Origin of the sequence: Salinicola rhizosphaerae, assembly GCF_014652715.1 — a bacterium.
In the GTDB taxonomy this organism is placed as follows: Bacteria; Pseudomonadota; Gammaproteobacteria; order Pseudomonadales; family Halomonadaceae; genus Salinicola; species Salinicola rhizosphaerae.
Genome location: NZ_BMZI01000001.1, coordinates 561733 through 615476, shown reverse-complemented (window position 1 = coordinate 615476; position 53744 = coordinate 561733). Strand labels below are relative to the sequence as shown.

The window sequence follows — 53744 nt, the reverse complement described above, 5'->3', positions numbered from 1 at the left end:
ACTGCCGCACCGAGATGGATCCGCATCTCGGTGCGGCGGCTTCATGAGCGCAGCCAGTTGCGCAGCTTGACCAGCAGCAGCTCGCCATCCGACATCTCCCGCCGCTCGGCGATGATTTCGGCCAGGGCGTCGGGGCGGTCGGTGATGATGTTGTCGACCCCCATGTCGATGTAGCGCGACATGTCGCCGGTGTTATTGACGGTCCAGACCGCGACCCGCCGACCGGAGCGATGGATCGCCCTCAATAGACCCGGTGTCGCCTGAGTATGGCGCAGGCCGATGATATCCGCAGGGGTCGTCCTCAGTGCGCCGGGCAGCACGAACTGTACGAAAAGCGTCGCCGGGATCACCTCGTCGATCGCCTTGACGTCGTCGATGACCGGCGGCGAGAGCGAGGCTATCACGGCGTGATCGTCCATCTGGCGCGCCTTGATGAGTGCGATCACCTTGCGTGCCAGCGTCTGGGCATCGCCAGGCTCCGGTTTCAACTCCACGTAGAGATCGATCTTGCCTCTGGCGTTGTCGAGCACCTGGCGCAAGGTGGGAATGCGCTCGCCGACGAACGCATCGCCGAAGTAGGAGCCCACGTCTACCTGTTCGACCTCCGCGAGGGTCATCCGGTCGATACGGCTGTCCACGCCGGTCAGACGACGCAGATTGTTGTCGTGAGAGACCACGACCTGACCGTCTCCGGTCAAGCGCACGTCCAGCTCCAGATAATCGGCGCCGTCCGCGATGGCCTGATTCATCGAGGCCAGGGTGTTCTCCGGCGCCTTGTGCGAACTGCCTCGATGAGCGGTGATGCTGACCTGATCGTTGATCTCGAACCCATGCAGAATCCAGCCCGCCTGACCCAGCGCGAAAACGAGCACGACGATCTCCGCGCCCCAGGCGATGACGCCGGAGCGATGCGGTGCCGCAGGTGGCTGAAACGAAGGCGCACGGCCGGTGGCGCGATGATAGAGGCTCGTCACCATCAGGCTGTTGGCGGAAATGCCGAGGAACGTAAGCGCGATGGTTGCCACGATGTAGATCGCCAGATAAGCGAGCATGGCGGGGATCAGCACGCTGTTACGTTCGGGTAGATGACCCAGCAGCGGTCCACCCAGCGTGTTGAAAGCGAGGGTGAAGCCGACAGGAATCGCCGTGACGAGCAGGGCAGTTCCCAGCACCAGGGCAGCCATGCGCAGGCGCTGTCCGTGGGTCAGCCGTCGGCTCTGCCGGAGCGCGGCGAGAGGAGAGAGGCCATCGAGCACGACGCCGGGCAGGGCGAGGAACCAGCGAAAATAGAGTGCGGCGCTGAGCGCAACCAGCACGGCCAACACCGGAACCGCGATGGCGAGATACTCCCAGAGTTCCGGAGGCATCAGCCGCAGCAGAATATAGGGCTCGGTATCGCCGAGCATCGCGTCATAGAGATGGGCCAGGCCGACGGCGAACGGGGCGATCAGCAGCAGGTGAGCGCCGACCTGAAGAAACGTCAGCGTGGCCAGCGAGACGAATCGCCGGGCCAAGTGCCACAGCGCATTGATCGCGATCCGATAACGGTTGCCCGCGGGACTCGAGACCACCAGCATCATGCCAGCCTGCTGCAGGAAGATGACCAGAAAACTCAAGCCGATCGCGACCAGTAGCCACAGCAGGCCCCAGGCCGAGAAGGCGACATCGAGTATCTGGCCGTTACTGAGGACCGGGCGGCCGATGCGCCGAATCAGCCCGGCGAGCGTGCCCGCCGACAGCGGTACCCAGATCGCCGTGGCGAGCAGCGTGAAGAAAAGATGGAAAGCGACCAGCGAGCGAAAATGGGCGCGTATCTGTCTGGAAATCTCTTGAATGAGCGATCGAGGCGCTAGCATGAGAGGATATCGATCTCCGTCCTGGATCGAGAGTGGCAGCCACGTCGGGCGTTGTCGTGCCTCAGTGTTGTCGTCAAATTGTCATGGATGCAAGTCCGCGGCAGTCGTCAACAAAAAGCCGCTCGGAAAGAGCGGCTGTTCGTTGGTGAGGTCGGCCGAGGAAATGGCTCAGAACTGCCAGCCAACGGACGCGGTGTAGGCGTCCAGCTTGAAGTCGCTGTCGAAGTCGTAGCGCTCGTATTCGGTACGCAGCAGCAGATGCTGATAGTGGAACTGGACCCCGGCGCCGTAGACCGGATCGATACCATCGTTATCCTCGAGGTTGCTGCCATTGCCCAGGTTGCCGTCGGCATCGACATTCCATTTCGCCAGGCCGGCCTTGGCGAAGAGTTCGAAACCGGCGCCCACCGGCAGCTTGCCCATCAGGTTCAGGCCGTAAGCCCGCGTCTTGAGGTCGACGACATTCCCGCCGCGAATCAGATTCGGTTTCCCCAGGTCAGCGTAATAGGCCTCGGTGGCGAAGTAGGGGTTGTACTCGTAGCCGACGAACGCCTTGACCACACTGTCATCGTGATCGGCATGATAGTTGCCGGTGGCGCCTGCGAAATTCCCCATCTCTCCGTCACTGCTCTGGACGTCGCCATAGCCGCCGCCGATGCCGAGGTAGAGTCCGTCCGCGTTGGCCGCCTGAGCCGCCGGCGCAGCCAGCAGTAGCGGCGAGAGTAAGGCGGGCAGCGCCAGCCAGGGGGTCGATCTCATGACGATCTCCTTGAATGAATCGCGGGTCGGAACCCGACGCGTTTTTCCATGCGGGGCTTGTCGTTCGCTCGGCTTTCGCCGGCTATCGGCGGCGGCTACACTACGGTTACATATCGAACAGCGTTCGACGCCTGCTGAAACTCTAATCAGCGCTCCGTGCGGACGCAAGCTCGGGTGCCGAGTTCCCGAGGGACTGGGCCTTGATGAGCAAAGCGAAGATAGCCGGAAGACGTCCTGATCAAGGTGGCTTTACCAAAAAAACGCCCCGCGTTGAGCGGGGCGTTTCGGTAGCCTCTTCATGAAGCTGCGAGCATCGGAAGAGTTGAATCAGGCTTCCTGTGCGACCGGGATGACGGTAGAGGCCGCTTTCTGGAAGTCCTCGATCTCATGGAAGTTCAAATAGCGGTAGATCTCACCCGCCATGGCATTGAACTCGCCCATGGTCGCTTTGTACTCCTCGACCGTCGGCAGGCGGCCTTCTACGGCGGCAATCGCCGCGAGCTCTGCCGATGCCAGATAGACATCGGCGCCGTCGCCGAGACGGTTGGGGAAGTTACGTGTGGAAGTGGATACCACGGTGGATTTTGGCGCGACGCGAGCCTGGTTGCCCATGCAGAGTGAACAGCCCGGCATCTCCATGCGGGCTCCCGCTTTACCGTAAATCCCGTAATAACCTTCTTCGGTCAGCTGATGTTGATCCATCTTCGTCGGCGGTGCAAGCCAAAGACGGGTTTTCAGGCTGCCGGCGGGCTGTTTTTCGAGCAATTTTCCGGCCGCGCGGAAGTGCCCGATATTGGTCATGCACGAACCGATGAAGACTTCATCGATCTTCTCGCCCGCGACTTCGGACAGCAGGCGCGCGTCATCGGGATCGTTGGGCGCGCAGAGCACTGGCTGATCGATTTCGGCCAGGTCGATCTCGATCACCGCGGCGTATTCGGCGTCGGCGTCGGCGCGCATCAGGCTCGGGTCGGCCAGCCACGCTTCCATCGCTTCGATGCGACGCTCGAGCGTGCGGCGATCGCCGTAGCCCGCGCTGATCATCCACTTGAGCAGGGTGACGTTGGACTTGAGATACTCGGTCACGCTCTCGTCACCCAGCGTGATCGTGCAGCCAGCGGCGCTGCGCTCGGCCGAGGCATCGGAGAGCTCGAACGCCTGCTCGGCGGTCAGGTCCTCGAGGCCTTCGATCTCCAGAATCCGGCCGGAGAAGATGTTCTTCTTGCCGGATTTGGCGACGGTCAGGTGGCCCTGCTGAATTGCATAGTAGGGGATCGCGTGAACCAGGTCGCGCAGCGTAATGCCCGGCTGGCGTTCACCCTTGAAGCGCACCAGTACCGATTCCGGCATATCCAGCGGCATGACGCCGGTAGCGGCGGCGAAGGCGACCAGGCCGGAGCCTGCCGGGAAGGAGATGCCCATCGGAAAACGGGTATGCGAATCACCGCCGGTGCCGACGGTGTCCGGCAGCAGCATGCGATTGAGCCACGAGTGGATGATGCCGTCACCGGGACGCAGCGAGACGCCGCCGCGATTCATGATGAAGTCCGGCAGGGTGTGATGTGTCTCGACGTCGACCGGCTTGGGGTAGGCGGCAGTGTGACAGAACGACTGCATGACCAGATCGGCCTGGAAGCCCAGACAGGCCAGATCCTTCAGCTCGTCGCGGGTCATCGGGCCCGTGGTGTCCTGGGAGCCGACGGTGGTCATCTTCGGCTCGCAGTACATGCCGGGACGCACGCCGTCCATGCCGCAGGCCTTGCCGACCATCTTCTGTGCCAGGGTGAAACCCTTGCCGGTGTCGACCGGCTGTTCCGGCTTGCGAAACAGCTCCGACCCGGGCAAACCCAGCTCGTTGCGCGCCTTTTCCGTCAGACCGCGACCGATGATCAGCGGAATGCGGCCCCCGGCGCGCACCTCGTCGAGAATGACCTGGGTCTTGAGCTCGAAGGTAGACACGACCTCATCGCTATCGTGACGCGTCACCTTGCCTTCGTAGGGGTAGACGTCGATGACATCGCCCATCGCGAGCTTTTCAACGTCCATCTCGATCGGCAGGGCGCCGGCATCTTCCATGGTATTGAAGAAGATCGGTGCGATCTTGCCGCCGAAGCAGAAGCCGCCCGCGCGCTTGTTGGGAACGTGCGGAATGTCGTCACCGAAGAACCAGAGCACGGAGTTCGTCGCCGACTTGCGCGAGGAGCCGGTGCCGACGACGTCGCCGACGTAGGCGACCGGAAAACCCTTGGCCTTGACCGCATCGATCTGCGCCAGCGGGCCCTTGCTGCCGGGTGCCTCGGGTTCGATGCCCTCACGCGGATTCTTCAGCATGGCGTTGGCATGCAGCGGAATGTCCGGACGCGACCAGGCATCCGGGGCCGGGGACAGGTCGTCGGTATTTGTCTCACCAGGGACCTTGAAGACCGCGATGCTGATCTTTTCGGGCAGCGCCGGTTTGGCCAGGAACCACTCGCCTTCGGCCCACGACTCGAGTACCGACTGGGCGACGGTGTTGCCGCGCTTGGCGCGTTCGGCCACATCGTGGAAGGCGTCGAACATGAGCAGGGTGTGCTTGAGCTGTTCACCGACCTCGCCGGCCAATTCAGCGTCGTCGAGCAGTTCCACCAGCGTGGCGATGTTGTAGCCACCTTGCATGGTGCCGAGCAGCTTGACCGCGTGTGTCTTGTCGATCAGCGGAGAGGTCGCTTCACCTTTGGCGATCGCGGTGAGAAAGCCCGCCTTCACGTAGGCCGCTTCGTCGACGCCCGGGGGAACGCGGTCGGTGATCAGCTCGAGTAGAAATGCTTCTTCACCGGCCGGCGGCTGCTTGAGCAGCTCGACCAGCTGGGCGGTCATCTCGGCAGTCAGCGGCTTCGGCGGCACGCCCTCGGCGGCGCGTTCCTCGACATGTTGGCGGTAAGCTTCAAGCACGGTGGAAACCCTCATCTAGTGTTGGCGCCCGCATGAGCGTCGCGCGCTTCACGAAGACCGGCAAGAGAGCTCGGAAGCACGGGGATCGGCTGCGGTGGGCGCAGCGGAGTCTACGGCAAACTGTCGACAATGTTAAGTTGGGCGAGCGCACCGATGCGCTCGCGTAGAGAAGCCAGAGGTTCGCTAACGAGGCTTTGCCATTGAGCGCAGCGAGAGTCCTCGCGATGAAGGTCGATCAAAAAGAGAGTCGAAGTCCGGGAGCGCAAGCGCTAACATGAATGCTCGTTCAATGACGTCCACTCTATTTCAACGCGGCTTCATTTCAACGCGACTTCGCCTTCCGCTGCGCTTTCTGGCGATGCCGGCAGCAGCAGAGGTAGTCGACTTGAAATACGCGAATTGAAGTCACCGATGATGAGCGGGCCGAGAGCAAGCCTCGACGGTGGCGCCTTGCCGGCTGCCGCCATCCGGATGAATCCCCCGAAGATCTCGACATCATGACTGCCCATACCGACGCGACCACCGACGATCTACTCCCTGAAGCACTACTGGATTTTTTGCCCTGTGCCACTCCCGATCGTTGGGTGGAGGCGGCGCTCGACAATCCGGCGCTGCTGCTGATCGACCACGCCCAGTGCGAGAAGAAGGCAGCTTCGACGGCAATGAGTCTGATGTTTCGATATGTCGATCGCCCCGAACTGTTGACAAAGATGTCGCAGCTGGCGCGCGAGGAACTGCTGCACTTCGAGCAGGTCGTCGGGCTCATGGAGGAGCGCGGTATCGATTACTCGCATCTTCAGGCATCGCGCTATGCCGAGGGGCTGCGGCGCCACGTCTCCCGTGATGAACCGCAGCGGCTGATCGACACGCTCATCGTCGGTGCCTTCATCGAGGCGCGCTCGTGCGAGCGCTTCGCGCGTCTTATTCCCCGACTCGACGAGGGCCTGGCCAGATTCTACCGCTCGCTGGTGCGCTCGGAAGGGCGCCATTTCGAGGACTATATCGGTCTTGCCGAGCGCTACGGGGGAAAGGCCGCGGTGGCTGCGCGTCTCGCGGTATTCGCCGAGGTCGAGCGCGAGCTGATCGAGAGCGAGGACGTCATGTTTCGTTTCCATAGCGGTGTACCCGAGGTTGCCGACGTGTAGGCACCAGGTGGGCAGGGGGCCCACCGGCGCGCGGCATCGGGAAGCCGATTCAGCGATCGGATGACGCATGACGAATCACCAGGATCGAGCCACAACAACAATCTCGCTCTTCGGGCATTTCGACTATCAGCATGGCCAGACGCGGTTGACCCAGTTCAGCTACGACAAGGTCAAGGCGCTGCTCGTCTATCTCTTGATGCAGCCGGCGCCGACCAGCCGGGCGGCGCTGGCGGAGATGCTGTGGCCGGATCAGGGCGTCAAGTCCGGGCGGACCAACCTTCGTCACGCGCTGCATAGCCTGCGCCACGGCCTGGGCGAGACGGGCGCGCAGGCGCTGGTCGTGACTCGCCAGACCATCGCGTTGGAACTACCGGCGTCGATCGGATGGGATCTCCGTCAGGTCGACGAGCTGCTGCGGTCCCGACCCGATACCGACTCGCTCGCACGTTTGCTGGACATCTACCGTGGTGATCTCGTCGACGAGCTCTATCTGGGGCAGTGCGTGGGTTTCCAGCAGTGGCTAGTGCGTACCCGGGGCGAGTGGCGCCAACGCGTCATCGACTTCGCCGAACGCGCACTGCAGCAGGTCGACGCCCTGCCGGAAGCGCTGCTGCGTCAGCTGATCCATCGCTTCACCGGCTACGGACCGTTTCACGAACGGCTGGTGCGACAGCTGACCGAACACGGCCAGCTCGCGGCGGCGCGTGAGCAGTTCAACGCCTTTCTGCAGCATCTGGCGCTCTCCGGTCAGCAGCCGGAGTCCGGTTTTCTCCAGCTGGCCAAGGCCTGGTCGGACAGCAGCGGGCTCGAACCGCGGGCACAATGGCGCGAGATGGCGGTCTCGCAGGGGCATCTATCGGAGACCGGCGCGCGGGAAGGCTACTGCGCGACCGAGATCGACTATCGCCAGGTCACGGTGATGGCCATCGCGCTTAGGCCTGCGGAGAGCGGCAACGACCTTGGTCAGGCGCTGGCCTGTCTGAAAGCGCAGGAGCGTCTGTTCCAATGGCTGGAGACGCAGTGTCGACATCTCGGCGGCTTCTGGCAGACGGCGGTGGGCAGCGGTATCGGGTTGGCCTGTTTCGGCACGCATGGCCCGACGCACCAGCTTGCTGAGCTGGTGGCGCTGTTCGAACACTGCCGTCAGGGCATGCGGCCCGAGCTGGAGAGTGTGTGGGAGGGTGAGGGCGACCCGCCCCGCTTCATGCTGACCGCTGGCCTCGACAGCGGTCGCGTGATCTGTCTGCCCGAGCGGCAGTCGATCGATCCTTTCGGTGACGTCACCCAGGTAGCCCTGGCAATGCTGGCGGCCGCGCAGACGAGCGAGCTGGTCGTCTCGCTCAACGCCAGCCAACATCTACCGCCGGCGTTCGATCTGCAGTCGAGGCTGACGACCCGCTTGATCAGCAGCGACGGCCGTGTGCAGCGCCGGGCGCTGGTACTTGGCGTCGGCTCGCAGGGACGTGAAGCGCTGCCCCCGAGCCTCATGGGGCGCGAAGCCGAGTTGCGAAGGCTGCGAGATGCGCTGGCGCGTGTCTCTCTCGGTCTGCGTCAGAGCCTGCTGGTGCTGGGCGATACCGGCATCGGCAAATCGGCCCTGATGATCAACTTTCGCGAACGCCTGCAGCACGAGGACGTCTCGCTGTTCTGGCGGCCAACCACGCGGCTATCCAGCCAGACCTCATATGCGTTGATTCAGGCGCTGTTGCAGTGGCACCTGGACGCGGAGCCGGACCCTGCATCACTTGGCGCCTTGATCGACCGCACGCCGGCGCTGGCGCGGATCGGCGAGGCGGGCCGTCGCCTGCTGTTCGCGGTGTTCGGCGCCGACCCCCTCGCTCGCGAGGATGCCGACGAAGCGGTGGAACTGGTGACGCGACTGGTACAGGCGTTGATTCTCGAGCGGACGGCCACGCCTCGGCCGCTGGTCATGATCGTCGACGACTTGCAGTGGCTCGACGAGCCATCGCTGAAAGTTCTGCAGAATCTGCAGGCGCGTCTACCGATTCACACGGCGTTTTTGCTGATCGCCTCGCACCAGAATCGGGAAGTGCCGCCGGTACGCCTGACCTGGGATCAGCAAGTGTCGCTGGGCCGCCTCGACGACGCCCAGGCCTTGGACATGCTCGACTATCTGGCGCGCCGCCATCGGCTCAATCTTGGCGCCAGGCTGCGCGATCAGTTGATCGAGCGCTGTGAAGGCGTGCCGCTCTATCTGCAGGAGATCTGTCGCCGCCTGGAGATCGATCGGCGGGAAGGCCGGCGGCTGGACGTCGACAGCCTGCCGAGCGGTCTGCTGGGACTGCTGGCAAGCCGTATCGACCAGCTCCAGACCGATCGGCGAATTGCCCACTTTGCCGCGGTGCTCGGCCGTCAGTTCGAGATCGTCATGCTGCGGGAGGGGCTGGAGATCGAGGATTCGACGCTGCGCGTGGCTCTGGAGCAGATGCGACGACTCGAGATCATCGAGCCGTGCGAGACTTTCCCCTACGACTATCAGTTTACCCATCCGCTGCTGCAGGAGGCGGCGTATCTGTCGTGTCCGCAGGATGTGCGCGCGGTCATGCATCAGCGCGTCGTCGCGCTGATCGAGTCACGCCACCCCGCCTGGATCAGCCGCCACCCCGGAGACTTTGCCGAGCATCTTCGGCGCAGTGGTGATCCCTCCCGGGCGGCACGCTATTTCGAGATGGCGGCACGCACGACGCTCAAGGTCAGCGCCAACCGCACGGCACTGAAGATGGCGGAGGCCGGACTTGCCTGCCTTGACGACGAGCTTGCCAGTGCCGAGCGCAAGATCAGCCTGCTGACGGTCAAGGGGCAGGCGAGCTACGCGCTCGAGGGGCACGGCTCGGCCGTCGCGCATGGCAGTTTTCTCGAGGCGCAACGCCTGTGGCAAGCCGCCGCGACGGACGAGGAAGCCGCGGATGATCAGGCGTTCCTGGTCACCTGGGGGCTCTGGGTGGGCAGCAGTCAACGCCATGCCAACCGCGAAGCGGAAACCTTTGCCGCCCAGCTGCGCGAGCTTGCGCAGCGGCTCGAGGACCCACGCTACCAGCGTCTGGCGCTCTACGCGCGAGCCCATGGCGAGTACTGGAGCGGTGACGTCGCGCTGGCCTACGAACACCTGGAGCGCATCGATCCGCTCAATCAACCGATGGCGCTGGAGTGGTTGCCGTACTCCGATCATCCCCAGGTCGCAGCGTCCTGTTACCACGGCTGGGCGCTATGCCTTCGCGGCGATTACCGCCGCGCGGAGCAGCAGATGGAAGCCGCGATCCGGTTGGCGGAATCCGTGCGCCACCCCGGGTCGCTGGCGATGGCGTTGATCTTTGCGGCCTCGCTTTACCGACAGTTGGGTCATGTCCACCTTGCCATCGAACGCGGGCGGCGAGCGCATGAAATGACCCGGACGGCGGATCTGGCGCGTTGGCACTGGGAGGCGAACTGTGTGCTGGGCTGGGGACAGGCGCTGGCGGGTGAGTCAGCGGGGCTGGCTCGAATCGAGAAGAGTGTCGAACGGCTGAGTTCACTGACGGGCCGCGAGTCCCGTCAGCGACCGTTTCTGTGGGTCGCCGACGCCTGTCTTGCGTTGAACGAGATCAAGCGGGCGATCGATTATCTGGAGCCTTGTCTGCACCAGGCCCGAGCCCGGCGCTCGCTGATGATGCCGCAGCTCTGTCTGCAAATGGCGCGTGCGCGTCATCGCGCCGGAGATCCGATCCACGAGGTGGAGTCGTTGATCGAAGAGGCGAGAGGCTGGGCAGAGGCTGTCGGCTGCCCGCACATGGAATTGAAGAGCCTGGAAATGGCGCTGACGCTCCTCGATGGCAGCGCTGTCGAGTACCGGCGAGCGCTACGCTATCGGCTAGGGGAAGTCGCACTCTCCGACGCCCCGGTGCTCACGCGCTGGCGGACGCTGCTCGACAGCGGGCCGATCGCTGCCGATGTCGATTCACTGGCCTGATGGCGGGCGATCTCGGCGCCCGGTGCGGTAGGCGCCGACCTCTCGCGGACGCGGGACGTTCCAGCGAAGACTAATGCCGAAAACTACAGCGAGAACGATTCCAGGGCGAAGGTGTCGCCTTCGACGCGCAGCTGCCACCCCTGATCCGGGCGCCAGTCGCCGAGGACATAGCGCTTTGCCGGCGCGCCCGCCACCTCCAGGTCATGCACGGCGGGGCGATGGGTGTGGCCGTGAATCAGTGTCTGAACGCCCGCTGCCTCCATCGTTTTCACGACTTCGCTCGGCGTGACATCCATGATGTCCTCCGCCTTGTTGGAGTTCGCCTCGCCGGATTGCTGGCGCAGCTTTTTCGCCAGCGCCAGGCGCTCCTCCACCGGCATCGCCAGTATCTGCGCCTGCCATGCCGGATTTCGCGCCTGCTGCCGGAAAGCCATGTATGCCTCGTCACGGGTACACAGGCTGTCCCCGTGCATCAACAGCACGCGTTCGCCGCCCAGCTCTACAACGGTCGGGTCCTCGAGCAGGGCGCAGCCGCTATCGGCTGCAAACCCCTCGCCAATCAGAAAGTCGCGATTACCGTGCATGAAGGCCAGGCGGGTGCCTGCCTCATGACACGCGCGCAGCTCGGCGATGATCGTCCGCTCGAACTCGCCCTGATAGTCGTCGCCGATCCAGGCCTCGAACAGATCGCCCAGAATCGTCAGGCTCGAGGCGTCCCGGGCAGGGCCTCGGAGGTAGTCGACGAAGGCTCGCGCAATGTCGGGCTGGGCGGGGTGGAGGTGGAGATCGGCAATCAGCAGTTGCATGGGCGGGCTCTTGTCGGACAGTGGCTGAAAGGGAAAGCGGGCGACGCCCGGACAGTGGCGTCACTCGGTGGATCGCGTCACTCGGTGGGTCGCGTCACTCGGTGATTTCGGCGCGCTCGAGAACGACGTCCTCGACCGGTACATCGCTGTGCATGCCACGTCGGCCGGTAGCGACCTGGCGAATCTTGTCCACGACCTCCATGCCGTCCACGACGCGACCGAAAACGCAGTAACCCCAGCCCGGCACGCTCTTGTCACGATGGTTGAGGAAGTCGTTGTCGGAGACGTTGATGAAGAACTGGGCGCTGGCGGAATGCGGATCCTGAGTGCGAGCCATCGCCACCGCGCCCTTCTGATTGGTGAGGCCGTTGTCGGCTTCATTCTCGATCGGGGCGCGGGTGGACTTCTGCTCGAAATCGGTGTCGAAGCCGCCGCCCTGAACCATGAAGCCGTCGATCACGCGATGGAACAGGGTGTTGTCGTAGTGGCCGTCGCGAACGTATTGCTCGAAATTGGCCGCCGTTTTGGGCGCCTTGTCGGTGTCGAGCTCGAGGGTAATGGGGCCGAAGTTGGTGTGCAGAACAATCATGGCAATTCCTGGGCGAAGCGTTGGCAGAAAGATGGGGCGACTGGATGCAGCGGCGCAACGCGGCTTGGCGCCGTCGCGGAGCGTCGCGCTATAATAGCCGCTTTGATCGGGTGGCAAAACCGGCGCGGGAAACCGCCTCGTGCCCGTGTTAACCTGCCCACATCCCGACCGAAACGGGCGTCGCCAGACGACCTTGCCGCTTCCCGTGGGGCCGGCTCCCGGCGGTCGGCATCCGTTCACTGTCCATCATCCGTCTTACAGAGGTTGTCTGCATTCCATGAGCGTCGAACGCAGCGCGAGCGCCGAAAACCACACCGAGAAAACCGAGACCGGTGCGACGAACTTCTTGCGTAATCAGATCCGCGACGAGATCCAGGCAGGCCAGGTCGAGTCGATCGTGACTCGCTTTCCGCCGGAGCCGAACGGCTTTCTGCATATCGGCCACGCCAAGTCGATCTGGGTCAATTTCGGCCTTGCCGAACAGTTCGGCGGTCGTTGTCATCTGCGCTTCGACGACACCAACCCGGCGAAGGAAGAGCAGGCTTATATCGACGCCATCCAGGAAGATATCCACTGGCTCGGTTACGAGTGGAGCGGCAATGTTCGTTTCGCCTCCGACTATTTCGATCAACTCTATGCCTGGGCACAGCAGCTGGTGCGTGACGGCAAGGCCTACGTCGACGATCTCTCGCCCGAAGAGATCCGCGAATACCGCGGCACGCTGACCGAACCCGGCCGGCCGAGCCCTTACCGCGAGCGCGGCGTCGAGGAGAATCTGGCGCTGCTGGAAGGCATGCGTGAAGGCGAGTTCGATGAGGGTACCAAGGTGCTGCGGGCGAAGATCGACATGACGGCGCCGAACATCAACCTGCGTGATCCGATCCTTTACCGCATTCGCCACGCGCATCACCACCAGACCGGTGACAAGTGGAAGATCTACCCCTCCTACGACTTCACTCACGGGCAGTCGGATGCGATCGAGGGCATCACCCACTCGCTGTGCACGCTGGAGTTCGAGGATCATCGCCCGCTCTATGAGTGGTTCCTGGCCAATCTGCCGGTGCCGGCGAAGCCGAAGCAGACCGAATTCGCGCGCATGAACGTGAACTACACGGTGACGTCGAAGCGCAAGCTCAAGCTGCTGGTCGACGAGCAGGTCGTAGACGGCTGGGACGACCCGCGCATGCCGACCATCTCCGGTCTGCGGCGTCGGGGTTATACGCCGGCGTCGCTGCGCAAGTTCTGTGACATGACCGGGGTCAGCCGCGCGGCGAACGTGGTCGATATTGCCATGCTGCACTTCGCGATTCGCTCGGATCTCGAGGACAATGCGCCGCGTGCGATGTGTGTGCTCAATCCGCTCAAGGTGATTCTGACCAACGTCAAGGCCGACCACGACGAGGTCTTCGAGGTGCCTGGTCATCCGGCGCGCGATGACATGGGCACACGGCGCTTGCCGCTCACCCGTGAGATCTGGATCGACCGCGACGACTTCATGGAAGAGCCGCCGAAGAAGTTCTTCCGCCTGGCGCCGGGCAAGGAAGTTCGTCTGCGCAACGGCTACGTGATTCGCTGCGACGAGGTGGTCAAGGGCGATGACGGTGAAGTCGATTCGCTTCACTGCAGCGTCGACTTCGATACGCTGGGCAAGAATCCCGAAGGCCGCAAGGTCAAGGGCGTCATCCACTGGGTCAGTGCCGAATATAGCGTGCCGGTGGAAGTTCGGCTCTACGACAATCTGTTTCTCGAGGAAGCCCCGGATCGCGACAAGGATGCGGACTTCCTCCAGCACCTCAATCCGGCGTCGTTGGTGACGGTGCAGGGCATCGGCGAGCCGGCGCTGGCCGCGGTCGAACCCGAGTCGCGTTTCCAGTTCGAGCGCGTTGGCTACTTCTGCGCAGATCGCCACGCCTGTCGTGACGGCAAGTTGGTGTTCAATCGCACGGTAGGGCTCAAGGATAGCTGGGCCAAGATCCAACAGAAGCAGGGCTGAGGGGCAACACAGAGCATGGCGCTAGACATCTACAACACGCTGACGCGACGCAAGGAGCCGCTGCAGCCGATCGAACCGGGCAAGGTGCGCATGTACGTCTGCGGGATGACCGTCTACGACTACTGCCATCTCGGGCATGCCCGCGTGATGGTGGCGTTCGACGTCATCACCCGCTGGCTGCGGCAGACCGGTCTCGATGTCACCTACGTGCGCAATATCACCGATATCGATGACAAGATCCTGAAGCGTGCCGATGAGAACGGCGAGTCGATCACGTCGCTGACCGAGCGCATGATCGACGCCATGCACGAGGATGAGGCGCGTCTCGGCGTGCTGCCCCCGGATGCGGAGCCCAGGGCCACGGCGCATGTCGACGACATCCTCGCGATGATCGAGCGCCTGATCGACAACGGCTATGCCTACGCGGCCGATAACGGTGACGTCTACTACCGCGTTCGTCGCTTCGCCGACTACGGCAAGCTCAACAACCGTAATCTCGATGACATGCGGGCCGGAGCGCGAGTCGACGTGGACGCTCACAAGGAAGATCCGCTCGACTTCGTGCTGTGGAAGGCCGCCAAGCCCGGCGAGGCGAGCTGGTCGTCGCCCTGGGGCGAGGGGCGACCTGGCTGGCATATCGAGTGCTCGGCGATGTCGACCTGCTGCCTGGGTGACACCTTCGATATTCACGGTGGCGGGCCGGATCTCACGTTTCCCCATCACGAGAACGAGATCGCGCAGAGCGAGGCGGCGACGGGCAAGCCATACGTCAATGTCTGGATGCACGCCGGCGCGGTGCGGGTCAACCAGGAGCAGATGTCCAAATCGGTCGGCAACTTCTTCACCATTCGCGAGGTGCTAGAGGCTCACGATGCGGAAGTCGTCCGGTTTCTGATGATGGCCAGTCACTATCGCAGTCCGATCAACTACGCGGCGGACTCGCTCGAGGATGCACGCAGGTCGCTCGAGCGGTTCTACCACGCGCTCGATGGCGTCACGTTTACCAACGGCGAGCATGACGCCATCGAGGTCGACGGCACTTACGCCGAGCGATTCGCGGCAGCGATGAATGACGACTTCAACACGCCGGAGGCGCTGGCGGTCCTTTACGATCTGGTGCGGGAGATCAATCGCCTGCGTGACAGTGACGGCGTCAGGGCTAGCGCCTTGGCAGTCGAGCTGAAGCGATTGGCGGCTGTGCTCGGGTTGCTCGAGCGTGAGCCTGCGGCCTTCTTGAAGGCGGGGGCAGACAGCCTGCCGCTGGCGGCGGCGGAGATCGAAGCGCGCATTGAGGCGCGGGCCGAGGCCAAGCGTCAGCGCGACTTCGGCGAGGCGGACCGCATTCGTGACGAGCTGGCTGCGCTCGGTATCGTGCTGAAGGATTCTCGCGATGGCACTCGCTGGAGCTTCGAGGCGCCCGCCGGCTGAGTCGAGCTGGCTTCGACGTCGCGTCGGCCATGCCGTTAACGACAAGCCCCGCCAGATGGCGGGGCTTGTCGTTTATGGGTCTAGCCGGAAGTGCCGCGTCCGCTACCGGGCCGCCAGTCTGGCGACGATGGCGTCGACCATTTTGGCGGAATGCGTGGCAGCCTGCTCGAGGAAGGCGTCGAACGAGAGATGGGATTCCTTGCCGGCAATGTCCGAGAGCGCGCGGATCACCACGAAGGGGCATCCGAACAGGTGGCAGGTCTGCGCGATGGCAGCGGCTTCCATTTCGACGGCCAGCATCTGCGGGAAATGCGCTCGCGTGGCGTCGACGCGGCCGGGGTCTGCCATGAAGCTGTCGCCAGTACAGATCAGTCCCTCGTGGACCCGCAGCTCACCCAGGGCTTCGATGCAGTCGCGGGCGGTCTCGATCAGATCCGGGGCGGCGGCGAACGCGACCGGCATGCCCGGCACCTGCCCCATGTCGTAGCCAAAGGCGGTTACGTCGACATCGTGGTGGCGGACTTCGTTCGAGATCACCACGTCACCCACGTCGAGTTCGGCGCCGAACCCGCCGGCAGACCCGGTGTTGATGATCAGGGCCGGTGCATAGTGTGTCAGCAGCTGGGTCGTGCCGACCGCGGCGTTGACCTTGCCGATGCCGGATTGCAGCAGCACGATATTGATGCCATGCCGCTCGCCGCAGTGGAAAGTACCGCCAGGATGGTGCTCGACCCGCGCGTTGTCGAGCTGAGAGGCGAGCAGGGCGACTTCCTGCTCCATGGCGCCGATGATGCCGATCGTCTGCATGAAAATCCCGTTATCGTGTTGAAGCTTGAAAAGCCCTGGTGTCACTGGGCGTCGTGGAGCTCGGCGGCCTGCAGCGTGTTCTGCAAAAGCGTGGCCACGGTCATCGGACCGACGCCGCCGGGGACGGGTGTGATCCAGCTGGCGCGCTCGGCGGCGGGTTCGAAATCGACGTCGCCGACCAGGCTGCCGTCCTCGCGTCGATTCATGCCGACGTCGATGACGATGGCGCCGGGCTTGATCCAGCCGCCATCGATCAGACCCGGCTTGCCGGCAGCGACGACCAGCAGGTCGGCCTGGGCAACCTGAGTGCGCAAATCTCGTGTGAACCGGTGGCAGACCGTGGTCGTGCAGCCGGCGAGCAGCAGCTCCAGCGACATCGGTCGGCCCACGATGTTGGATGCGCCGACCACGGTGGCCTCCAACCCTCTGAGTTCGATGCCGCTGCGTTCCAGCAGCGTCATGATCCCTTTGGGGGTGCAGGGGCGCAGCAGCGGGCGACGCTGGGCCAGGCGCCCGAGGTTGTAGGGGTGGAAGCCGTCGACGTCCTTGTCGGGACGAATACGTTCGAGCAGCGGGTTGGCATCCAGATGCGCCGGAAGCGGCAGCTGAAGAAGGATGCCATCGACGGCGTCGTCGGCGTTGAGTCGGTCGATGACGGCTTCGAGCTCAGCCTGGGTCGTATCGCTCTCGAGCCGATGACTGAAGGAGAGGATGCCGGCGTTCTCGCAAGCGCGATGCTTGTGACTGACGTAGATCTCGGACGCCGGATCGTGACCGATGAGAATGACGGCAAGGCCGGGGCGGCGCAGCCCGTTCTGTAGCCGTCGCTCCACGTCGCCTTTCACCTGTTCACGAATGGTGCCGGCAATCTGCTTGCCGTCGATCAACTGAGCGGTCATCGACTTTCCTTTCAAAGTAACGAACTTGACTCGAGGTAAGAGTGTGTCGGCAGCAATCCGACAAAGGCGGCAATTTTCGCATGCCCAGTGACGCAGTCAACGCAATGTAGGTCGCTGCGCGAAAAGTCACGCTCGCGCGCCGCTAACGCAAGGTGCGCCTTCGTGCCTAAGTTCACGTAAGGGCTTGACCCGCCTAAAAGGATCCGTACAATACGCAGCGCATCGAGGGGCTCGTAGCGTCGTCGATCGGTAGCAGGAACCGGGGTATAGCGCAGTCTGGTAGCGCGCCTGCTTTGGGAGCAGGATGTCGGGGGTTCAAATCCCTCTACCCCGACCACCACCTGGCCACCGATTCGATGAAGATGCAGCTGGTATTGGAATGCGCCTATAGCTCAACCGGATAGAGCAACGGCCTTCTAAGCCGTAGGTTGCAGGTTCGAGTCCTGCTGGGCGCGCCAACGCGAGAACTATCTCGTGTGGCACTCTCGCTCGATGACGTGTTGCGATGGTGGGTGTAGCTCAGTGGTAGAGCCCCGGATTGTGGCTCCGGTGGTCGTGGGTTCGATCCCCATCATCCACCCCACTCGCACGCGGATTGGCTCAGGCGTTCCCGACGCTTCGAGTTGCCTGGAAATGGTGGGTGTAGCTCAGTGGTAGAGCCCCGGATTGTGGCTCCGGTGGTCGTGGGTTCGATCCCCATCATCCACCCCATTTCCTGTCTGGTCAGACTCTCTTCCCTTACATTCTCTCTTTTGTCGGTCCCTGGGCAGATCCTTTCCTTTGTCAGATCCTTTGAGACTGGCGCCTGGTCCGCCTCGAGGTGGCTATTCCTGCCCGCTCGGCAACCGGTGGGCGGTCCTACTCGTTTTTTTGCGCTTTTTTGCGCCATTCCTCTTGTAGTTCGCGCCTGTTGGCTCCATATCCGTCGCAAGTCTGCTTGCCAGTGGAGATGGGGATTCTTAAAATCGCCTCCCTGGTTTTCGTGTCGATGGCCACGAGCCGTCGATCGTCGCAATTACATTCAGTTCAGTAGAACGCCCCCGTCGGTAGAGGATCATCTATGCAAGTTTCCGTTGAGACGACATCCCAGATCGAACGTCGCATCACTGTTCAGGTGCCGGCCGCCGAGGTCGATGAGGCCGTGGCAGCTCGCCTGCAAGAAACCGCCAAACGCGTTCGTCTGAATGGCTTTCGTCAAGGGAAGATCCCGATGGCGGTCGTTCGCCAGCGCTATGGCAAGGACGTGCGCAACGAGGTCGTGGGTGAACTGATGCGTCAGCACTACGTTCGCGCGATCACCGAGCAGAGCCTCAACCCAGCCGGCTATCCGTCGATCGAACCCAAGGTCGATCAGAGCGGCAAGGATCTGGAGTTCGTCGCGACGCTCGAGATCTACCCCGAGATCGAGCTGGCGAGCATCGACGGCACCGAAATCGAGCGTCCGCAGGCCGATATCACCGATGCCGATATCGATCAGATGATCGAGACGTTGCGCACCCAGCGCGCCGAATTCCAGCCGGTCGAGCGCGCTGCCGAGACGGGTGATCAGGTCAAGATCGACTTCCAGGGCTTCCTGGGCGATGAGCCGTTCGAAGGCGGTTCGGCTGAAGGTCACGAGCTGGAGCTGGGCTCCAACCGTTTCATTCCGGGTTTCGAAGAGCAGCTGGCAGGCGCGAAGGCCGGTGATGACAAGACCATCACCGTCACTTTCCCCGAAGACTACCAGGCCGAGCATCTGGCGGGTCAGGAAGCGACCTTCAAGGTGAAGGTGCATGAGGTCTCCGCCAAGGCGCTGCCGGAAGTCGATGCCGACTTCATCAAGGAGTTCGGCGTCGAGGACGGCGATGCCGACAAATTCCGCGCCGAAGTCAAGGCGAACATGGAGCGCGAGGTCAAGCAGGCCGTCCAGAATCGCGTCAAGCAGCAGGCGCTCGATGCGCTGCAGAAAGCGAACGAAGTGACGGTTCCGCAGGCGTTGATCGACCAGGAGACCGACGGTCTCAAGCGCCAGGCCGCTCAGCAGTTCGGTCTCGGTGATGATTTCGACGTCAGCCAGCTCCCCAACGAGCTCTTTGCCGATCAGGCTCGCACGCGAGTCAAGGTTGGTTTGCTGCTCGCCGAAGTGATCAAGCAGAACGAGCTCGACGCCAGCGACGACGAGGTTCGCGCGCGTGCCGAGGAGCTCGCCACGCAATACCAGCAGCCGGAGCAGGTCGTCGATCAGTACATGAAGAACGACGAACTCAAGAACCAGATTAAGTCTGCGGTGCTCGAAGACAAGGCCGTTGACAAGCTGCTTGACCAGGCTCAGGTTAAAGACGTCAGCATGAGCTACGAGCAGGTGCTGCAGGCCGCTCAACAATCGCAGGAAGCGGCCGATGAGGAAGAGAGTGAGGAGAGCGACGCCAAGGCGTGAGTGACGTCTGGCAAGCGAAGCGACCCGGCTGCGGCCGGGTCTCTAGTCAATGGGCCTGACTTTTTACCGATCTCCTGACAATCACCCGATGTAAGGAAACACGATGCGTAACGAGTTCGACATCAGTAACGCCGGTGGCCTGGTCCCGATGGTGGTGGAGCAGAGCTCTCGCGGCGAGCGGTCATACGATATCTATTCGCGACTGCTCAAGGAACGCGTCATTTTTCTGGTCGGCCCGGTCGAGGACTACATGGCCAACCTGGTCGTGGCGCAGCTGCTCTTCCTGGAGTCGGAAAATCCCGACAAGGATATCCACCTCTATATCAACTCGCCGGGTGGCTCGGTGACGGCAGGCATGTCGATCTATGACACCATGCAGTTCATCAAGCCGGATGTCTCGACGGTCTGCATCGGGCAGGCTGCCAGTATGGGCGCTCTGCTGTTGACGGGCGGGGCGAAGGAGAAGCGGTTCTGTCTGCCGCATTCGCGGATGATGATCCACCAGCCGCTGGGCGGATATCAGGGGCAGGCCTCGGACATCGAGATCCATACCCGCGAAATTCTGACCATCCGTCAGAAGCTGAACCGCATCCTGGCGGATCACACCGGTCAGGATATCGAGAAGGTGGCGCAGGATACCGACCGCGACAACTTCATGGATGGCGGTCAGGCGGTGGAATACGGCCTGATCGATGCCGTGCTGGATAAGCGCCCGGTATCCTGATAGCGTTTGAGTCAAGGTTTCACACGGCGACGCCTGGCGTCGCCGTCCTGACGAGGTACACGAATGGCCGACGGTAAAGGCAAAGACGACAACGGCAAACTGCTGTACTGCTCGTTCTGTGGCAAGAATCAGAACGAGGTACGCAAGCTCATCGCAGGGCCGTCCGTCTATATCTGTGACGAGTGTGTCGATCTCTGCAACGACATCATTCGCGAAGAGGTTCTGGAAGCCGACGCCGAGAGCGATGAAGACCGTCTTCCAGTACCGCGTGAAATTCGTAATACGCTCGATGATTACGTCATCGGTCAGGACCGCGCCAAGATGGTGCTCTCCGTGGCCGTCTACAACCACTACAAGCGCCTGCGTGGCGGCAGTGGCAAAGGCGAGGAAATCGAGCTCGGCAAGTCGAACATCCTGCTGATCGGGCCCACCGGTAGCGGCAAGACGCTATTGGCGGAAACGCTGGCCAGGCTGCTCAACGTGCCGTTCACCATTGCCGACGCGACCACGCTCACCGAAGCGGGTTACGTGGGTGAGGATGTCGAGAACATCATCCAGAAGCTGCTGCAGAAGTGCGACTATGACGTCGAGAAAGCGCAGCGCGGCATCGTCTATATCGATGAGATCGACAAGATTTCGCGCAAGTCGGACAACCCGTCGATTACGCGCGATGTCTCCGGCGAAGGTGTGCAGCAGGCGCTGTTGAAGCTGATCGAGGGCACCACGGCATCGGTACCGCCGCAGGGTGGCCGCAAGCATCCGCAGCAGGAGTTCCTGCAGGTCGATACCGGTAATATCCTGTTCATCGTCGGTGGCGCCTTCGCGGGTCTCGACAAGGTGATTCGCGACCGCGCCGAGAAAGGCGGGATCGGCTTCAACGCGTCGGTCAAGAGCAAGGAAACCGACAAGGGCGTCGGCGATGTGCTGGCAAGCGTCGAGCCGGAGGATCTGGTCAAGTTCGGTCTGATTCCCGAGTTCGTAGGCCGCTTACCGGTCATCGCGACGCTCACCGAGCTGACCGAAGAGGCACTGATCCAGATCCTGGTCGAGCCGAAGAACTCGCTGGTCAAGCAGTACGCGCGCCTTTTCGAGATGGAAGGCGTGGAGCTCGATTTCCGCGAGGATGCGCTGCGTGCCGTGGCCCACAAGGCGATGGAGCGCAAGACGGGTGCCCGCGGGCTGCGCTCGATCCTCGAGTCGGTGCTGCTGGAAACGATGTACGACGTGCCGTCGCTGGATGGCGTGACCAAGGTCGTCATCGACAGCTCGGTGATCTCCGGTGACAGTGAACCGCTGTTGATCTACTCCAAGCAGGAAGAGAGTCGGGTCGCCAACAAGGATGGATAAGGCGGCAGTATCGGCTGTTGCCTGACGAAGGGGCCCTAGGGCCCCTTCGTCGTTTGTTGCCGTCGTCGCCTCTGCGGTGTCTGTTGCATCGGGCCGGGTTCCTTCGCTTGCATCCAGGCCCTACCGCCCCAACGTAGCCTTTAATTGCCGCTCTGGTGGCTCACCCATCCCAAAGTTTGTCGAGGAATTGCTGTAATGGCGCAGAGCTCTGACCAGACATTGACGCTTCCCCTCCTGCCGCTGCGAGACGTGGTGGTCTACCCGCAAATGGTCATTCCGTTGTTCGTGGGGCGCGAAAAATCGATTCGCGCGCTGGAGACGGCCATGGAGAGCGACAAGCGGGTATTGCTGGTCGCTCAACGGGAGGCGGCTCACGATGATCCGGGCGCGGATGACCTGTTCAAGGTGGGCACCGTTGCCAACATCATGCAGCTGCTGAAACTCCCTGATGGCACCGTCAAGGTTTTGATTGAAGGCAATTTTCGCGCCGATATTCGCGATATCACAACGGACGAGCACGGGTTCGTCGCGGCAGAGATCGTTGCCCGTGACAGCGATCCACTGACCGAGCGAGAGCAGGAGTCGCTGGTGCGCGTACTGCTCAACCAGTTCGAGCAGTACGTCAAACTGTCGAAGAAGGTGCCGAGCGAGGTGCTCTCCTCGCTGCAGGAGATCGAAGATCCCAGCCGTCTCGTCGATACGATCTGTGCGCACCTCTCGCTCAAGATCGATGACAAGCAGGAACTGCTCGAGATGGATCGGGTGCGCGACCGGATCGAGCACCTGATGGCGTTGATCGAATCCGAGATCGATCTGCTCCAGGTCGAGAAGCGCATTCGCTCGCGGGTCAAGGACCAGATGGAGAAGTCGCAGCGCGAGTACTATCTCAACGAGCAGATGAAGGCCATCCAGAAGGAGATGGGCGAGCTCGAGAATACGCCCAACGAGGCGGAGAAGTACGAGCAGCGCATCAAGGAAGCCGGCATGCCCGAGGAGGCGGTCGACAAGGCGACCCAGGAGCTCAACAAGCTCAAGATGATGTCGCCGACGTCGGCCGAGGCGACGGTGGTTCGCTCCTATCTCGATTGGGTGCTGTCGGTGCCCTGGAAGAAGCGCACTCGGGTCAAGCACGACCTGCCGCACGCCGCCAAGGTGCTCGACGAGGATCACTACGGCCTCGAGGAGGTCAAGGAGCGTATTCTCGAGTATCTCGCCGTGCAGAAGCGCGTCAAGAAGCTCAAGGGGCCTGTGCTGTGCCTGGTCGGACCGCCGGGCGTCGGCAAGACGTCTCTGGGGCAGTCCATTGCCCGAGCGACCAACCGTCGCTACGTGCGTCTCGCGCTGGGTGGGGTTCGGGATGAGTCCGAGATTCGCGGGCATCGCCGGACCTACATCGGCTCGCTGCCTGGCAAGCTGATCCAGCGGATGAGCAAGGCAGGCGTGCGCAACCCGCTCTTCCTGCTCGATGAAGTCGACAAGATCGGCATGGATCATCGCGGGGATCCCTCCTCTGCGCTGCTCGAAGTGCTCGACCCGGAGCAGAACGACAAGTTCAACGACCACTATCTCGAACTCGACTACGACCTGTCGGACGTCATGTTCATCTGTACCGCCAACTCGATGAATATTCCCGGACCGCTGCTGGACCGTATGGAAGTCATTCGGTTGCCGGGTTATACCGAGGACGAGAAGCTGGCCATCGCCAAGCGCTACCTGGTGCCCAAGCAACTCAAGGCGAACGGTCTGAAGGAAGGCGAACTGATCTTTGGTGATGATTCGCTGCTTGAGCTGGTGCGCTATTACACGCGAGAGGCCGGTGTTCGAGAGCTCGAGCGTCAGGTGGCGAAGGTATGTCGCAAGGTGCTCCGTGAGCGTCTGGAAGCGGAGAAGGGGCAGGGTGCCCAGGCAGGCGCCACGCTGGCCGCCGAGGATATCGAGACCTATGCAGGCGTGCGGCGCTACGCCTATGGGCTGGCCGACCAGGAAAACCAGGTCGGCCGGGTGACCGGGCTCGCCTGGACCTCGGTCGGCGGCGAGCTGCTCTACATCGAGTCCGTGGTCACGCCGGGCAAAGGCAGGGTCAACAAGACAGGCTCTCTGGGCGACGTCATGAAGGAGTCCGTCAGTGCGGCTCACACGGTAGTTCGAGCGCGCGCGCCGCAGTTGGGCATCGACCCTGAAAGGTTCGAGAAAGAGGATCTTCATATCCACGTTCCCGAGGGCGCCACGCCCAAGGACGGCCCCAGCGCCGGTATCGGCATGGTCACGGCAATGATCTCCGCCTACAGTGGCCGGCCAGTCCGTTGTGACGTCGCCATGACGGGCGAGGTCAATCTGCGCGGCGAGGTGATGCCGATTGGGGGCCTGAAGGAGAAATTGCTGGCTGCACGGCGCGGTGGTATAAAGACCGTACTCATTCCGGATGAAAATCGTCGGGACCTCAAGGAGGTGCCTGACAACATCAAGAATGCGTTGAATATTCGTCCGGTGAAGTGGATCGACGACGTACTGTCACTGGCGCTGACGGATCGCCTCGAGGCAGATGAAAAAGTCGCCGATGACGTTGCACCGTCGCAGACCAATGTCAGCACTCACTGAGCTTGCCAAAACGTCAATCTCATGCGCAAAGCCCGGAGTGACGGGGTTTTTCTCATGATCTCGATTGACAGTGGAATCACGGCATTGCTATAAAATGCTCACTTGCTGTGATCGTGTTCGCTGAGAAGTTTGCGTAACGATTTCCTGTTAATTTCGTATACCGTCAAGGGGTGAAGTGTGAATAAATCCGAGCTTATCGAAGCCATTGCCGCGTCTGCCGATATTCCCAAGGCTGCTGCCACTCGTGCTCTCGATGCCATGGTCGAGTCCGTGTCGGACAGTCTGAAGAAAGGCGACTCCGTGGCACTGGTCGGGTTCGGGACTTTCTCGGTCAAGGAGCGTGCCGCGCGCACTGGCCGTAACCCGCAGACCGGCAAGCCGATCAACATCAGCGCTGCCAAGGTGCCGAGCTTCAAAGCCGGTAAAGCACTGAAAGACGCCGTGAACTAAGGTTCATCCGTCGCGCGGACCCGCCTCTGGGTCACCAGACTCTCTGGCTGATGGATGAGACGGTTGGTCCGAATCAGGTAAGCGCATCGCTACGCGATGCGCTTTTTTATTGCCTGAGATTGGCAGGGCCCGGATCGCCGACCCGGGTTTTGTGAATAGTGCGGGGCCCGTGCAGGATGCGTCGGCAGTGTGTGACGGTGTACGATGCGCACGCGATAACAGGTAATCGACATGCGAGGACAGCATGCTGCAAAGAATTCGTGAAGGCTCCCAGGGCTGGGTGGCAAAAGTCATCGTTGGAGCCATCATCGTGACGTTCGCGCTGTTTGGCGCGGAGTCACTGGTCAGCTATTTCTCCAACTCGGGCAGTCAGGATGCCGCGACCGTCAATGGTGATTCTATCAGTCGTCAGGCGGTAGAAGCCCAGGTACAGCGTGGCATTCGTTCCGGTCAGGTGCCTCCCGAGCAGGAGCGCCAGTTTCGTGGACAGGTCCTTGATCAGCTGATTCAGCAGAAGGTGCTCGATCAATACGCCAGCGACGGCGGACTCCACGTTTCCGACAGTCAGGTCGATCAGCTGATCGTCTCGATTCCCGAGTTTCAGGATCAGGACGGTCGCTTCTCGCAGGAGCTTTTCACCAATCGTCTGGCCCAGGCTGGCTACACGCCCAATGCGTTTCGTCGTGAGCTTCGTGCCGACACGCTCAGACGTCAGGTGCAGCAGGGCCTTGCCGCTTCGGCATTCGTGCTGCCCTCGGAAAAATCTCGGCTGGCGGCGCTGCAGCAACAGCAGCGCAGTTTTCGCTATGCGGAGCTGACGCCGGCCAGCCTGTCGCAACCGGTGAAGCCGACGCAGGATGACTTGCAGAGCTATTATGAGCAGCACAAGGACGACTTCCGTCGACCGGCTCAGGTCAAGGTCAAATACGTGGTGCTCAATCAGAGCGACGTGGCCAGTGATGTCGACGTGACCGAGTCCCAACTGCGCCAGGCCTACGAGGCCGCGCGTCAAAGCGCGCCAAGACAGGTGTCGCATATTCTGGTCACGTTCGGCGATGACCGCACCGAAGCGCAGGCGCGTCAGCGTCTCGAAGAGGTCCAGTCCAAATTGAAGCAGGGCCAGAGCTTCGCCGATCTGGCCAAGCAGTACTCGGATGACTCGTCTTCAGCCGGTAAAGGTGGCGATCTGGGTGAGATTCAGAAGGGGTTCTTCGGTGAAGCGTTCGACGATGCAGCCTTCTCCCTGGCGAAAGGCGATGTGTCGAAGATCGTCAAGAGCCAGTATGGTCTTCATCTGATCAAAGTGACGAATATCGATATCCCGCCGTTCGAGCAGGACAAGGCGACCTTGACCCAGCAGGTCAAGATGGAGAACTCGCAGTCCCGCTTCGATGACAAGGTTCAGCAGCTCACCGATGCCGCCTATCAGGCCAACGATCTGCAGAGCGTTGCCAAGGACCTTGGGCTCGACGTGCAGACCAGTGATTGGTTCTCGCAGGACGACGGCGGCCAGGGCGTGCTGTCCAACCCCGATGTCGTTGCCGCCGCCTTCTCGCCGGATGTCCTCCAGGATGGCTACAACAGCGACGTCGTCACGACGGACGACCAGCAACGGGTGGTCGTGCGGGTAGTAGACCACCGAGACGCCAGCACGCTGCCGCTCGATCAGGTCCGCGATCGCGTCAGTCAGGCGGTCACCGCAGAAATGACGCAGCGGCAACTGCAGGCGCAAGCCAAGCAGGCGCTTTCCACGCTGCGTGATGGCGGTAATGTCGAGGGTCTCACCTGGAAAGAGATCGGTGATGCAAGTCGCAGCGGCAACGATAGCCTGCCTGATGCCGTCCTTCAGGAGGCGTTCCGGCTGCCGCATCCGCAAGGCGACGCGGTTCAGTGGGGGCAAGCGACGACCGATGAAGGTGTTGCGCTGATTGGTCTGGAGTCTGTTCAGACCGGGAAGGCGGAAAGCGATGATGCCGACTTCTCCACGCGTCTTGCGCAGCGGGTTCAGGCCCAGGGCATCATCCAGGGGCTCAGCAACACGCTGCAGGACGAGGCGAAAGTCGAGCGCAACTGAAGGCCCGCAGGCCAGCGCCATGCCGGCCTACCTGGCATGAGTTTGACGACCCTCCTAGGCTGAGTGGCGAGATCGCTTTCAGCCGGGAGGGTTTTTCATGTCGACGTCTCATCATTTTGTTCTGACCGCGGTGCCCAGGGGGCTGCCGGACTCGAGTCTTTTCGCGCTCCGGCAGACGCCGCTGCCGGACCTTGCGCAGAACGAGGTCAGGATCCGCAACCGCTGGCTGTCGGTGGACCCCTACATGCGAGGACGCATGAGTGGCGTTACCACCTATGTCGAGCCCTACGCGCTCGATGAACCGCTGGCCGGTGGCGCCATTGGCGAGATCATCGCCAGCCGCCACCCGCATTTTCAGGTCGGAGACAGGGTTCGGCATATGGCGGGGTGGCGCGACGTCGCGCAGCTCCCCGGGAATGATGTCGAGGCGCTGCCGCTTCATGACGTGCCGGAGCAGGCGTTCCTCGGGGTGTTGGGTATGCCCGGGATGACAGCCTGGACGGGGCTCAACCGGATTGCCGCGATGCAGTCAGGCGACCGTGTGCTGGTCAGCGCGGCCTCCGGGGCCGTCGGCTCTCTTGCCGTGCAGCTGGCAAAGCGGGCCGGCTGTCATGTCGTTGGCGTTGCTGGCACGCCGGCCAAGTGCGAGTGGCTGGAGTCGTTGGGTGTCGTCGCCGTCAACTACAAGGGCAAGGATGTCGAGGCGCTCTCAGCCTCGTTGAAAGCGGCATCGCCGGAGGGGTATGACATCTACTACGAAAACGTCGGAGGCCCCCTGCTCGAAGCGGCGCTGGAGAACCTGCGTGACCATGCGCGAATCGCTGTCTGCGGACTGATCGATCGCTATAACGACACGGATGCTGGCAGCGGTCCTGGAAATCTCAATCAACTTCTCTTCCATAAGGCGCGTATGGAAGGGTTCATCGTGGGAGAGCACTGGCAGCACTATCTGACCTTCCTGGACGAGGTCGCACCGCTGGTGGCATCGGGCAAGATCAAGTACCGGGAGAGCATTGTCGAGGGCCTCGAGCAAACCCCGGAAGCGTTCTTGAGTCTTTTCCGTGGCGCCAACGAGGGCAAGATGCTGGTCAAGCTCGATGCCTAGACGCTGGATGCCTGGAAGCTGAGGACCCGGAAGTGCGAGGCTCGGAAGCCAAAGGCGCGGAGGCGCGATTTTCGGCGCGCGGTGTACGGAAGCCCGGCAACTCGCGACTAGGCCGTCGCGTGCTCCCACTGGGTCAGGATGACGAGCGCCTCTTCACGGCTCTCGCCGCAGACGGCCTCGTCATAGTCGAATTGCCGACAGAGCGTCGGCCGGTGCGGATCGTTGAACAGCTTGCAGAGGTTCTGGTCGTCGAGCTGGACGCAGCGTACGCCGGCCGGCTTGCCGTCAGGCATGCCGGGAATCGGAGAATTGATCGATGGGGCGATACAGCAAGCGCCGCAGCCGGCTCGACAGCTCACGGGCGCCGTGCCTGGGCCAACGCGCCTTTATCGATGCCCTCGAAGGCCTGAACGCGAATGTCTCCGCCGGTACTCTGTGCGATCTGCTCGGCGAGCCATGAAGCAATGTGCTCGACAGTGGTCGGCGTCGGTAGCTGGTGGCAACGCTCTCTGGGGAGCTTGATTCGGAACAGTCCCTGGGCGGAGCGGTACTTCACCTTCAGCGGCTGCTCGAGCTCGCGTGGATTGGTGACGTCGGCATCGTCGACCAGGTAGCTGTTGTCGAGTCGAGCCGCCCAGAGCGCCTCGAGTTCCAGGTCGCGTTGGCCATCCCGCCAGATGCGAAGGTGCGACCGATGGCCGTGGGCGATCCGCTGGCAGTTGCCGGCGTGATGCTTGAGGCCGTGACTGTAGGTGTAGATAGCGCCCTCGGGAAATTCCTCGCGAAGGCGCAGACGGATAGCCTCGACGCGAGGTGGCGGGCGCTTGCTCAACTCTGCGCTGAGATGATCTCCAAGCCGCTCGGGTGTCACCTCCGCCCAGGGCAGCAGCGTGAAACTCTGGCGCGGTGCGCGGACTTCGAACGGGTAAGGCAGCTCCGCCGTGACGTGGAGTCCCTCGCTGCACTCCTCGACGCCGACGCCGGGGGCGTGTGTCGGCACCAGTAGCGTATGGTCGAGGCCAGCGTCCAGGCGCGACTTGATCCACGGTTTGACGTCGCCGAAATCAAACAGCATGCCGTCTTCACCCAGCTCGCCATCGAGCTCGACGTCGACGTGCCAGCTGGCGCCTTGCAGTCCGTACTGCGGTGACCATACCGAGACGTCGACATTGGTCAGGTTGTTCACGAACAGGGTCATCAATCGATTCCTGCAATCTTGTGCGTCTGCAGCGACAGCCGCCACTGCGGGTGGCGGAGACAGTAATCCACCGTCGCGCTCATCGTGCTGCCATCGGAGGCAATGGCAGCAGGGGTGGTGTCCATCGGCTGCAGAAAGAAATGGGCGAACTCGAGCCCGGCGAACCGTTCAGGGTCGAGTCCGGCTTGCGGATAGACAAGCTTCAGCTCGCTGCCGCGAGTCAGGACGAGCGGATTGTCGCCCTTGGGGCTGACGCAGATCCAATCGATCCCGTCGGGCGCTGGCAACGTGCCGTTGGTCTCGACGGCGATCTCGAAATCGCGCTCGTGCATGGCCTCTATCAGCGCCGCGTCAAGCTGGAGCAAGGGTTCGCCGCCGGTGAAAACGACGTAGCGCTTGCCGCTGTCCGCATGCGGCCACAGCTTGTCCAGGTGGTCGGCGAGGGCATTCGCGTCGCGAAATTGACCGCCGTTCTGGCCATTGGTGCCGACGAAATCGGTATCGCAGAACGTGCAGCGGCTCGTGGCGCGGTCCTGCTCTCGTCCGGACCAGAGGTTGCAGCCGGCGAAGCGGCAGAAGACGCTGGCGCGTCCAGCCTGGGCGCCTTCCCCCTGCAGCGTATAGAAGGCTTCTTTGACGCTGTACATGCGATGTTCTCTCGGTGGGCTCAGACGTCGATGGCGTAGGGCAGGGGGTCCGACAGACCGAGCGAGGCAAATGCCTTCAAGCGTTCTCGGCAGCTACCGCACTCGCCGCAGGCCTGCGCCTGTCCGAGATAGCAGGTCCAGGTCTGCGAATAGTCGAGCCCCATCTCGATGCCGTCCGCCAGAATGTCCGACTTCTCCTTGCGCAGGTAAGGCGCTTCGATGGTGACGGCTTCGAAGTTGGCGATCGCGGCCACGTCGTTCATGCGTTCGACGAACGCCGGGCGGCAGTCCGGATACAGCACATGATCGCCGCCGTGCGCGCCATAGAAGCAGGTCGGTGCCCCGATGTTGACGGCATGGCCGATCGCCAGCGACAGCAGAATCATGTTGCGGTTGGGGACGACCGTGTCGGCCAGGTTATCCGCCGCGTAGTCCGCTTTTGGCATCTGCCTGGTGGGGTCGGTCAGGGCCGAATTGCCGATCAGTTGATGAATGGCGCGGATGTCGACGACCCGATGGGGAATTTCCAGTGCCGCGCAAACTGACGACGCGACCTCCAGCTCGCGGGCATGACGTTGACCGTAATCGAACGAGAGCGCGTTGACCGCGTAACCCTGCCGAATGGCGCGGTGCAGAACGGTATAGGAATCCATACCACCGGAGTAAATGACGACCGCCGGTGTCGGGCCGGCGTGTTGGGAAGGGGAGGTCATGCGTTCAACCTGTGACGTGAAAACCGGTAACGTGAAAACGTGTGCCTGAAACACCGCGGGACAATACCCTGCGATCTCGACGGCTAACGCGTGAAGGCGCCGGACTCGCCGGCCAGTGGCGTCAGAAAGCGTCGTCTCAGCTCATCGGTCGACAAGCTGAGCGCCTTCAAATGCGTCAATTTGCTGCCGGCCGCTTCGACGGTCATATCGTCGGCCGCCAGCACGCCAAGATCGACTAGGTGAGCACCACTGGCGTAAGTGCCGAGACGCACACCACCTACCGGGCATTGACTCAGGGCCACCAGCGTCTTGCCGCTGGCGCTCGCTTGGGCGAGCACGCCGATGATCGTCGGGTCCTCGGGAAGATTGCCGCTTCCCCAGCATTCGAGCAGCACGCCGGTCACGGCGTCATCATCGATCAGCCGCTCCAGCGCCTCGCCCTGCATGCCCGGCCAGAGCGGCACTCTGACGATCGGCGATCGCGCCTGCGGCGGGATCAGCTCGAAGCGTGGTGCGCCTCGGTCCTGGTGGCAACGAGAGGGATAGAGCACGGCCACGTGCTCGACCATCTCCCCCAGGGGCGGCCAATTGGGGCTCTCGAAGCCGATGGCGTCGTGAGTGTACCACTTTCTGGCTCGCGTGCCGCGCAGCAGCCGACCGCCGAAGCCTACACAGACTTCCGACAGGCCGGGCGTGGCCGAGAATGCCAGCGCGGTTTCGATATTGCCCAGCGCGTCACTGTCATCCGCTTCCAGCGGCTTCTGCGACCCGGTCACGATGACGGGCTTGCCAAGTCCTTGAAGCTGGAATGCCAGACTGCAGGCGCACCAGGCGAGAGTGTCGGTACCATGAAGCACGATGAAACCGGCGTACTGCTCGTGCACCGCAGCGATATGCTCCGCCAGGCGTGACCAGTCCGCCGGCGTGGCACTGCTGGAATCGATCGGTGCAGACGACTCCCAGAGCGTGTAGCGCGGCAGCCGGGCTTGGCGAGCGGGGGGAATGGACGACATCGCCCGTTCGAGGCGCGCCGCGAAATCGTCCGCGGGCACCAGCCCGCGCTCGCTTTCACGCATGCCGATGGTGCCACCGGCATAAAGTATCAGAACCGGCGCGCTGCCTTGGGTGCCTGCAGCCTCCATGTCAGAGATCGTGCCCACGAATGACCTGGCAGATGGACGCGAAGGTGCGCGCTTCCGGCGGGTGGTTGAGGTCAACGCCGAGGGCGCGGCTGATATCGGAGGCCGAGATCAGACCGCGGATACGCGAGGCGCCGCTGCCATCGGGCTCGGTGATCAGGACGTGCTGGTCGCCGGAGCTCTTGAGCGTTTCCACCAAGTCACCGACCGTGGCGTGGGAAAGCTTCGCGTAGGAGAGTGAGTGCAGCTCGCTGCGCGGTGTCTGGATCATTTCGACGGTCACTTCGTCGCGCCCGATCTGGTGTTGCTGCATCGCCATGGTGATGCGGCGGCCACCGATCAGTTCGCGGGCATTGACCACGCCAGTGAAGCGTCCACTGCCATTGACCAGCATGAGCAGGCGTACGCCGGCTTGCTTCATGGCTTCCAGGGCCTGCTCGATCGAGGCATTCGTCGACAGGGTATGCGGTCGACTGACGCTGAAGTCAGTCACCAGCAGCGCGGCGGAGCTCTCGAGCGTTACGCTCTGCGCCTGAGCGGCCGGCTGCACGATACCGCTGACGCCATCGAGGTCGTCCAGCGTCAACGCGGTAAAGTGGATTTTCGAGGGGTGGGGCGTCTTTACCATCGAAGAACCTCCAGGGTTTCTGAGCGTCGGGAAAAGCGTCTCGACGCGTTGGCGAACGGGTTTCCGTGAACCGGGGATAACGCGTCTCCCGCGAACTGGCGAGACGCTCCATCAGCGGGTTCAGAGATACTGGCGTAGATCGCCGCGAACGCTGTCGAGAAATGTGATGAAGCGCGTGTCACGCTCGTCGTCGTGACGGTCGGTGCGACAGCCCAGCGTCATGCTCTTCTGGACGAGCAGTTCGTCGTAGATCTCGAGCGTCACCTTCTGCGGGCTGTTGGCGGAGGGGGTGATCTCGCCTTCCTCCAGCGTGAACGTCTCGAACAGCGTAGCCCGGATCCGCGTAGTACCACCTTCGGCGAGCACTCGGCGCACGAACAGCCATCCTTCGCAGGCGAGCTCGTCGCCGTTGTCGCGACGACGCTGGAACAGGACGCGATAGCTGGCCCCCTCCTTGGCGGCGCGGTCGGCCATGCTGCGGTAGGCCTCGGTGACACGTGAAGCCATGGCGCCGGTCTGGGCCAACTTCTGCAGCGCTGCCTTGTGTTCTCGGCTCAGCTTCTCCTGGCGCTGAAAGCGCAGCCACAGGCGATAGTTGTCCTGAAGGGAGGTTGCATCCATGTCGTCTCCTGCTGACCTGTTTGATCGGTCGCCTATGATCGCCCATTCGGCCACCACCTGACCACCCAAAGCGTGGGCGCGACGGTGAAAGCGTGGGCGCGACCGTGATCGAGTCCCATCTTTATTTCATCGACGCCTAAAGTTTTGATCGCTCCCGGCCGATCAGGGAAAAGCAACGGTAAAACACGCCTTATTCGCGCCTTCTCGACTGCCTGGCGTGCTACAAATGGCGTCAGGATCAAAGAGGACACTATGTCTACGATATCGTCGTTGGGAATCGGTTCCGGTCTGGACCTGAGCGGTCTGCTGGATGATCTGGAAGATGCGGAGAACGAAAAGCTCACGCCGATCACCGAACAGCAGACCAGTTACAAGACCAAGCTCTCCGCATTCGGCACGCTCGAAAGCACGCTGAGCTCCCTGCGTGACTCGCTCGAGGCATTGAGTGACCCTGACACTTTCACGGCCGTGACGAGCTCGATTACCGGGAGCGCCGTCACGGTCAGCAGCTCGGGAGAAGCCGTTGCCGGTCGTTACCAGGTCGCTGTCTCGCAGCTGGCGCAGGCCCAGACCGTCGCATCGGCGGGGTATGACGACAAGGACGCCACGCTCGGCATGAGCGGTACGCTGACCTTCTCGGTCGGCAGCGGTGCCGACGCCTCGACCTTCGACGTGGATGTCGCCGACGGCGACTCGCTGAGCGATCTGCGCGACGCGATCAATGCCCAGAAGGGCGGCGTCACGGCGACCATCGTCAACGATGGTACCAGCTCTCGTCTGGTGCTGAGTTCGTCGGAGACCGGTACCGATGCGGCGATGTCGGTCTCCTCGAGTGATACCAGCCTGAACGATGCGTTCGGTTTCTCGTCGACCATCGGGGATGACGGCAAGTCCACCGTCACCGGCAGCGCCATGACGCAGACGGTCGCGGCGCAGAATGCGCAGCTGACCGTCAATGGCATCGATATTACCAGCCAGTCCAATACGGTCGAGGAGTCGCTGCAGGGCGTGACGCTGACCTTGACCGATGTCACCGACGACAGCGGCGAAACGCTGACCGTCGAGAAGGACACCGATTCGATGACGTCGGCCGTGCAGGCGTTCGTCGATGCGTACAACAGCTACGTCTCGACTGCTGACAGCCTGACGTCTTATGACGCAGACGCTGATACGGCCGGTGCGCTGCTGGGCAATTCGACGATGCGTAACATCGAATCGAAGCTCCGCAGCGCCATGAGCTACAGCGACAGCGACGGTGTCTACGGCATGCTGTCCAATCTCGGCATCGAGCTGCAGCTCGATGGCACGCTCGAGGTCGATGACGACAAGCTCAGCAGTGCCCTCGACGAGAACAGCGACGCGGTCAGTCAGTTCTTTGCCGGCGTGGACGGTGAGGGCGGGTTTGCCAGCAGTCTGGATGACACCATGGGCATCATCCTCGACGATGATGGACTGCTGCAGAGCGCAACCGATGGCATCGACAGCACGCTGGATAGTCTTGCCGATCGATACTCCCGCATGCAGGACTCGATCGATGCCACTATCGCGCGTTACCGGTCCCAGTTTGCCGACCTGGACTCGCTGGTATCGCAGATGAACTCGACCAGCGACTACCTGACACAGCAGTTCGACGCGCTCAGCGCCCAGACTTCTTAAGCTCTAACCAGCGCCAATTTCAGCTCTAGCCAACGCCAATCGGTGTTACGGGGAACCAGAATGAATGCCATGCGCGGTGTCAATGCCTATGCTCGCGTTGGAGTCGAATCCGCCGTCATGTCGGCCGACCCTCATCAATTGATCGTGATGCTGTTCGATGGCGCCCAGGCGTCGATCGCGGCCGCTCGCCTTCATCTACAGGATGGCAATCGCGCGGCCAAGGGAGCGGCGATCTCCAAGGCGATCGATATCGTCAATAACGGTCTGGCAGCGGCGCTGGATCGTGAAAAAGGCGGCGAGATTGCGGAGAATCTCGGGCAGATCTACGACTACGTTGCCCGCCTGCTGCTGCGCGCCAATCTGCGCGATGAGGTCGGTGCGCTCGACGAAGCGGCAGCGCTTCTCGAGAATATCGGTTCCGGCTGGCGCGAGCTTAGACACACGGCGGCTATCAATCTCTGACCAGACGCCATTTCGAGGAGTCCGACCGGGATGACGAATGTATCGTCTGTCATCGATCATTATCGCGCACTGTGCGAGCTTTCTTGGCGCATGCTGAGGCTTGCGCAGGCGGACTCCTGGGACGAGTTGATTGACTGCGAGGCGGAGTATGTCCTCGAGCTCGCCCGCATCCGAGAACGGGATCGCGCTCAGGTGCTGAGCGACCGTGATCGGTTGGAGAAGCGCGCGCTGCTGGAGACGATTCTCACGCAGGACCGCGAGACGCGGCAGCTGCTGGATGCTCGGCGCGATGCGTTGAGCCACCTGATCGGAAGCTCGCGTCGTCAACAGGCACTCGGCAAGGCCTATCACGCGGGGCGGGGCAGTATCGCCTCCCGGCTGCGATCGATACCGCCAGAAGAGCGCATGTGAGCGGCATCACGCCGATTCTGGATACGCTCCTGCACCAGGTGCTGGGCAAGCGTGTCGAGATTCCCGTAGCGAAGGACCTCCCGGCGCCGGTCGCGGCCAAGACGTCCTCCGACGCCATCCAGCCGGCGCGCAGTGACTCCCGGCTGCATCCCCAGGGTGGCGGCACGGTCGGCAGTCCTTCCAGAGAAGTGACCGCCGACGCGCGGCCCACGCAAGAGACGCTCGCGACTCAACGCACGGCTCCCGCTTCCACGCAGCTTCATCTGAGTCGTACCGCGACCGTCATCGCCGACCTGCTCGATCGCTTTCCCGCCGATCGCCTGGCTACCATTCGGCCGCTGGCCCCGTTGCTGTCGCGTCATGTCGGAGATGCGCAGATTGTCGCCGGCACGCTCTCGAGAGGTGTCAGCCAGAGCGGGCTGTTCTACGAGTCTCACCTGCTGCGCTGGATGGAGGGGGAGATGCCTCGTGGTGCGCTGATCCGGGAGCCTCAGGCCTGGCTGGGCCTGCGCTTTCTGGCGACGACACCGAATCAGACACCGTTACCGCTGCAGATCTGGCCGCAGGCATTCCGCGTGCCTGGCGGGACCATCGGTGCGCGTGATGCTGCGGCCCCTGCGGCCAGGCAAGAGACTCTCGGGCATCGTGATGGGCAGGCCGAGAGCGCTCGGTCAGGCCCTGGTGGGACTGAAGGGCGTTTCGGCTCGGGACCGACGGTAACTGCAAATCCTCAGGCCAGGGCGCCGATGGCAACGATGATGCACATGGAATCCAGCGAAGCGAGCTTGGCCGATGATCAGCTTAGCGTCTCCATGGTCGACAGGCACCAGGTCGGGCGGCACTCGAGCGATGCGCTTCAGTCACTGGTTCGCCACCAGCTCGAGCTGGTGGTGGCACCCGAAGTGCGCTGGGAAGGCCAGCTTTGGCCGAACGTGGCGATGACAATGCTGCTCGCGCCAGCTTACGAGGGCGAGGAGGGGCGAAGCGACACCGAGTCATCGTCATCCACCGAGGAGGCTCGCGGTTGGGAGGCCACGATCGATGTGGCCTTTCCCCGTTTGGGTCTGGTGACGCTTCATCTACAGTCCAGTAGCGGCGGGCGCCTGAGTGCTCGTATAGAGCCTGCGCTGGCGGAATCGCGGCTTCAAATGGCCGCCGCACTCGGAGAGCTGCGGGCGCGTCTCGACAAGCTCGACGCATCGGTCGAGCTCTCGGCAGGCCCTGGCCATGAGTGACGACAAGGCGGATTCGCGGCGCAGGGCTGTCGCACTGGCATACTCCGGCGAACGTCTGGATGCGCCGCGGGTCGTCGCGAAGGGCTACGGTAGCGTGGCAGAGCGAATGATCGAACTCGCCCGACAGGAAGAGGTCTTCGTGCATGACTCGCCCGAACTCGTGTCCCTTTTAATGCAGATCGACCTCGACGAGCGTATTCCTGCCGAGCTCTACCAGGTCATCGCCGAACTGCTCGTCTGGATCGGTGAGCTTGATCGGCAGCGCGACGATCGTTGAAATGAGAATTTTCCATTCAACGTAAGTCATGAAAAAGGCTCAGTCGCACCTGATTTCATGCAATTTGTTACATTTCGATTTTTAGCTGATCAGTCGTTCAATAATAAAATCGACTTTAATATCAGCAAATTGCCGAGTTATTCCGATACTAAAGCGCCCCATATAGTTACCAACCGATAAAAAACATAACAAAGCTTGCTTTTTTTCATCAAAAAGTAGCAAACTAGGTTCATCATAAAGATCTGATGTAGTCGTGTGCACGACTACAGACGGGGCGAGCGCCTGGCAGCGACATGGGCGCCGAATAAAAACGAACGCAGGGAACCTAAATCGATGCAAGCCAACAATCTGCTGGATGACATCCAGGATCTGAATCTTTCCTACCTGCTGCTCGTCCAGCGCCTGCTGAGCGAGGATCGCGAGGCGGCGATGTTTCGTCTGGACCTCTCGGCACCCATGGCCGATGCGATCGCGCGGCTGTCGGTCAAGCAGCTGACCCAGCTGTCGCGGACCCATCAGCTGCTCTGTCATCTGCGAATCTCGGAGGCGGATCAGCTCGAGCTGCTGGTCAATAATCCTCGCGCGCAGGGGCTCAGCCAGACGCACGCAGCGCTGCTGATGGCCGGCGCCGGTCGCTCGACGGCTGCTGCCGTACGGGAGGGTTGAGAGATGGCGGACAAGAGCCTGGTTGGGGAAATGCGTCAGGTGCAGTTGGCCGTCGAGTTGATCGAGCTCGGCGCGCGCCTGCAGGTCCTGGAGACCGAAACCGATCTGAGTCGGGGTCGGTTGATCAAGCTTTACAAGGAAGTGAAGGGGATGTCGCCGCCCAAAGGCATGCTGCCTTTCTCGGCTGACTGGTTCATCACCTGGCTGCCCAATGTTCACTCGTCGCTTTTCTACAATATCTATCAGCGATTTTCGCGAGACCTCGGTTGCGACCGCATGTCGGCTTTCGTCAAAGCCTATCGTCTCTACCTCGAACAGATCGAGCTCGACGATGCGGAACCCACGCTCGGTTTGACGCGTGCCTGGACGCTGGTGCGTTTCTTCGAGAGCGATCTGCTGCAGCTATCACCCTGCCAGAGCTGCGGGGGGCATTTCGTCGCGCATGCTCACAGTCCGACGCACGACTATGTCTGCGGCATCTGCCAGCCACCCTCGCGAGCCGGCAAGACGCGCAAGGCCAAACTTGGCGCGGAAAAGCGCCTTGCGATCGCCGAGACATCAGACAAGAGGGCGCGGGACAAGGTCGCGGCTAACGGCTGATAGACCTTGCAACCTTGCGGGTGACAGACCGGGGCGAGTCGAGTGATCGACTCGCCTTTTTCGTTGCCGGTCTTACGGGCGATCGAGACGCGCCGTCGTATCACGCTTTTCTGATGATCGGCCCTCAAGCCATAGGCCATCGCTGCCGATAGAGGAGGCATGTTCGCCATACATCGCGATTTTCGGGAGCCTGCTTCGTGTTGATCATAATCGGCTACATCGTCGTCATCGGTAGCGTCTTCGGCGGATACGCGGCCATCGGTGGCCATCTGGGGGCGCTGATCCAGCCTGCCGAGTTCGTGATGATCGGTGGCGCGGCCATCGGCGCGTTCGTCTGCGCCAACAATGGCAAGGCCATCAAGGCCACGCTGCGGTCTTTCTCCAAGCTCAAGCGCACCAAGCGCTACAACAAGGCGATGTACATGGAGCTGATGGCGCTTCAGTACCGCCTGCTGACCAAGGCGCGACGGGACGGCATGCTCGCCATCGAGCGCGACATCGATGCGCCGCAGGAGAGCGCGATCTTCGCCGATTACCCGAAAATTCTATCCGACCCGATGATCATGGCGTTCCTGACCGACTATCTGCGTCTGATGGTCAGTGGCAACATGGACCCGTTCGAAATCGATGCGCTGATGGAGCACGAGATCGAGACGTTCGAGCACGAGGCGGCACTGCCGGCGCACTCGCTCTCGGCCGTCGGCGACGGGCTGCCGGCTTTCGGCATCGTGGCTGCCGTCATGGGCGTAGTTCACGCGCTGGGCGCTGCGGACCAGGGGGCCGGCGTGATGGGACAGATGATCGCGCAGGCGCTCGTCGGCACTTTTGCCGGCATCCTCATGGCGTATGGATTCGTGACGCCGGTTGCGCATCACATCAACCTGCAGGTCGGTGAAGCGACCAAGATGCTTCAGTGTATCCGCGTGACGTTAATGGCCAGTCTCAACGGTCTCGCGCCACAGCTCGCGGTCGAGTTCGGTCGCAAGGCCCTGTTCACTGCAGTGCGGCCGTCGTTCAGTGAGCTCGAGGAGCATGTTCGCTCCAGCGGGCAGACGCTGCGCGGCACGGGTACCGACAGCTGATGAGTGGCAACGGCGAGCGTCGCCCGGTCATCGTCAAGCGCAAGCGCGTGCAGGCGGCGGGGCATCACGGCGGTGCGTGGAAAATCGCCTACGCCGATTTCATGACCGCGTTGATGGCACTCTTCCTGGTGCTCTGGATTCTCTCGACCGTCAGCGAGCGGGAGCTCGAGAACATCGCCGAGTACTTCCGAACGCCGCTGGCGGTGGCGCTGACCGGCGGAGACAAGAATACGGCGAGCACCAGTGCGATTCCCGGTGGCGGCGACGATCCGACCAAGGTCGATGGCGAGGTCAGGCGCAAGAACGTCCGCGAGCAGACTCGCTCCAGCGACGAGCAGCGTAATCTGCGTTATCTGCGAGACCGTCTACAGAGCGTCATCCAGAGTGATCCGCAGCTCAGAGAACTCAGTTCACAGCTACGCATGGATTTTTCTCCGGAAGGGCTGCGGGTCCAGATCGTCGACAGCGAGAAGCGGCCGATGTTCGAGCTGGGCAGCGATCGGCTCGAGCCCTACATGCAGAAGATTCTCGAGCGCATCGCTCCGGTGCTCAACGAGATGCCCAATCCGATCAGTATCAGCGGCCACACCGACGATCTGCCCTACGCCGGCGGCGAAAAAGGCTACAGCAACTGGGAGCTATCGGCAGATCGTGCCAATGCGTCCCGACGAGAGCTGACTGCCGCCGGTCTGGCACCGGACAAGCTGCTGCGGGTGGCGGGTATGGGGTCGCGCGTGACGCTGCCCGACACACGGCCCAGCGATGCGGTCAACCGTCGGATCAGCATCGTCGTGCTGGATAACCGAGCGGCCTCGGCAATCGAGCAGCAGGAGCGCTCGTCGCTACCGCCGGTTGCCGTCGCCGACGAGCCGGTCGTACCCGTGCCGGACACCTTGCAATGATATCTCGCTCCCTAGCGTTAGCTCCTCTCGTTTTCACTGCCATGGCAGGTACGTATGGATATTTCTGATTTTTACGAAACGTTCTTCGAGGAGGCCGAGGAGTTGCTGGCCGACATGGAGCGGCTACTGCTCGACCTCGACGTCGATGATCCCGACATCGAGGATCTGAACGCAATATTTCGCGCGGCTCACTCGATCAAGGGTGGTGCCGGAACGTTCGGGTTCACCGTGCTCCAGGAGACGACGCATCGGCTCGAGAACCTGCTGGATCACACGCGGCGCGGCGAACTCAAACTGCGGCGCGATATCGTCGATACGTTTCTGGAAACCAAGGACATGCTTCACGACCAACTGGATGCCTATCGAAACGGCAGCGAGCCGGATGCCGAGGCATTCGAGCGTATCTCTCGAGTCTTGCAGCAAATGGCGCTGGAAGAGCTCGGGCAAGGCGGGGCAGATGATGCGCCACCGCCGGCGGCTGCCGAGCCAGCGCCGGTAGAAGTTGCCGCCAGCGAGTCTGCGGCGCCTGAGCCCGTTGCCCAGGCTTCTGAGCCGCAGGACGCCGGTGACCGGCAGCTCGCCATCACACTGAATGGTGTCAACGAGAAGGACCGTGAACTGCTGGTCGAAGAGCTCCAGCATTTCGGCAAGATCGTATCGCGCAGTGGCGATCAGGCTTGCTATAGCGTGGTGCTGGCGAGCGACGAGTCCCGAGACGATATAGAAGCCGTGCTGTGTTTCATCATCGAGCCCGACCAGCTGTCGATCACTGACGTCGTTGCCTCGCCGGCCGATGACGCGCCTGCCGCATCTGGCAACGAGAGTGCCGGTAGCGATGAGTCTGCCCCCGAATCCATGGCAGGTGAATCCGTGGCCGGGGAATCCACAGCAGCGGAGCGGGCCGTGCACGGCGATGCCGAGGATGACATCGCCCAGCCAGGGCCCCTGGCAAATGATGCCAATACCGCATCGGGTGCTGCCGCCAGCCCTGCCAAACCGGCAGCGAAGAGTGCTGCCAAGAACGGCGGCAAGGGTGGGAAGAACGCCGAGTCGAGTACGATTCGCGTGCCGGTCGACAAGGTCGATCAGATCATCAATCTGGTCGGCGAGTTGATCATCACCCAGTCGATGCTCGAACAGACTGCCAACGACATGGATATCGTCTCTCACGGCCCCCTGGTCAACGGCATGAACCTGCTGCAGCGCAACGCTCGCGATCTGCAGGAGTCGGTGATGTCGATTCGCATGATGCCGATGGACTACGTCTTCAGCCGCTTTCCCCGTCTGGTGCGTGACCTGGCCGCGAAGCTCGGCAAGGACGTGGAACTCGTCACCGAGGGCAAGTCCACCGAACTGGACAAAAGCCTGATCGAGCGAATCATCGATCCGCTGACACATCTGGTGCGCAACAGTCTCGATCACGGTCTCGAGTCACCGGAGCGGCGCATCGAGGCCGGCAAGTCCGCGACGGGCCGGCTGACGCTCTCCGCCCAGCATCAGGGTGGCAACATTCTGATCGAAGTCATCGACGATGGTGCCGGCCTCAACCGTGAGAGAATTCTCGCCAAGGCCAAGTCAAGCGGTCTGCCGGTGTCGGACACCATGAGCGACGACGATGTCTGGCAGCTCATCTTCGCGCCGGGATTCTCGACGGCGGAGCAGGTAAGCGATGTCTCCGGGCGTGGCGTCGGCATGGACGTGGTGAAGCGCAACATTCAGGAAATGGGCGGGCACGTCGAGATTTTGAGTCAGCCGGGCAATGGCACCACCACCCGTATCGTGCTGCCCCTGACACTGGCGATTCTCGACGGCATGTCGATCCGCTGCGGTGCCGAGACGTTCCTGCTGCCGCTGAACGCGGTCCTCGAATCCCTGCAGCCGCAGGCCGAAGAGATCTACTCGATGGCCGGCGACGATCAGTTGCTCAAGGTGCGTGACGAGTATCTGCCGATCATCTCGCTTCATCATGCGCTCGATGTGGTCGGTGCGAAGACCGAGGTGACGGAGTCGATCGCTGTCATCGTGCAGGGCGAAGGCCGACGCTACGCGCTACTGGTCGATGACCTGATCGGACAGCAACAGGTCGTGGTCAAGAATCTCGAGACCAACTATCGCAAGGTGCCGGGAATCTCCGCGGCGACCATTCTCGGGGACGGTAGCGTCGCCCTGATTCTCGATATTGCCGATCTGCATCGGCTCGACCGGCGCAAGTCGCAGCAGCGCCACGAATCGAAACGTCATCATCTACAAGAGGTATCGCCAGCATGAACACGCAAGCGAACGCTGATGTCGCCATGACCGACGCGGCCAGCAATGAATATCTGGTCTTCTCCCTGGGCGACGAGGAGTACGCCGTCGATATTCTCAAAGTCCAGGAGATTCGCGGCTACGAAAATGTCACACGCATCGCCAACGTGCCGGAGTTCATCAAGGGGGTGACGAACCTCCGCGGTGTCATCGTGCCGATCATCGATCTGCGTCTGAAATTCAACCTGGAAAACGTCGAATACGGCGGCCAGACCGTGGTCATCGTGGTCAACGTTGCCGATCGTATCGTCGGGATCGTCGTCGACGGCGTTTCCGACGTGATGAGTCTGACGCCGGAACAGATCAAACCGGCGCCGGAATTCGGCGTGACACTCTCGTCGGACTATCTCAACGGCATCGGCAGCCTCGATGACCGCATGCTGGTACTGGTCGATATCGAGAAGTTGTTGACCCACGAGGAGATGCAGCTGGTGGAGCGCACCGCCGAAACCGCGTGATGCCCCTTGCAGCCGCCACGAAAACCGCGATCGAGATCGCGGTTTTTTCGTTTTCAGGGCGATGATCTAGGGTATAAGACTTTCGTAGGAGGGATATAAAGTCGATCACGCTGCGAGCCGATAAAGAGAGCAATGCACTCGGGCTCGAATCGGTCGGGCGATGAGTTGCGAACCTTGACTCATCGGTGAGGCCAACATGCTCGATTTTCGCCACTGGACCATGCGACGCAAACTGTGGACAACGCTGATACTCATGTGGGTAGGGCTCCTGCTCGTTGCCGGCTGGTCGCTCTACTCGATGCGCGCCAATCTGATCGAGCAGCGCACCCAGAGCCTCCAATACTTCATCGGTAGCGCCAAGCACCTGGTGGACGATTTCGTCGAGCGCGCCAACGCGGGCGCGTTGAGCGAGTCGGAGGCCAAGCAGCGCGCGCTGGATGCGCTCTCCCAGCTCGGCTTCGGGGACGATGGCTATCTTTTCGTCTTCGATTCCAACCTGGATATCGTGCTGCACCCCCGTCGTGCCGCAGGCGAGAGCATGAGTGACTATCGCGACCCGGAAGGCCGGCCACTGTATCAGGAGATGCTCACCGCCGCACAGAACCCGCAGGGCGGTCTGGTTCAATACGTCTCGCGCCGCAGCGGCGGCGATGCCACCTACGACAAATTCAGCTACGTGATGCGCGTTCCGCAGTGGGACTGGCAGATTGCCACCGGCGTCTATATCGACGATATCGACGCGATACTCGGCGATGGCTTGATTTTCTACCTCGGGCTGATCGGTGTTCTGGGCGGCCTGCTCTCGCTGGCCGTGGGTTGGGTCATTCGTAACGTTCTCGGCCAGCTCGGTGGTGACCCTGCTCATGCACGCCAGAGAGTTCAGCGTATCGCTGCAGGCGATTTTGCCCAGGCGCTGGTGCTCAAGCCCAAAGACACGAGCAGTCTGCTGTTCTCCATCGAGAACATGCGTCGTCAACTCTCCTCGACGTTTGCCGAGATGCGAGCGAGTGCGGAGTGGGTCGATGTGGGGGCTGGCCAGATCGCCAGCGGCAATCAGGATCTGGCAACACGAACCGATCAACAGTCGGCCGCTATCGTCGAGACGGCGTCGAGCATGGAGCAGCTGACCCAGACCGTTCGGCACAACGCCGACAATGCCGAGGCCGCCAATCGCGCGGCGACGCAGACCCGTGACCGCGCCAGGCAGGGTGGCGAGATGATGAACGAAGTCGAGGCCACCATGGCGCGCATTCAGGAACGCTCGCGAGAGATGGCAGACATCGTCGAGCTCATCGACAACATCGCTTTCCAGACCAACATTCTCGCCCTCAATGCCTCGGTCGAGGCCGCCAGAGCGGGTAGTGCGGGCCGAGGCTTCGCCGTGGTCGCCGAGGAGGTCCGCAACCTGGCCAGTCGCAGCGCGGAGGCGGCCAGGGAGATTCGCACGCTCATCTCGAGCTCCGGTGAGCAGGTCGATAGCGGTGCCGAACTCGTCGATCGCGTCGGTGGCGCCATGGATGACATCGTCTCGTCCGTTGCCAGTGTCAGTGGGCTGATGGAGGAGATCGCCAACGCCACGCGGGAACAGCGCAGCGGCATCGAGCAGGTCAATCAGGCGATTACCGAACTGGATCAGGTTACGGGTCAGAACGCCTCGCTCGTCCAGCAGACATCGCACGCCTCGCAGTCTCTACTGGCCCAGGCGCAGAAGCTGAATACCGCGATGGCGAGATATCGGGTCGCTGCCGAGGACCTGGTATCCGATAACGCGTGGCAGCCGGAGCATGACGCGGCGGCATCGAAGGTTGTCCCGACCAGGGCGCTGACCAGCGCTTGAATGGCCCCCCCGGGCTCAAGCTTGAGTCCGGGCGGCCGATAACCCTTCCGTAATGGGTACGCTGGTCGATTCACCGTCGGCCGGTCGGTGCGAGACATAACAATGCCAGGGATACAGCGATGCGACACAACCAGCCGGTGACCGATCACGAATTCACGCTGACCGACGACGACTATCTGATTTCTCGCACGGACATGAAGGGGCGAATCACGTACGCCAATCCCGCCTTCATTCGCGTCAGCGGCTTCGATCGGGAGGAGCTGATCGGGTCACCGCACAACATCGTGCGCCACCCGGATATGCCGCCGGCCGCCTTCGCCAATCTGTGGCAGACGCTCGAGCATCAGCAGACCTGGTCCGGCGTGATCAAGAATCGCCGCAAGGACGGTAGCTTTTACTGGGTGCAGTCGACGGTCACGCCGATCATGGACGCCGGCCAGGTCGCCGGCTATACCTCGGTGCGGGTCAAGGTCGACGAAAAGCAACGCAAGGTCGCAGAAACCTACTACCCGCGGCTGCTGGCCGGCCGGCGCAAAGGGGTTTCGCTACAGCGAGGGACGCTGAAGCCGCGTGGCCCCGTGGCAACTCTCAAGCGCATCAGCTTTCGCTCGCTGAAGGGGCGTCTGATCTCGATGATGGCGCTCGCGCTCATCGTGCTGGCGATCAGCGGTGGTATCTCGCTGTATGCCTTGCAGTCGGATGGTCAACGTCTACAACAATTGACCCGGAATGGTATGGAAGATCTGGCCAGGCTGCAGCAGATCGACCAGCTGATGTCCAAAGGCCGGGCGCTGGTCGACAAGCCAGTCAGTAACCCCATGGCGACCGACATGAAGCCGGTGGCGCAAAAAGTCGATGCGCTCAAGGCGGAACTCACCGGCGTCTGGAACGCTTTCTACCAGAATCGCCCCTCCAACCAGACACCGGCCGCCGAAACCTTCGCGGGCGATCTCGACACCTATCTCGACAAGGGGTTAGGTGCGGTAATGACGGCGCTTGACAGTGGCGATTTCTACCAGGCCTACGTGGCTTACAACGACGTGCTGAAAGGCAGTAGCGATCAATTCAGTGCCGACCTCAACGCACTGGTCGACCAGAAGCGCCAGACGGGTGCATCGATGGCCACCAGTGCGGCCGAAGAGCAGAAAACGATCCTGATAACGCTGGTCGCGCTGCTCGTCTTCGGCGCGTTGATCTTGATCATCATGGGAGTGGCGACGATACGCGCATCCCTGCGCCCGCTGCGTGAAGCACTCGACTTCGCGCTGCAGATCGCTGCCGGCAATCTGGCGGCGACGCTGTCACAGCGGGGCAACGATGAAATCGGGCAGTTGACCGGCGCGCTCAATCGCATGCGCAAGAGTCTCGACACCATCGTCGGCGACGTCAACGGCAACGTCGCCGTGGTGAAGCCCGCCACGCGCGATATCGCCCGCGGCAACGAAGATCTCTCGTCACGCACCGAGCAGCAGGCGGCATCGCTGGCCGAGACCGCGAGCAGCATGGAGCAGATGACGGCGACGGTGAAACAGAACGCCGATAACGCGCGCCAGGCGAGCCAGCTCGCCGACGGGGCGACCGATACCGTGCGTCGTAGCGGCCAGGTGATGGGACAGGTCGTCGATACCATGGGGCGCATTACCGACAGTTCACAGAAGGTTGCCGATATCGTCGGCGTTATCGACTCGATCGCCTTCCAGACCAATATCCTGGCGCTGAACGCCTCTGTCGAAGCGGCTCGGGCTGGTGAGCAGGGACGTGGCTTTGCGGTCGTCGCTGGCGAAGTGCGAAATCTGGCCAGTCGCAGCGCCGATGCCGCCAAGGAGATCCGCAACCTCATCGATGGCTCGACGCAGGAGGTGACTCACGGTGCCGACCTGGTCCGCCAGGCCGAAGGATCGATCGAGGAAGTGGTGAACGCGGTCACGCGAGTCAACGACATCATCAGCGAAATTTCCGCGGCGTCGGAAGAGCAGACGAGCGGCATTCAGCAGATCAGCCAGGCCGTCTCGCAGATGGACGAAGTGACGCAGCAAAATGCCGAACGCGTGCAGACCTCGGCAGCCTCCGCCGCCAAGCTTCGCGCCAGCGTCGAGCACCTGGCGATGTCGATTGCCGTCTTTCGTCTGGCCGGCACCGGCGCGGAGCAGGTCGTGCGACAAGAGGCGCCTGCGGAAATCACGGGATCCAAGCATCAGGTTGCGCAGACAGCGAAACCGGCGGCCCTCGCGCGTCCGGATCGCCCACGCGCGGTGACGGACGACAATGAGGAGTGGGAGGCATTTTGAAAACACCGGTCTCGCAGTTCACACCCGTTTACGGGGCAGAGGAAGGGGGCGCCGTCACTTTCGCGCGGGATCTTGACTTCACGTCGAGAGACTTCGAGCGGGTGCGAGACCTGATCTATCGCCGTGCCGGTATCGTCATGGCCGATAACAAGCGTGAAATGGTTTACAGCCGCCTGGCCAAGCGCCTGCGACTGCAGGGCCTGACCCGTTTCGGCGACTATCTGGCGCAGCTCGATGCCGCGCCTGACTCCCCCGAGTGGGAGGCTTTCACCAATGCCTTGACCACGAATCTCACCGCTTTTTTCCGGGAAGCGCATCATTTTCCCGTGTTGGCCGAGGAAATCCTTCGACGAGGACCGGGAATTCGCATCTGGTGCGCCGGCGCCTCGACCGGTGAGGAGCCCTACTCGCTGGCGATGACGGTTCACGAGACCCTCGGTAGCGCCGCGTCTCAGGTCAAGATTCTGGCGACCGATATCGACACCGAGGCACTGGGTAAAGCCCGCTTGGGCGTCTATCCGCTGGAGGTGGTCGAGAAGCTCGGTGAAACCCGTTGTCGCCGTTTTTTCCAGCGAGGCAGCGGCGCGCAGGCCGGCAAGGCGAGAGTGAGGCCGGAGATCGCCGGCATGATCGACTATCGCCAGCTCAACTTGATTGGCAATAGCTGGGCAATCAACGGGCCCTTTGATGTCATATTTTGCCGTAATGTAATGATTTATTTCGATAAACAGAATCAAATCGAAATTCTCAAACGCTTCGCGGCACACCTCAAGCCGGATGGCCTGCTGTTCGCCGGTCACTCGGAAAACTTCTCGTTTCTGGACAAGACGTTTCGGTTGCGTGGGCAAACCGTCTACGCCTTGGCCGCCGATCGATCATCGAACCCCGTCGTAAGGAAGTGACCGATGCCATCACCGATTAAAGTGCTCTGCGTCGATGACTCAGCGCTGATCCGCGACCTGATGACCAAGATCATCGATGCTCAGCCGGACATGAAGGTCGTCGCGACAGCACCTGACCCGTTGGTGGCGCGCGATCTGATCAAGCGCCACAACCCGGACGTCTTGACGCTAGATGTAGAGATGCCGCGGATGGACGGGCTCGATTTTCTCGAGCGACTCATGCGTTTACGCCCGATGCCGGTGCTGATGGTCTCTTCCCTGACCCAGCGAGGCTCCGAGATCACGCTGAAGGCGTTGGAATTGGGTGCCGTCGATTTCGTCGCCAAGCCCGAGGTTGGAATCCGCGACGGTATGCTCGAGTACGCCGGCATGATCGCCGACAAGATCCGCGCGGCAGCGCAGTCCCGGCCTCGGCAACAGCAGCAGGCGGCGCAGCACCAGCCGCCGCGCGAAGTCATCCGAGCACCGATGCTCTCCAGCGAGAAAATCGTGATCATCGGCGCCTCAACCGGCGGCACGGAAGCCATACGTCAGGTCCTGGAACCGCTACCGGCCAACAGCCCCGCCATCTTGATCACTCAGCACATGCCGGGCGGCTTTACACGCTCATTCGCCGAGCGTCTGGATCGCCTGTGTCGTGTCACGGTCAAGGAGGCTGAGAACGGGGAGCGGGTTCTGCCCGGGCATGTCTACATTGCTCCCGGCGATTGGCACATGCAGCTCAAGCGCTCTGGCGCCAATTACGTCATCGCGCTCGATGACGGCCCCCCGGTAAATCGCCACCGACCTTCGGTCGATGTGCTGTTCGACTCTGCCGCCCAGTGCGCTGGCCGCAATGCGCTGGGTGTGATTCTTACCGGCATGGGGCGCGATGGCGCTGCCGGGCTCGTCAAGATGCGCGAGGCAGGCGCGCACACTGTTGCGCAGGATGAGGCGAGCTGTGTGGTCTTCGGCATGCCGAAGGAAGCCATCGCGCTCGGCGGGGCAGACGAAGTGATTGCGCTGCCGGACATTGCCCGGCACCTAGTCCAGCAGATGCAGAGCTCGGGCCGAGCGCAGCGCGTATAAAGTCGGCCGCGCTGCTGCCGATAACGCATTCATGCAGTTCAACGAATCAGTGAGGAAACGATGGCCGACAAGAACATGCGCATTCTGGTAGTGGACGACTTTCCGACCATGCGCCGGATCGTTCGCAGCCTGCTCAAGGAGCTGGGTTTCGAGAATGTAGAAGAGGCCGAGGATGGCCAGGAAGCGCTGACCAAGCTGCGGGCGGGCGGGTTCGAGTTCGTGGTCTCGGACTGGAACATGCCGAATCTCGACGGTCTCGAGATGCTCAAGGAGATCCGGCAAGACTCGGCGCTCTCTTCCCTGCCGGTGCTGATGGTGACGGCCGAGGCGAAGAAAGAGAACATTATCGCCGCAGCACAGGCCGGCGCCAACGGCTACGTGGTCAAGCCCTTCACCGCCGCGACGCTCGAAGAGAAGCTGAACAAGATCTTCGAAAAGCTGGGCCAATAACAATCCCGGAGGGAAGATCATGAGTGGTGCCAACCCTCAAGCCGCCGTTGCAGAGGCGGCGCCGGACGATCTGATCCGGCGTATCGGTCATCTGACGCGCATGCTCCGCGATAACATGCGCGAGCTGGGGCTCGACAAAGAAGTCGAAAAGGCCGCGCAGGCCATACCGGACGCGCGGGATCGGCTCAGCTACGTCGCCTCGATGACCGAACAGGCAGCCGAGCGCGCGTTGAATGCCATCGACAATGCTCAACCGCTGCAGAACGCGATGGAGCGTGACGCCATCGAACTCGACAAGCGCTGGGCCGGGTGGTTCGCCGAACCCAAAGCGCTCGACGAAGCCAAGGCTCTGGTCAGCGATACGCGAAGCTACCTGCAGGGGATTCCCGCGCAGACCAGTGCGACCAACGCACAGCTTCTCGAAATCATGATGGCTCAGGACTTTCAGGATCTGACGGGTCAGGTCATCAAGAAGATGATGGACGTCATCCGGGAGATCGAACAGCAGTTGCTGCAGGTGCTGATCGACAATGCGCCGGAAGGTGCAGAGCGCCGTGAGAAGCCTGCGCCGGCGAGTACCGGGCAGAGCTCTCTGCTTAATGGCCCGCAGATCAATCCGCAGGCGGCCGACGTCGTCAGCAATCAGGATCAGGTCGATGACCTGCTCGACAGTCTGGGATTTTGAGATCCCGGAAAGCGAAGGGCTTGCCTTCTTTCTCCACTTGTGCACCAGCGCGCTTGGCTCTTGAACCAGCGCGCCCCTCCTGATCCAGCTCGCTTCTCTCTTGAGCCAGTTCGCTTGCCTCTTGAAATAGCAGGCAGTTCGTCCTGCTATTTCTTCCTTTATTCCCCCTTTGCTGCCCGCACAATGTCGCTCTGACAGAGATCTCGTGGACACGAGCGGAGCGCGTGCTTGGCAGAGCAGAACGACAGCGACCAGGAAAAGACGGAGCCGGCGACGGCAAGGCGTCTCGAAAAGGCGCGTGAAGAGGGCCAGGTCGCCAGGTCTCGGGAACTGGCGACCTTTCTGCTGTTGGCCAGTGGCGTGCTGGGACTATGGACGCTAGGCGGCCATCTCTATGACGAGCTCGGCCTGGTCATGGAACAGGCCTTCATCTTCGACCGGAGCCTGGCGTTCGACAGTGCCAGGATGCTCAGCCATATCTGGACGCTAGGCCAACGTACGCTCATCGCACTGCTGCCGCTATTTTTGCTGTTTGCCGTTGCGGCGATACTCGGCCCGACCCTGCTGGGTGGCTGGTTGATCTCGGCCAAATCGTTGAAGCCGCAGTTCAGCAAGCTCAACCCGTTGAAGGGGTTGAAGCGGCAGTTCTCGACGCAGGCGCTCGCGGAGCTGGCGAAAGCGATTGCCAAGTCGGTGCTGGTCGGTGGGGTCGGTGTCGTCTACCTGTGGTCCCACCGCGACACGCTCGTGGCACTGATGGAGATGCCGATCCAGCAGGCGCTGGCGACGGCGATGCGGCTGGCGGCGGTCGGTTGTGCGCTGATCGTGACCTCGATGATCGTGGTGATTCTGATCGATGTGCCTTATCAGCTCTGGAGCCACCACAAGAAGCTGCGCATGAGTCGGGAGGATATCCGCCAGGAGCACAAGGAGAGCGAGGGCGACCCGCACGTGAAGGGCCGTATTCGTTCCCAGCAGCAGGCCATGGCCCGCCGTCGAATGATGAGCAAGGTGCCGACGGCCGACGTGATCGTGACCAATCCGACCCACTACGCCGTTGCGCTTAGCTACGACCAGGACGCGATGTCGGCGCCCCGGGTCGTGGCGAAGGGGGCGGACCACGTCGCCGCCAAGATCCGCGAACTGGGTGACGAAGCCGACGTGCCACGGCTCGAGGCGCCGCCGCTGGCACGCGCGCTCTATCACCACGTTGATCTCGACCAGGAAATTCCGGGGGATCTCTACACGGCCGTGGCCGAGGTCCTCGCCTGGGCGTTCCGCTTGAAGCAGATTGCGGTCGAGGGCGGCGATGCGCCGCCGACACCGACCGACCTGCCGGTTCCGCCGGCATTAGATGACCAGACCGCACCGGCGGCATCCGAGGAGACACCATGAATGCGCTGACCCAATGGTTCGGCCAACGCAAGTGGCCGGGGGACACTCAGCTCAAGGTACTGGCCGGTCCGGTGCTGATCATCATGATTCTGAGCATGATGATCCTGCCGCTGCCGCCGTTCGCGCTGGATCTTTTCTTCACCTTCAACATCGCGCTGTCGATCATGGTGTTGCTGGTGAGCATGTTCACCGAAAAGCCGCTGGACTTTGCCGCGTTCCCTGCGGTGCTGCTGTTCTCGACGCTGCTACGCCTGTCGTTGAACGTCGCCTCCACCCGCGTGGTGCTGATGGAGGGACATGAGGGCGGCGATGCCGCCGGCAAGGTGATCGAAGCCTTCGGGGCCTTTCTCATCGGCGGTAATTTCGCCGTCGGCCTGGTCGTGTTTCTGATCCTCGTCGTGATCAACTTCATGGTCATCACCAAGGGGGCGGGGCGAATCGCCGAGGTCGGCGCGCGTTTTACGCTCGACTCGATGCCCGGCAAGCAGATGGCGATCGATGCCGATCTCAACGCGGGGCTGATCGGTGAAGACGAGGCGCGACGCCGGCGCACCGAAATCAATCAGGAGTCCGAGTTCTACGGCTCGATGGACGGCGCGAGCAAATTCGTCCGGGGCGATGCCATGGCGGGTCTGCTGATCATGGTGATCAACCTGATCGGCGGCCTGATGATCGGGGTTGCCCAACACGGAATGCCGTTCGGCGAGGCGGCGAGGACCTACACGTTGCTGACCGTCGGCGATGGTCTCGTCGCACAGATTCCGGCACTGGTGATCTCGACCGCGGCCGGCGTCACGGTCTCCCGGGTCAATACCGACCAGGATGTCGGTCAGCAGCTGATGAGTCAGCTCTTCAACAATCCCCGCGTGATGTTTCTCGCCGCCGGCGTGCTGGGTCTGCTGGGCATGATTCCCGGCATGCCCAATGTCGTGTTCCTGCTGTTCGCCATCGTCCTCGGTGCGCTCGGCTGGTGGATGACCAAGCGCGAGCAGGAGCGAATGACGCGGTCCGTGGAAGAGAAGGCGCCGCCCGCCGTTCAGGAGACGCCCGAGGCGAGCTGGGACGATGTGCAGCTCGTGGACACGCTGGGGCTGGAGGTCGGTCATCGGCTGATACCGCTGGTCGATCAGCGTCAGAAGGGCGAACTGCTGGGGCGGATCAAGAGCGTGCGCAAGAAGTTCGCTCAGGATGTCGGCTTTCTGCCCTCGGTGGTGCATATCCGGGATAACCTGGAGTTGAGCCCCAACACCTATGTAATCACCTTGAAAGGCGTCGAAATCGGGCGAGCCGAGGCATTTCCCGGCAAGTGGCTGGCGATCGACCCCGGCCAGGTCTCCGGCGCAGTCGAGGGTACCCAGACCCAGGATCCGGCTTTTGGCCTGACTGCCTGGTGGATCGAGTCCGCCCAGCGCGAGCGGGCGCAGATCTACGGTTATACCGTTGTCGATGCCAGCACTGTCATCGCCACCCACCTGAATCATCTGCTGCACGAAAATGCCGGCGACATGCTGGGGCGGGCAGAGGTTCAGCGTCTGCTCGACAAGGTCGCGGATCAGCAGAAATCGCTGGTCGAGGATGTCACGCCGAAGCTGCTGCCGCTCACCAGCGTACAGCGCATCCTGCAGAACCTGCTTGCCGAGGACGTACCGATTCGCGACATGCACACGATTCTCGACGTGCTCGCCGAATTCGCGCCGCAGCAGAACGACGCCAACGAACTCACGGCGCTGGTCCGGGTGGCGCTGGGGCGCGCCATCACCCAGCAGTGGTTCCCCGGTCAGGCCACGATGAACGTCATTGGTCTCGAGCCCAAACTGGAGCAGGTGCTGAGTCAGGCGCTCAACAATGGCGGTGCGTTGGAACCCGGTCTCGCCGAAACATTGATGCAGCAGACCACGGCGGCGGTGGAGCGCCAGCAGAGCCGAGACGAGCAGCCCGTACTGGTCGTCCAGCATGGTTTGAGGGCGTTGCTGGCGCGTTTCCTGCGTCGTCAGATCAAGTCGCTGGTGGTGCTCTCTCACGCGGAGATTCCCGATGACCGCCACCTGCGCGTCACGACGACCATTGGCGGTGGCAATTGAGGCGTGCGAGCGTGGCTATCGCGCTGCTGGCAGGAGGCATCGTCGCCTCGTTCTGCCCGGCGGTCTGGAGCGCGGCGGGGAGCTGGGTGGCCGAGCTGCCGCGTCAGGTCATTGCCGTCTCCGAGCGCCCGCTGGAGAGCCG

General features: G+C 62.3%; 45 protein-coding genes and 4 tRNA genes (1 of these 49 running past the window's edge). 35 read left to right on the top strand and 14 right to left on the bottom strand.

All coding sequences use genetic code 11. The annotated features are described in order from the left end of the window. Positions 1-41 precede the first annotated feature (41 nt). From IE125_RS02690 to acnB, 3 genes are all read right to left on the bottom strand, one after another. Positions 42-1856, bottom strand: coding sequence for a glycerophosphodiester phosphodiesterase (locus IE125_RS02690; RefSeq protein ID WP_189443026.1), 1815 nt, complete (start codon positions 1854-1856; stop codon positions 42-44). A gap of 168 nt (positions 1857-2024) precedes the next feature. Then, the gene (locus IE125_RS02685) at positions 2025-2615 is read right to left on the bottom strand and encodes an outer membrane beta-barrel protein (RefSeq protein WP_189443025.1); all 591 of its coding nucleotides are present in this window, start codon (positions 2613-2615) and stop codon (positions 2025-2027) included. Between the two features lie 327 nt (positions 2616-2942). After that, positions 2943-5546, bottom strand: coding sequence for a bifunctional aconitate hydratase 2/2-methylisocitrate dehydratase (gene acnB, locus IE125_RS02680; RefSeq protein ID WP_189443024.1), 2604 nt, complete (start codon positions 5544-5546; stop codon positions 2943-2945). Between the two features lie 497 nt (positions 5547-6043). On the opposite strand from acnB, the gene IE125_RS02675 reads away from it, so the two are divergent. Beyond that, positions 6044-6691 (top strand): MiaE family protein, encoded by a 648-nt coding sequence (locus tag IE125_RS02675; RefSeq protein WP_189443023.1) that lies wholly within the window; start codon positions 6044-6046, stop codon positions 6689-6691. 67 nt (positions 6692-6758) lie between these two features. Further along, positions 6759-10658: an ATP-binding protein gene (locus tag IE125_RS02670; RefSeq protein WP_189443022.1), complete on the top strand. Its 3900-nt coding sequence runs from the start codon at positions 6759-6761 to the stop codon at positions 10656-10658. Between the two features lie 83 nt (positions 10659-10741). Here IE125_RS02670 and IE125_RS02665 read toward each other — a convergent pair whose 3' ends face one another. Both IE125_RS02665 and IE125_RS02660 read right to left on the bottom strand, forming a co-directional pair. After that, positions 10742-11464: a UDP-2,3-diacylglucosamine diphosphatase gene (locus tag IE125_RS02665; protein ID WP_189443021.1), complete on the bottom strand. Its 723-nt coding sequence runs from the start codon at positions 11462-11464 to the stop codon at positions 10742-10744. Between the two features lie 94 nt (positions 11465-11558). Then, positions 11559-12053 carry a peptidylprolyl isomerase gene (locus tag IE125_RS02660; RefSeq protein ID WP_189443020.1) on the bottom strand — a complete coding sequence of 165 codons (495 nt, stop codon included), beginning with the start codon at positions 12051-12053 and terminating at the stop codon, positions 11559-11561. 277 nt (positions 12054-12330) lie between these two features. Here IE125_RS02660 and IE125_RS02655 point away from each other — a divergent pair, with 277 nt between their 5' ends. Beyond that, the gene (locus IE125_RS02655; protein WP_189443019.1) at positions 12331-14046 is read left to right on the top strand and encodes a glutamine--tRNA ligase/YqeY domain fusion protein; all 1716 of its coding nucleotides are present in this window, start codon (positions 12331-12333) and stop codon (positions 14044-14046) included. Between the two features lie 15 nt (positions 14047-14061). Further along, complete coding sequence (cysS, locus tag IE125_RS02650) at positions 14062-15474, top strand: cysteine--tRNA ligase (protein WP_189443018.1); 1413 nt, start codon at positions 14062-14064, stop codon at positions 15472-15474. Between the two features lie 102 nt (positions 15475-15576). On the opposite strand, the gene mtnN is transcribed toward cysS, so the two are convergent. Together mtnN and folD are read right to left on the bottom strand one after the other, a co-directional pair. Beyond that, positions 15577-16281 carry a 5'-methylthioadenosine/S-adenosylhomocysteine nucleosidase gene (gene mtnN / locus IE125_RS02645; RefSeq protein ID WP_189443017.1) on the bottom strand — a complete coding sequence of 235 codons (705 nt, stop codon included), beginning with the start codon at positions 16279-16281 and terminating at the stop codon, positions 15577-15579. A 41-nt stretch (positions 16282-16322) separates the two neighbouring features. Beyond that, positions 16323-17180, bottom strand: a complete 858-nt coding sequence (gene folD / locus IE125_RS02640; protein ID WP_189443016.1) for a bifunctional methylenetetrahydrofolate dehydrogenase/methenyltetrahydrofolate cyclohydrolase FolD — start codon at positions 17178-17180, stop codon at positions 16323-16325. A gap of 260 nt (positions 17181-17440) precedes the next feature. Between folD and IE125_RS02635 the strand changes: the two genes are divergently transcribed. The 11 genes from IE125_RS02635 to IE125_RS02585 all read left to right on the top strand — a co-directional run bounded on the left by IE125_RS02635 (position 17441) and on the right by IE125_RS02585 (position 27894). Beyond that, a tRNA-Pro gene (locus tag IE125_RS02635) sits at positions 17441-17517 on the top strand. A 44-nt stretch (positions 17518-17561) separates the two neighbouring features. Then, a tRNA-Arg gene (locus tag IE125_RS02630) sits at positions 17562-17638 on the top strand. A 50-nt stretch (positions 17639-17688) separates the two neighbouring features. After that, positions 17689-17763, top strand: a tRNA-His gene (locus IE125_RS02625). Positions 17764-17816: 53 nt separating this feature from the next. Further along, positions 17817-17891: transfer RNA gene (locus tag IE125_RS02620), tRNA-His, on the top strand. Positions 17892-18240: 349 nt separating this feature from the next. Beyond that, the gene (gene tig, locus IE125_RS02615; protein WP_189443015.1) at positions 18241-19596 is read left to right on the top strand and encodes a trigger factor; all 1356 of its coding nucleotides are present in this window, start codon (positions 18241-18243) and stop codon (positions 19594-19596) included. A 103-nt stretch (positions 19597-19699) separates the two neighbouring features. Then, on the top strand, positions 19700-20320 hold the full coding sequence (clpP, locus tag IE125_RS02610) for an ATP-dependent Clp endopeptidase proteolytic subunit ClpP (RefSeq protein ID WP_189443014.1): 621 nt from the start codon (positions 19700-19702) through the stop codon (positions 20318-20320). Positions 20321-20383: 63 nt separating this feature from the next. Continuing rightward, positions 20384-21667, top strand: a complete 1284-nt coding sequence (gene clpX / locus IE125_RS02605; RefSeq protein WP_189443013.1) for an ATP-dependent Clp protease ATP-binding subunit ClpX — start codon at positions 20384-20386, stop codon at positions 21665-21667. A 195-nt stretch (positions 21668-21862) separates the two neighbouring features. After that, on the top strand, positions 21863-24265 hold the full coding sequence (lon, locus tag IE125_RS02600; RefSeq protein WP_189443012.1) for an endopeptidase La: 2403 nt from the start codon (positions 21863-21865) through the stop codon (positions 24263-24265). A 177-nt stretch (positions 24266-24442) separates the two neighbouring features. Continuing rightward, complete coding sequence (hupB, locus tag IE125_RS02595) at positions 24443-24715, top strand: nucleoid-associated protein HU-beta (protein WP_189443011.1); 273 nt, start codon at positions 24443-24445, stop codon at positions 24713-24715. Positions 24716-24959: 244 nt separating this feature from the next. Next, positions 24960-26789: a SurA N-terminal domain-containing protein gene (locus IE125_RS02590; protein ID WP_189443010.1), complete on the top strand. Its 1830-nt coding sequence runs from the start codon at positions 24960-24962 to the stop codon at positions 26787-26789. A 97-nt stretch (positions 26790-26886) separates the two neighbouring features. Beyond that, positions 26887-27894: an NADP-dependent oxidoreductase gene (locus IE125_RS02585; protein WP_189443009.1), complete on the top strand. Its 1008-nt coding sequence runs from the start codon at positions 26887-26889 to the stop codon at positions 27892-27894. 107 nt (positions 27895-28001) lie between these two features. On the opposite strand, the gene IE125_RS02580 is transcribed toward IE125_RS02585, so the two are convergent. From IE125_RS02580 to IE125_RS02550, 7 genes are all read right to left on the bottom strand, one after another. Next, positions 28002-28253 carry a YkgJ family cysteine cluster protein gene (locus IE125_RS02580; RefSeq protein WP_189443008.1) on the bottom strand — a complete coding sequence of 84 codons (252 nt, stop codon included), beginning with the start codon at positions 28251-28253 and terminating at the stop codon, positions 28002-28004. Further along, positions 28250-29092: a 6-carboxytetrahydropterin synthase gene (locus tag IE125_RS02575; protein ID WP_189443007.1), complete on the bottom strand. Its 843-nt coding sequence runs from the start codon at positions 29090-29092 to the stop codon at positions 28250-28252. The genes IE125_RS02580 and IE125_RS02575 overlap by 4 nt, the downstream gene beginning before the upstream one ends. Continuing rightward, complete coding sequence (gene queE, locus IE125_RS02570; RefSeq protein WP_189443006.1) at positions 29092-29739, bottom strand: 7-carboxy-7-deazaguanine synthase; 648 nt, start codon at positions 29737-29739, stop codon at positions 29092-29094. The genes IE125_RS02575 and queE overlap by 1 nt, the downstream gene beginning before the upstream one ends. Before the next feature lie 20 nt (positions 29740-29759). After that, entirely contained in the window at positions 29760-30452 is a 693-nt protein-coding gene (queC, locus tag IE125_RS02565) for a 7-cyano-7-deazaguanine synthase QueC (RefSeq protein ID WP_189443005.1), read from the bottom strand. An 83-nt stretch (positions 30453-30535) separates the two neighbouring features. Further along, complete coding sequence (locus tag IE125_RS02560) at positions 30536-31594, bottom strand: asparaginase (RefSeq protein WP_189443004.1); 1059 nt, start codon at positions 31592-31594, stop codon at positions 30536-30538. Position 31595: 1 nt separating this feature from the next. After that, positions 31596-32219: a CBS domain-containing protein gene (locus IE125_RS02555; protein WP_189443003.1), complete on the bottom strand. Its 624-nt coding sequence runs from the start codon at positions 32217-32219 to the stop codon at positions 31596-31598. A gap of 120 nt (positions 32220-32339) precedes the next feature. Beyond that, the gene (locus tag IE125_RS02550; RefSeq protein ID WP_189443002.1) at positions 32340-32840 is read right to left on the bottom strand and encodes a hypothetical protein; all 501 of its coding nucleotides are present in this window, start codon (positions 32838-32840) and stop codon (positions 32340-32342) included. A gap of 252 nt (positions 32841-33092) precedes the next feature. Here IE125_RS02550 and fliD point away from each other — a divergent pair, with 252 nt between their 5' ends. The 20 genes from fliD to IE125_RS02450 all read left to right on the top strand — a co-directional run. Then, the gene (gene fliD, locus IE125_RS02545; protein WP_189443001.1) at positions 33093-34496 is read left to right on the top strand and encodes a flagellar filament capping protein FliD; all 1404 of its coding nucleotides are present in this window, start codon (positions 33093-33095) and stop codon (positions 34494-34496) included. A 60-nt stretch (positions 34497-34556) separates the two neighbouring features. Then, positions 34557-34958 carry a flagellar export chaperone FliS gene (gene fliS, locus IE125_RS02540; RefSeq protein ID WP_229808879.1) on the top strand — a complete coding sequence of 134 codons (402 nt, stop codon included), beginning with the start codon at positions 34557-34559 and terminating at the stop codon, positions 34956-34958. 30 nt (positions 34959-34988) lie between these two features. Beyond that, positions 34989-35369 (top strand): flagellar protein FliT, encoded by a 381-nt coding sequence (fliT, locus tag IE125_RS02535; protein ID WP_189443000.1) that lies wholly within the window; start codon positions 34989-34991, stop codon positions 35367-35369. Next, on the top strand, positions 35366-36604 hold the full coding sequence (locus IE125_RS02530; protein WP_189442999.1) for a hypothetical protein: 1239 nt from the start codon (positions 35366-35368) through the stop codon (positions 36602-36604). Before fliT ends, IE125_RS02530 begins: the two co-directional genes overlap by 4 nt. Further along, positions 36597-36881 carry an EscU/YscU/HrcU family type III secretion system export apparatus switch protein gene (locus tag IE125_RS02525; protein WP_189442998.1) on the top strand — a complete coding sequence of 95 codons (285 nt, stop codon included), beginning with the start codon at positions 36597-36599 and terminating at the stop codon, positions 36879-36881. Before IE125_RS02530 ends, IE125_RS02525 begins: the two co-directional genes overlap by 8 nt. A 333-nt stretch (positions 36882-37214) precedes the next feature. Further along, positions 37215-37547 carry a flagellar transcriptional regulator FlhD gene (flhD, locus tag IE125_RS02520; RefSeq protein WP_189442997.1) on the top strand — a complete coding sequence of 111 codons (333 nt, stop codon included), beginning with the start codon at positions 37215-37217 and terminating at the stop codon, positions 37545-37547. A 3-nt stretch (positions 37548-37550) separates the two neighbouring features. Then, positions 37551-38147 (top strand): flagellar transcriptional regulator FlhC, encoded by a 597-nt coding sequence (gene flhC / locus IE125_RS02515; protein WP_189442996.1) that lies wholly within the window; start codon positions 37551-37553, stop codon positions 38145-38147. A 197-nt stretch (positions 38148-38344) separates the two neighbouring features. Next, on the top strand, positions 38345-39229 hold the full coding sequence (motA, locus tag IE125_RS02510; RefSeq protein ID WP_189442995.1) for a flagellar motor stator protein MotA: 885 nt from the start codon (positions 38345-38347) through the stop codon (positions 39227-39229). Then, positions 39229-40131 (top strand): flagellar motor protein MotB, encoded by a 903-nt coding sequence (gene motB, locus IE125_RS02505; protein WP_189442994.1) that lies wholly within the window; start codon positions 39229-39231, stop codon positions 40129-40131. Before motA ends, motB begins: the two co-directional genes overlap by 1 nt. Before the next feature lie 54 nt (positions 40132-40185). Continuing rightward, positions 40186-42399: a chemotaxis protein CheA gene (gene cheA, locus IE125_RS02500; protein ID WP_189442993.1), complete on the top strand. Its 2214-nt coding sequence runs from the start codon at positions 40186-40188 to the stop codon at positions 42397-42399. Continuing rightward, on the top strand, positions 42396-42896 hold the full coding sequence (locus IE125_RS02495) for a chemotaxis protein CheW (protein ID WP_189442992.1): 501 nt from the start codon (positions 42396-42398) through the stop codon (positions 42894-42896). Before cheA ends, IE125_RS02495 begins: the two co-directional genes overlap by 4 nt. A gap of 196 nt (positions 42897-43092) precedes the next feature. Continuing rightward, a complete protein-coding gene (locus IE125_RS02490; protein ID WP_229808878.1) occupies positions 43093-44733 on the top strand; it encodes a methyl-accepting chemotaxis protein in 1641 nt (546 codons plus the stop codon). Positions 44734-44852: 119 nt separating this feature from the next. Continuing rightward, positions 44853-47021: a methyl-accepting chemotaxis protein gene (locus IE125_RS19350; RefSeq protein ID WP_189442991.1), complete on the top strand. Its 2169-nt coding sequence runs from the start codon at positions 44853-44855 to the stop codon at positions 47019-47021. Then, positions 47018-47923 (top strand): CheR family methyltransferase, encoded by a 906-nt coding sequence (locus IE125_RS02480; protein WP_373297355.1) that lies wholly within the window; start codon positions 47018-47020, stop codon positions 47921-47923. The genes IE125_RS19350 and IE125_RS02480 overlap by 4 nt, the downstream gene beginning before the upstream one ends. Positions 47924-47926: 3 nt before the next feature. Next, positions 47927-48991: a protein-glutamate methylesterase/protein-glutamine glutaminase gene (locus IE125_RS02475; RefSeq protein ID WP_189442990.1), complete on the top strand. Its 1065-nt coding sequence runs from the start codon at positions 47927-47929 to the stop codon at positions 48989-48991. Positions 48992-49051: 60 nt separating this feature from the next. Beyond that, positions 49052-49441 carry a chemotaxis response regulator CheY gene (cheY, locus tag IE125_RS02470; protein WP_189442989.1) on the top strand — a complete coding sequence of 130 codons (390 nt, stop codon included), beginning with the start codon at positions 49052-49054 and terminating at the stop codon, positions 49439-49441. Between the two features lie 19 nt (positions 49442-49460). After that, the gene (gene cheZ / locus IE125_RS02465) at positions 49461-50126 is read left to right on the top strand and encodes a protein phosphatase CheZ (protein ID WP_189442988.1); all 666 of its coding nucleotides are present in this window, start codon (positions 49461-49463) and stop codon (positions 50124-50126) included. A gap of 228 nt (positions 50127-50354) precedes the next feature. Then, positions 50355-51521 (top strand): flagellar biosynthesis protein FlhB, encoded by a 1167-nt coding sequence (flhB, locus tag IE125_RS02460; RefSeq protein WP_189442987.1) that lies wholly within the window; start codon positions 50355-50357, stop codon positions 51519-51521. Further along, the gene (gene flhA, locus IE125_RS02455; RefSeq protein ID WP_189442986.1) at positions 51518-53602 is read left to right on the top strand and encodes a flagellar biosynthesis protein FlhA; all 2085 of its coding nucleotides are present in this window, start codon (positions 51518-51520) and stop codon (positions 53600-53602) included. Before flhB ends, flhA begins: the two co-directional genes overlap by 4 nt. Positions 53603-53613: 11 nt before the next feature. Beyond that, on the top strand, positions 53614-53744 hold the 5' end (the start) of the coding sequence (locus IE125_RS02450; RefSeq protein ID WP_189442985.1) for a flagellar protein FlhE. It continues 283 nt past the right edge of the window; 131 of the gene's 414 nt are visible here — the first part of the coding sequence; the start codon lies at positions 53614-53616; its stop codon lies beyond the right edge, outside the window.

Coding starts and splice junctions, on each gene's coding strand:
- cysS (WP_189443018.1), top strand. CDS start 14,062: ATGGCGCTAGACATCTACAACACGCTGACGCGACGCAAGGAGCCGCTG.
- IE125_RS02555 (WP_189443003.1), bottom strand. CDS start 32,219: ATGGTAAAGACGCCCCACCCCTCGAAAATCCACTTTACCGCGTTGACG.
- IE125_RS02525 (WP_189442998.1), top strand. CDS start 36,597: ATGAGTGACGACAAGGCGGATTCGCGGCGCAGGGCTGTCGCACTGGCA.
- mtnN (WP_189443017.1), bottom strand. CDS start 16,281: ATGCAGACGATCGGCATCATCGGCGCCATGGAGCAGGAAGTCGCCCTG.
- IE125_RS02675 (WP_189443023.1), top strand. CDS start 6,044: ATGACTGCCCATACCGACGCGACCACCGACGATCTACTCCCTGAAGCA.
- folD (WP_189443016.1), bottom strand. CDS start 17,180: ATGACCGCTCAGTTGATCGACGGCAAGCAGATTGCCGGCACCATTCGT.
- tig (WP_189443015.1), top strand. CDS start 18,241: ATGCAAGTTTCCGTTGAGACGACATCCCAGATCGAACGTCGCATCACT.
- lon (WP_189443012.1), top strand. CDS start 21,863: ATGGCGCAGAGCTCTGACCAGACATTGACGCTTCCCCTCCTGCCGCTG.
- IE125_RS02495 (WP_189442992.1), top strand. CDS start 42,396: ATGAACACGCAAGCGAACGCTGATGTCGCCATGACCGACGCGGCCAGC.
- flhA (WP_189442986.1), top strand. CDS start 51,518: ATGAATGCGCTGACCCAATGGTTCGGCCAACGCAAGTGGCCGGGGGAC.
- IE125_RS02685 (WP_189443025.1), bottom strand. CDS start 2,615: ATGAGATCGACCCCCTGGCTGGCGCTGCCCGCCTTACTCTCGCCGCTA.
- flhC (WP_189442996.1), top strand. CDS start 37,551: ATGGCGGACAAGAGCCTGGTTGGGGAAATGCGTCAGGTGCAGTTGGCC.
- IE125_RS02560 (WP_189443004.1), bottom strand. CDS start 31,594: ATGGAGGCTGCAGGCACCCAAGGCAGCGCGCCGGTTCTGATACTTTAT.
- motB (WP_189442994.1), top strand. CDS start 39,229: ATGAGTGGCAACGGCGAGCGTCGCCCGGTCATCGTCAAGCGCAAGCGC.
- clpP (WP_189443014.1), top strand. CDS start 19,700: ATGCGTAACGAGTTCGACATCAGTAACGCCGGTGGCCTGGTCCCGATG.
- IE125_RS02575 (WP_189443007.1), bottom strand. CDS start 29,092: ATGACCCTGTTCGTGAACAACCTGACCAATGTCGACGTCTCGGTATGG.
- cheZ (WP_189442988.1), top strand. CDS start 49,461: ATGAGTGGTGCCAACCCTCAAGCCGCCGTTGCAGAGGCGGCGCCGGAC.
- flhD (WP_189442997.1), top strand. CDS start 37,215: ATGCAAGCCAACAATCTGCTGGATGACATCCAGGATCTGAATCTTTCC.
- IE125_RS02585 (WP_189443009.1), top strand. CDS start 26,887: ATGTCGACGTCTCATCATTTTGTTCTGACCGCGGTGCCCAGGGGGCTG.
- clpX (WP_189443013.1), top strand. CDS start 20,384: ATGGCCGACGGTAAAGGCAAAGACGACAACGGCAAACTGCTGTACTGC.
- IE125_RS02665 (WP_189443021.1), bottom strand. CDS start 11,464: ATGCAACTGCTGATTGCCGATCTCCACCTCCACCCCGCCCAGCCCGAC.
- queC (WP_189443005.1), bottom strand. CDS start 30,452: ATGACCTCCCCTTCCCAACACGCCGGCCCGACACCGGCGGTCGTCATT.
- fliS (WP_229808879.1), top strand. CDS start 34,557: ATGAATGCCATGCGCGGTGTCAATGCCTATGCTCGCGTTGGAGTCGAA.
- IE125_RS02655 (WP_189443019.1), top strand. CDS start 12,331: ATGAGCGTCGAACGCAGCGCGAGCGCCGAAAACCACACCGAGAAAACC.
- IE125_RS02660 (WP_189443020.1), bottom strand. CDS start 12,053: ATGATTGTTCTGCACACCAACTTCGGCCCCATTACCCTCGAGCTCGAC.
- IE125_RS02690 (WP_189443026.1), bottom strand. CDS start 1,856: ATGCTAGCGCCTCGATCGCTCATTCAAGAGATTTCCAGACAGATACGC.
- queE (WP_189443006.1), bottom strand. CDS start 29,739: ATGTACAGCGTCAAAGAAGCCTTCTATACGCTGCAGGGGGAAGGCGCC.
- IE125_RS19350 (WP_189442991.1), top strand. CDS start 44,853: ATGCGACACAACCAGCCGGTGACCGATCACGAATTCACGCTGACCGAC.
- cheY (WP_189442989.1), top strand. CDS start 49,052: ATGGCCGACAAGAACATGCGCATTCTGGTAGTGGACGACTTTCCGACC.
- IE125_RS02490 (WP_229808878.1), top strand. CDS start 43,093: ATGCTCGATTTTCGCCACTGGACCATGCGACGCAAACTGTGGACAACG.
- fliT (WP_189443000.1), top strand. CDS start 34,989: ATGACGAATGTATCGTCTGTCATCGATCATTATCGCGCACTGTGCGAG.
- IE125_RS02475 (WP_189442990.1), top strand. CDS start 47,927: ATGCCATCACCGATTAAAGTGCTCTGCGTCGATGACTCAGCGCTGATC.
- IE125_RS02550 (WP_189443002.1), bottom strand. CDS start 32,840: ATGGATGCAACCTCCCTTCAGGACAACTATCGCCTGTGGCTGCGCTTT.
- fliD (WP_189443001.1), top strand. CDS start 33,093: ATGTCTACGATATCGTCGTTGGGAATCGGTTCCGGTCTGGACCTGAGC.
- cheA (WP_189442993.1), top strand. CDS start 40,186: ATGGATATTTCTGATTTTTACGAAACGTTCTTCGAGGAGGCCGAGGAG.
- IE125_RS02670 (WP_189443022.1), top strand. CDS start 6,759: ATGACGAATCACCAGGATCGAGCCACAACAACAATCTCGCTCTTCGGG.
- IE125_RS02590 (WP_189443010.1), top strand. CDS start 24,960: ATGCTGCAAAGAATTCGTGAAGGCTCCCAGGGCTGGGTGGCAAAAGTC.